Source organism: Pseudomonas sp. PS01298 (genome assembly GCF_029959745.1).
Classification (GTDB): domain Bacteria; phylum Pseudomonadota; class Gammaproteobacteria; order Pseudomonadales; family Pseudomonadaceae; genus Aquipseudomonas; species Aquipseudomonas aylmerensis.
Genome location: NZ_JASCPP010000051.1, coordinates 1 through 46,324, shown reverse-complemented (window position 1 = coordinate 46,324; position 46,324 = coordinate 1). Strand labels below are relative to the sequence as shown.

Genomic DNA, 46,324 nt, shown 5'->3' with positions numbered 1-46,324 from the left:
TTGGCTGGCTGAAAGAAAATCGCAGGATCGGCACTCGCTATGACAAGCTGGCCAAGAGCTTTGCAGCCATGGTCACCTTGGCCTGCAGCCTACGTTGCATGCGGCAATACTTTTCGTACAAAGCCTAGGGCTTGAACCGGCGATGTGCTACGCAGTCATCGAAGTCATCCCGATAGCGGACCCGGATCTCTGTCATGGCCATGACCAGGGCTTGCACCATCGGCTCCAGAGTCGCCTCCAGCTGATCCAGGATCTCAGGACCGACCTTTGATTTGTTGGCGGCTGTGCGCCCTTCCGTTGCGAATTTCTCCAGCGCAATCCGTACGTCCACCCCTCTCCCGAGCAGCTTGGCGCAGAGGTTTTCTGCCAGGGTCGGAGTTATGTCCAGCCCGTTCAGCCGTTCCACCTGCAGGAATGAAAACACCAGGTCGCGCTTGCAGCGCTTGTGCGCTGCACCGAGTTCCGCGCCGCAGTGGCTGGCCATCTGGCGCAAGCTGCCTTCCCGATTTTCCAAGTAACGGCGGTAACCATCGAGCCGGTCGGCGTACGCCGATTTAACGTCGTTTTCGTACAGCTGCAGCAAGTCGTCGCGTGACGGTATGTACATGGGAGGTGATCTCCTGCTGGTTCAAAGCCCTAACGCATACATACGTTAGGGCCTCACCGGCAGCAAGTCGCCTCGCCGGCAGCGGCCAGGCGGGGGCAACTGACGCCCTACGGTTATCAGTCGTCCCCGCCCGGCTGGGCATCAGCGTCGGGCGGCACTTCCACCAGCTCGCCGGCCTCAAGGAAACGTACGTCGCAGTCCAAACAGAGCAGCCGCCCGCTAAGGCCTGGCTTGCCCCACACGTTCAACTTGCAGCTGGGACAGGTGTACTTGCGCTTGTTCTTCGGATCCTCAGCCGGCGTTGCCGGCTGAATCAGACCCGCAACAGTCAGCGCCGGTATGTCGATGGTCGGATCCTCGGGCTGGGGTAAAGGCTCCCCACCTGGCCCGTACAGCTGCGTTGCGGACATTGGCACCCGCTGGGTGACGATATCGATCCAGGAAATCATGGCGCCGGTTGCGAGTAATTCGTCGCATGCCACATCGAAGGGACCGCCCTCGATGATGTAGTGCGTCATCTGCTGCCCGCACCGGCGCCCGCCAGGCTCACCCGTGTGCGAAGGCATCAGCCCGATGGCCTCCATTTTGTCGGCCCACTCGCGGTTGTGGTACCCGCCGCGAGACTTCTTCCCGAAGCAATCCTGCCACTGGTGCGCCTGTTCATGCACCAGCGTGGACAGCGTTTGCTTGATGCTGCGATGCGCGAAGTAGGCGCAGTTCAGCGCGATTTCATCGCTCTTACCCGAGCCATTGCGGCGCAGGAAGCGCGATGGCGAGTAGTAGCCGAAAGTGTTGGCCTTGCGCTGCAGGGTGAAGATGCAGCCAGGAAGCTGGCCACCGTACAACCGATCATTGAACCAGTTGTACGCGCCTTCGATTTCGTCATAGAGCAGCTGGCTTGGGGTTGCGGACATGCGGCCTCCATTTCTCGCACGCGAGAATCCCCTATGCTGATCGCTCGGAGTCAGGGGGGATGAACGTTACAGGCATTGTAACCTGTATCGTACGATACAGGTTACACATCAAAAAAAGGGGGCACGCCCCCTCACCGCCCGATCATAAAGCCGGCACCAACAGCAGCCAGCACAGCAGCGGCGCCGAGCGCCGCGCCGACCAGCAGCAACAGCGCCGTATACCGAATGGCCCGGCGTTCCGCCTGGGCACTGACTAGGTTCGCGGTGCTGCGGTTGATCTCGTTACCGATCCGTGCCGCCGCTTCACGCCCGGCCTGCACCAGGGCGTTGCGCTGTTCCTCCATCATCGACTCAAAGTTCAGCTGCGTTTGCAGCAGAACTTTGCCTGCTGCATCGCGTACGGCCTCGGACGTTTTAGCCGCCAGGTCGGCGTCGACCTGTTCCAGGCGCCGCACGATGGCGTCAAAGTCCTCCATCATTTGCGCGACCATCGCTTCGCGGGCCGTGGTCGGGTCCTTGGCCATCGATCACTTCCCCTTGCCGAACAGCGAGGCGTACACCTGGTCAAGGTTACGCGATGCCGACTTGGCCAGGCGCTGCGCGGAGATCATGCGAAGCGCATGATCTTTCTCGGTATCGTCCTTGGCATCGCGCAACTGGGCGCGGTAGTCCGTGGAGTCCTCCAGTACCTGCGTGACATTCATTTTCAGCGGGCGCAGGCGCTCGAAAATTTCGTTCGCGTACACCACAGCATCGCGCTTGAGGGTGAATTTCTTCTCGACTTCGTGGAAGCCGAACAGCGCCGCGAACGTCTGCGGGATATCGTCGGCGTCATCGATCTGGACCTTGTTGAAGACGACCAGGATCTTTTTCGCTGGCACGCCGAGCGCGGCCAGGGTCTTGATGGTGTTGATGGTGTCGACCTGCTGCTTTTTCTCCGGCACAGCCGGCACCACGAAGAAATCGATATCTTCGTGGGAGCCGTCGTACTGGCCCATGAACTTGAAGAAGTCTTCGACGTTGGACGCGCCAACGTCGACCACCACTTTGTCCTCGGTCAGCAGGATCTCGGACAGCTCGCCAAACTGTTTGCCCTTGAGGCGTTCGATCTCGGCGGCGGTATCCGACGCACCAGCATTGATGGTTTCAATCGCAAACCGTAAGCCGCCGACTCGCGGCCAGATCAGGTTGTCGGAGAGTGTGGTTTTACCGGAGTTGCCGGTGAAATTCACGGTGACGGTTCTCATGTGCGTTTCCTTCTGCTGCGCGCTGCGCTTTCATATCGATCCAAGTCCGAGGCGTTCTGATCGTCCCCGGGATTCATGAGCCTGCTCAACTCTGCCGGCCCCACATGGGGCCGTTCGTCCGCATCTTGGCTCGGGTCTGTATCGTACGATACACCTCCTTCAACTGGTGGCTCGACCTGCCGTGCTGGTTCTACCGTCCGTTGCTCTGGTACTGGATTTTGCGGTGCCGGTGCTGGGTTGGCCACGGGCGTGCTGTTCTCGCGCTGGGCTTTGCGATACCGGTACAGGTAGCTCTTGAGCGTGTCCATGCTCACCTCGATGCCTTGGGCCTTGAGCACATCCAGAATCGCCTGGCGTCGAACACCTGCCTTCAGTTGCTTCTCAATCACTGGCATGACCTGGCGTATTTTCGCTGCCTTGGTCACTGGTTCGACTGCCAATAGTGCTGCCTCAATATCCTTGCCTGCCATTTTGCACCCTACCTGCACCTACATTGCATTTATACAGCATCCTACTCACCCCCCACCTGTAGTCAAGCTAAACCCCCTTTGCGCTCAATCTACAGCCTTACAGCACCCTAATTGCCTACCCCTAGTCCTCCGCATGCTACGGCCTTCGGCCTAGGCCCTAAAAACGCCCTTAACAAGAGCATCAACTTCGACCCTTAACAGGGTCAAAGTCTCAATACACAACACGCACCTCCCTGGCGGGAGGTGGAAGCCGCGCCGTGCCTGCGTCAGCGGCGTTTTGTCTTGATTGGTGCCGTGATACGATTGTATTACAAAGTAGTCATTTGAGCCATATAAATCAAGGTTTTTGTGTGATACGTTTGCATTACAAGAAAAGTGCGTTACCTTTGGAGGTGTGTGACACCTATTTTCCAGGGGAATTTGAGGGAACAACGTGGGCAAAACAGTACCCATTCGATTCAACACCGAGCAGCTGGCCAGGGTTGAGGAAGCCGCTGCGCTGGCCGGCTACAAGCACTTGTCGAGCTACATTCGTGACCGCGTGCTGGCCACCGACAAGGGGGGGCGGCAGCTGGATATGGACAGCTGGGCAGAGCAGCAACGCATGCTTGGGTTGCTGGAAAACATCACCCAGGAACAGGCACGCAGCAGAACCATTCAGGCCATAGCGGTCTATCTGCTGCGACAAGGAACGGCACAGGGCAAGATCAATGCGCTACGCGCTGAACTCCAGCACCTGGTCAGCAGCGAGGATGCGCTGGCAGCACTATTGCCCGACCTGGCCGAGGACATTGAGCGTCTATCAGGAGAGGACTGATGCACAAACAAGAGGTTGATTCAGCCGCTATGACAGCGGGCTTTGGTTTACCGATCGCTGGCTGGCTGGCCGGTACCCAGTTGGCGCAGCTGCCACTGGCTCCGTTCCCCGCAGCATTCAAAGACACACTGCACAACGGCTGGCACGAACCTCTAGTGCTGGGGACAACCATTGCTGCATCCGTGGTTGCTGCAGGGCTGTGTTACTACCTGTACGAATATTGTGATGACGGTTTCCGGGGTGAACGATTCCAGCAGTGGCTGCGCGGATCCCGCATTCGCAACTGGCATTTCGTGGAACGGAAAGTCAGCGCCCGCAACGCCAAAACCAACCGTGAACGCCGCAAGAAGGGTCAGGAAAAAGCAGCGCCAATCATGATCGGCAAGCTGCCGATGCCCTTGCACCTGGAAGACCGCAACACCATGATCTGCGCGTCCATCGGCGCCGGTAAGTCGGTGACCATGGAGGGCATGATCGCCTCGGCACTCCGACGCAATGACCGGATGGCCGTGGTCGATCCCAATGGTACGTTCTACTCCAAGTTCAGTTTCAAAGGCGATTACATCCTCAATCCCTTTGACGCCCGCTCTGCAGGTTGGACGATCTTCAACGAGATCCGGGGCGTCCATGATTTCAACCGGATGGCCAAGTCGATCATTCCGCCACAGGTCGACCCCAGCGACGAGCAGTGGTGCGCGTACGCTCGCGACGTGCTGTCGGACACAATGCGCAAGCTCATGGAAACCAACAACGCCAACCAGGACACGCTGGTAAACCTGCTGGTGCGTGAGGACGGCGACACCATCCGGGCGTTCCTGGCCAACACCGACTCTGAGGGTTACTTCCGCGACAACGCGGAAAAGGCCATCGCCAGCATCCAGTTCATGATGAACAAGTACATCCGACCCCTGCGCTACATGGGCAAAGGTGACTTTTCGATCTACCGCTGGGTGAATGATCCCGACGCCGGCAACCTGTTCATTACCTGGCGTGAGGATATGCGCGACACCATGCGACCGCTGGTGGCCACCTGGATCGACACCATCTGCGCAACGATCCTCAGCTCCGAACCAATGACCGGTAAGTGCCTCTGGCTGTTCCTTGATGAACTGCAGTCGCTGGGCAAGCTGGAGAGCTTCGTACCTGCAGCGACCAAGGGCCGGAAACATGGCTTGCGCATGGTCGGCAGTCTGCAGGACTGGTCCCAGCTCAACGCCAGCTATGGCCGGGACGATGCGGAAACCCTGCTGTCTTGCTTCCGAAACTACGTCATCCTGGCCGCAGCGAACGCCAAGAATGCCGATATGGCCAAGGAAATTTTGGGTAATCAGGAGGTCAAGCGGTTCCGCAAATCGTGGACGGCAGGCCGCATGACGCGAGCCGAGGAAATCAAGCTTGAACCGGTCGTGATGGACTCGGAGATTTCGAACCTCAACGACTTGGAAGCCTACGTCAAATTTGCCGAGGACTTCCCCATCACCAAGATCAAGACGCCATACGTCGATTACAAGGAACGGGCACCGGCAATCGTCATTGGCCAAGCTGCTTGACGGGGTAAGCGATGTTCAACGTGACGCTGATCAAAGGTGACAACCAGTACGCGGCGGCGGGCTACTTCTCCAACGCTGACGATTACTACGCCAAGGAGGCACACGGCGAGTGGCAAGGCATCGGTGCCGAGCTGCTTGGCCTGGAGGGTGCCATCGACCAGAAGGAACTGGCCCGCCTGTTTGATGGAAAGTTGCCCAATGGCGACCGAATGGCCAAGACCTTCGACAAGGAAACCGGCACGCGGCGAATGGGCCTCGACCTCACGTTCTCCGCGCCAAAGTCCGTCTCGATGCAGGCCCTGATTGCCGGCGACAAGGATGTTATGGCCGCGCATGATCGGGCAGTTACCAAGAGCATGGAGGAAGTCGAGCGCCTGGCCCAAACCCGTTTGAAGGTAAACGGCAAAACCATGCTTGAGCGCTCGGGAAACCTGGTCATTGGCAAGTTCCGGCATGAAATGAGCCGGGCCAAGGACCCGCAGATGCACACGCATGCCGTGGTCATGAACATGACCCGGCGCTCTGACGGTAAATGGCGGGCCTTGCGCAATGACGACATTTACAAGATCCAACCCCAGGTCGATGCCATGTACAAGGGCATTCTGGCTCAGGAACTCCGGGCGCTGGGGTATGAAATCCGGGTGTTGGACAACCAGGGTAATTTCGAGCTTGCCCACATATCGCGTGACCAGATCGAGGCGTTTTCCAGCCGCTCCAAGGTCATCGAGGATGCGCTGGCCAAAGACGGGAAAACCCGCGCTGACGCGACTCCGCTTGAAAAGCAGATCATTGCGATGGCCACCCGGCCCCGCAAGGATGAACGCGACCGCCATCTGGTCAAAGAGTATTGGGTTACCAAAGCCCGCGAGCTGGGCATTGATTTTGGCGCCCGCAGCCACCTGGATAACCGCGAGTATGCGCCACGCAATAACAGCCACGCCGAATACAGCCTGCCCGAAGGCATCACCCCCGGCCAGGCTGTCGTTCAGTACGCCATCAACCACTTGACCGAGCGTGAACAAGTGGTCGGAGAGAACGACCTGCGCACGGTCGCTCTACGGCGAGCTGTTGGGCTGGCCACCCCGGATCAGGTCAGTGAAGAGATCCGGCGCCTGGTCAAGCAAGGGACGTTGATCGAATCCCCACCGACCTATCGCATGCCCAACGGCGATCTCGATTCGCCGGTGCTGTCGCCTGCAGGATGGCGGGCGCACCTGCAGGAGCTGAAAGGCTGGAGCGAGAAAGAGGCCCGGCAGTACGTGGACAGGGCTATCAAGCGCGGCTCGCTGGAACCCGCCGAAAAACGCTACACCACGCAGAAGGCGTTGAAGCGCGAGAAAGCCATTCTGGCTATCGAGCGGACTGGCCGTGGCCAGGTCGAACCATTGATGACCAAAGAGCAGGTGGCCAAAGCACTGGAGGGATCCACCTTGTCTGCAGGCCAGTACCAGGCCGTAGAGGTGATCGTCAGTACCAACAACCGGTTTGTGGGCATTCAGGGTGATGCGGGTACCGGCAAAACCTACTCGGTGGACCGGGCCGTCAAGCTGATCGACTCCGTGAATGCGGCGATGACCAGCCGCGACTTGCAGGCCGGTACAGGCTACCGGGTTGTTGCCCTGGCGCCGTACGGTAACCAGGTGACCGCCTTGAAAAACGAAGGACTGGACGCGCATACGCTGGCCAGCTTCTTCCACACCAAGAACAAGGCACTGGACGCCAAGACCATTGTAATTCTCGATGAAGCCGGCGTAGTCGGCGCTCGCCAGATGGAACGGCTGATGCGAGAGATCGAGCAATCAGGCGCCCGCTTGATTCAGCTGGGTGACACCAAGCAGACCGAGGCAATCGAGGCCGGCAAGCCTTTCGCCCAACTGCAGCTAAGCGGGATGCAGACCGCCCGAATCAAAGAGATCCAGCGGCAGAAAGACCCCGAGCTGAAACTGGCAGTGCAGCATGCCGCCGAGGGACAACCCACCAAGTCCCTGGACCACCTGAAACACGTTGAGGAATTGCGCACGGCCAGCGAGCGGCACCAGGCCATCGTGCGCGACTACATGGCCCTCACCCCAGACCAGCGCAAAGAGGTGCTGATCGTTGCCGGCACCAACAAGGACCGGAAAGAGATCAACCAGATGGCCCGGCAGTCGCTCGGGCTACTGGGCAAGGGCAAAGAGTTTGAAACCTTGAACCGTGTCGACTCGACCGACGCGGAACGTCGGTACGCGCCCAGCTACAAGCAGGGCATGATCATTCAGCCGGAGAAGGACTATAAGCGGGCCGGTTTGGTCCGGGGCGAGCTGTATGTGGTCGACCAGGCGCTGCCTGGCAATGTCCTTGTGGTCAAGGACCGGAGCGGCAACCGGTACGAGTTCAATCCCCGGCAGGCTACCAAGCTCAGCGTGTACAAGCTGGAAAAGCCGGAGCTGTCAGTAGGCGATCTTATCCGCATCAACCGCCAGGATCCCAAGCTAGACCTCACCAACGGCGACCGCATGCGCGTTGTCAGCATCGAGGGCGGCGTGGTGCAGCTCGCGTCACTCAAGGAAATCAACGGTCAGCCCGAGCGCACCGTGAGCCTGCCGACCAACAAGCCCTTGCACCTGGAACACGCCTATTCCGCGACCGTACACAGCGCGCAGGGCCTGACCAATGATCGCGTCATGATCTCGCTCAACACCAAGAGCCGCACCACCTCGCAGAACCTTTGGTATGTGGCGATCAGCCGGGCACGGCACGAAGCCCGCGTCTATGCGGACTCCATCAAAGGTCTGCCGGCAGCGATTGCCAAGCGCTATGACAAGACCACAGCGTTGTCGCTGCAGCAGGAACGCGAGCGTCAGCGGAGGGAGTCGATTCAGCCGCGAAATGTGGCAGACGGGCAGGCATTGGAGCGCAAGCAACGCACCCGCCTGGAAGGGCCGAGCAGCGGGCATCCGAGGGTCTAATACAGCGCCTCCCAGCTCCATCCCCCCCCGCCTCCGTGCGGGGTTTTTATTGTGGAGTGTCGGATCGGGGCCGGTACGTCGTGATCCCCAGCAAAAAAAGGAGCCTAACGGCTCCTTTCCCTTCTTGCACCGATCTAGCGAGAGAGTCCGCCCATGCCTTTCGGCGTATGTGACAAGCTACGGTCCCCCAACTCTTTCACCTCTTTGCCGACTCCGATCCCCTGGGCAGCGTAGCGGATATCAATCACCTTGCCGGAGGGTGCGAACGTATCTGCCTTCGTGCTTACAAGGTCTTTTAATTGGTGGACTACCAGGGCGTTCTTACCTTCGTGCTTGATGGACTGGAAGGCTTTGTCTCCGTCCACATCGACAATCGGCCCCTGATAGGACTTCCCGACCTCTGGAGTCAGGTACTTCGTCTGGAGATTGTGTATCGCATCCTCTTTTCGACCAATCGCCCATTCGGTTTTTGCATCTGCTCGGCCTTCGTCAAACGCTTTGGACAGCTGCGGTATATTCGCCAACAACGGTGATTTCTCATTACCGCCGAAACCCGCAGCAACTGCGCTGTTATAGGCCTTGTCTGCATCTGCCTGGTTGCCTGTGATCCTGAATTTCTCCCAATCAGCTCTGGCGTCGATCTGATTATGCAGGTTGGATTTTTCAGCCATGCCTTCACCCTCTCAGAATTGCCCCTGACGGGGGCGTTGTGAAATCTTAAAAACCTTTGCCGCCAAATCCTTTTGGCTGGTGTGCCGGCACTTTGCGTTCGTGCTGCAGCTGGCGTTCCTGCACGATTCCAACCCCGGAGAACGGGTAGCGGATGGACAGATCCTTGCCCTGATGCAACAGGCCAGCTTTGGCGCTGCTCAAAGCTGCCCGTTCGTGCGCAACGTGGATGGTCTTCTGGCCGTCCATGACGGCTTGAATCACCTGGTTGTTGTGGAAGCCGACGATCTTGCCGTCATAGGTTTTGCCCTGCTCAGCTGCCTTGATGGCGGGCATATCCACCGGCTTCGCAATGGCCATCGGTTCGCCAGGCTTGCCCGAGGCGATGCCGGCCTGCTCGGCCTTGCGCAGCTCCAAGGCGTCCTTGAACGAGGCTTTGAACTCGGCGGCACCTGGCATGTTGTCGAACGGCAAATCCTTGTAATACTGCGTGCCCTCTTTGCCGACCTGCGCGAACACACGGGCGGCTTGCCCGCCCTGTTGAACCGTCATTACCGATTTATCTGACAGCTCAGCCTTGAACCAGGCGGCGCCGGCTTGCTTGGCGTCGGTGAACGTCTGCGGCTCCTGGCCTTTCTGGAGCAGCTGGTAAGTGGTCTGATCAGAGGTTTGCTTGTCCATGTGCATGCCTTCTCAGTAGGTTGGTTTGAATGCTTGGCCCTTTTCCCACCGGCTTTGCCAGTGGGCCAGGTACTGCTCAGCGAGTTCGGCGTCGTTCCAGACCACCAAAGCGTTTTCGCTGTTGTTGCGTGCAGCGGCGGCGGTGTAGTTGAAACTGCCCGTCTCAACGGCCTTACCGTCAATCACCATGAACTTGTCATGGTGTATGGCGTACGCCTTGACGGTGCGGGTCGGGATGCCTGCGCGGGCCAGCAGCGTCAACGCATGCTGGCCAGCCCGAGCGGCGCCGCCCTGAAGGTTGCCTTGATGATCGGCCACCACCGCCACATCGACGCCGCGCTGCTTGGCCGCGATCAACGCCTTTGTCACTTCGGGGCTGGTCATCATGTACGCCGAAAGGCGAATCGAGTTTTTCGCCACGCTGATGGTGCGCAGAACCAGGTCCTGCGCCGAACCTTCGGGAGAGAAGCCAACCTCGATCCGGCGCGCGCCGTCGATCAAAACCGGTGCAGAGGATGATTCCGGCTGATCTGCCGGCGCCTGGTCGGCCCTGCTCAGGGGAGTAGCCACGGCCATCGCCACGGCCAGGGCCAGGGATGCGAATGCGGACAACTTAGAAGCCACGCTGCACGCCCCCCCATTTGTCGTTGGCCGACTTCGCGCTGCTCTGGTCTTCCACGCACTGCGCTACAAAATCGCCCCGGGCTTCGGCAGTACGGGAAGGGCTGAACTTGCCGTGCTTGGTGCGGATGATGCTGAAATACTTGGTGACGTACTTGTCGCAATCGCCATCGCGGGTCATGCCCAGCAGGCACAACGTGGCCCCACAGGCATCGGAATCGCTTTTCGAGCCGTAGTCGTAATTGGTTGGCGGCTGCGGCAGTTCGGCGGCATGCGCCACGCTGGCGAAAGTCAGCGCAGCGAGAACAGTCAGAATTGGTGTGCGCATAGGAACTCCTTTTCTCGCGTGCGAGAAATCAGTTGATGATCTGGACAAAGGCCGGCGTCGATGGTTGTTGCTCCGCAACCGGCTGCGCCTTGGCTTGTTCGAACTGATCCGGCGACGGCTGCTCAAAGCGCTTGAATTCGCGCTTCGGCGGCTCTGCCTCGGCGTCTGTGTTCAAGTGAACCTGGATCTGCGGCTTGCTGGCTTGCTCAGGCTTCGCAGCGGCGACGGCCTGGCCGTTTTCATCGGTAAACGTCAGCCAAGCACCTTCCTGCTGATCAGAGGCCCTACGAGCGCGCTGGGGCGCTTTTCGGGCCGGTGCGCTGGTAGCGACTACCGCAATCGGCTCAACACCTTCTGCGCCCGCTACAGCCGGCACAATAGGGTCCTCAGCCGTAGGGTTCAGGGCACGGTCTACTACTTTCTCGACGTACGACATTTCACCAGGACGATCAGGCTTGAAGCCGCGCAGCTCGTTGCCGCTGTAGTACATCGAGAAGGCTTTCAACAATGCTTCCTGCTTGTCGCTGCTGGTAGTCAGCGCCTGCTTGTAATACTCCACAAGCAGGTTGCTGATGGCCTGCAGGTTGCGGCATGGCTCAAACACATCCTCATAGCTCAACCCGCGTGCGCGCATGTTGGTGACCAGCAGCTGGCCCAGGCCCATTGCGTACCGCTTGCCATCCCGTTCCAGTTGCTCAGCCGTGGCGATGGCCTCGCTCAAGGACTGCGGTTGACGCTGCAGGTGCGTGCCCACTACACCAATGGCGTATGGGTTGAAGGTCGATTCATTGCCGATCAGCGCTTTGAGCGTGGACGGGTGGACGGTCGGCGCGCATTTAGCGGCAAGCTCCGAGAACCGAGTCGGCTGGGCTTCCTCAGCATGCGCGAGCGCAGTAGCGCAGACGCTGGCCAGCAGCGCCAGGGTGAATTTAGGCAGCTTTCGCATATTGCACCTCCGTGATGATGCGTCGGCCATCAAAGCCGTACTCCCACTGGATCACTACGTCGATCAGATGCCGAGAGAACTCGATCAACTGGTTTTTGTTCATGTCCGCACCGCCACGCGAAGCCATCGACGCCAGGCGGTCAAACATCAGATCCGGCGAGTCGGCGTGAATCGAACTCATGGTGCCGCTGTGGCCGGTGTTCATCAGTTCCAGGAACGGGAACGCCTCACCGCCGCGAAGCTCGCCCATGATTGCCCTGTCGGGCGTCAGGCGCAGGATGGATTCCAGGTGATCAAACGGCGTGACACGGGCCTTGCCTTGGCCACCCCGCGAGTAGATCAGGTGAACCACGTTCTCCCCTGGCGGACGCAGCTCGCGGGTGTCCTCGATGGTGACGATTCGCTCATTGCGTTCAACGTGCTGCATCAGCTCGTTGAGGAAAGTCGTTTTGCCGGCGTTGGTACCGGCAGAAATCATGATGTTCTTGCGCGCTTTGACGATGCCCTTGAAGAACTCGACCCAACGCTTGGCCCTGTACAGCTCCACCAGGTGATCATCGCTGTACTGGCCGTGGTCGCGGGGCTGGTTGATGAACTCGAATGCGCCAGAGGCTGCGTACTGATCCAGGGAGATCTGCTTACGGCCAGGCTTACGGATACACACGATCCCGCCGATGTGCTGCTCTACAGCCGGGGCCAACACGATCTGTACGCGGTAGTCGCCGCGCTCGTTGTCAGCCACGTTGTCGTCAAGGTTGATCGGTATACGACCCGACAGGATTGGGGTGTAGGCGCTCACCTCCTGGTCAGTGTGAGCGGCAATCAGGCTGGCCAGCGATTTGATCAGCCCAAGCGATACACCTTGAACCGCGACCGGGCGCATGAACCGGCTATTGCGGTAGCCGGCAAATACGTTGTCTGGACCGTTGATGGCGATCTCCGTCACTTCCGGGTCATCCAGCATCGGGGCAAGCGGACCCAGTTTTGTGCGAAAGGATGCAATCTCAGACATAACCCGTCCTCAGTTGATGAAGGTGACGCCGCCGCTTTCGGCGCGTTCGGCCTGCTTGGTGAATACCTTGGTGAAGTCCAGGTCGCGCTGCAGGTAGATCACGACACGCGACCCATGCGGCACGGTCACAGTCGGCTGGATATTGGCGTAGCGGCCCAGGATGGTCTGTGCCGAATCGGCGGCGGCTTCCTGCACCTCACTGCGGTAGCGCGACGACGAGTTCTCCTGATCACCCGAGGAAACGCCGCTGTTGGAGGCACCGGCGCCGATGATCGATACCGCTGCAGCTACCCCGAAGATCTGCGCCCAGTGGTTGTCGACCACACCGCCCTGGCCTGCTGTCCCCAACTGGTCGGTGCCGGCGCTGTTCAGTGGAATCTCCATGGGCGGGCGACCATCCAGGCGCGGAATCCGCACAAAATTCCAGATGGTGAACAGGCGCTCTTGGCCTGGCATCAAGCTGGCGTTGTAACTGCCACACACCAACGATCCCCACGGGATCATTACGAGGCGACCTTCTGCGGCGAACACGTTCTGCGCAATGGACGCGCAGATCTGGCCCGGCAACTGGCTTTGTGCGCGTGGCTGCAAAGTCGCCTCGATGACGGCGCCCTGCAGGACCTTGTATTGCAGGTTCTCCATGGCGCGGGCTTCGGTGAATGGCACGCTTTCGCTGTAGGTGGAGGCGGCGAATGCGTCATTCGCGTTCATGTGGCCCTGTGAGCCACGGCCACCGCCCAACAGCGACCCACCACCGGCCTGCTGACCATCACCACCCTGCTCTGCCCCTTGGGCAAAGCCTTCATCCTTGGCGGTCGCGAAGATGGCGGAACGCTGCCGCGCAGCAAGCATTTTTTCCCGCTCTAACTGGGCCTGCATTTCCAGCTGTTGCCGGCGCCGTTCTTCATCGCTCATGCCGGCCCCTTGCTGCTGCCGATCAACGACCGAACGCGGCGTGTCAGCCGGAGCGCCTGGCTCGTTGCTCACCGGCGCGACCTTTGCGGCCTCCCGGCGCGGTGGCGGATCCTGCACCTTGCGCGGGCTGGCCGCGACCAGTTCTTCCTTCTTCAAGGTGTCCTTGTTCTCGGTTTCTTCATCGCCGTGGGTAACCATGTACGCGAAACCGCAAGCCACTACTGCCGCCACAGCAATCGCAATACCACTGCGCTTGCTGTTACCCGGCTTGCCCTTGAGCATCGAGTTAGATTCGTTCCACTCGCGGATCTCTTCGTCGCGGGTCTTTTCTTGAGGTTGAGTCGGTTCGTTGGCCATGCTTATGCCCCCCCGCCATCACGGGCACCACGGGTAACAGTGCGTTTGTAGGGATTAGCCAGGTTTTCAACGCAGACGTAGGCATTGCCACTGCGAACAACGAACATGCTGGCCAGGCGCTTCACGACCATGTAATCGCCTTCACGGCGAGAATCGACCATCGCCTCGGTGCCATCCGGCAGGACGCGGTAGAACTGCGGCAGATCTGCGCCCTTCTTCATCAGGAACTTGGTGAACTGCCCGTCATCCATCACGCCTTGCAGGCCGATGGCTTCCTTGTCGCCCGAGTAGCCGTAGTTGATGTTGGGCGATGCCGGCGTGCCCGAGCTGGTGACCGGCGCGGTGCCAGCTGGGGTTTCACCCTCGGGGTTGTACGAGGCAATGCGGGCGTTCGGGTAGACGAAGCGGACCAGGTACGACTGGCCCGACTTCGCCTTGGTGCTGTTCAGCTGGAAGTAGTAGGTACGCTTGGAGGTGATCACCGTCATGTTGGTGTCGGCGTTGTCTTCAACCGGCTTGAGGAACACGCGGTTGCGAAACGGCATGCTCTGCCAAGCGATGGTGTCGCCCAAGGCCACGACCTTGACCATTTCATCGGCTTCAAACTCGATAGACGTTTGATAGCCGTAAGTGCCAACCAACTCGTAGACTTGGTTCGGATCATATGGCACTTGCTTGACCCGGTTGTCACTCGACAGCGCTTTTGGCAACTTTGCCGCATGGGTGCTAAATGCGCAGAGAGACAAACTCAGGGCAATAGCGGTCGGCAAAACAAACTGTTTTTTCATGATTAGTTTCCTTGTCAGTTCAGCGAATTACCGGCGGCTCAGTTCTTCGCTTTTGCGATATACAGTGGCCAGCGTACCGAAGGGATTCTCCCAACGGTCCCCGAGGGCACGCGGGACCAAGGTATGCGCAACCTTGATAGTCGCAAGGTAACGACGCTCTACAGGTTCTTTGTCGCCCCACTTATGATTGATTGACTTGAACGAAACTTGATATTCGTCGCCAACCTTATTCATCAAGTACGGCTGTCCTTCGATCCAATCATTTTCACCCAGCAGAACATATGGGTTCTGCGGGTTTTCCGGGTTGGTGACTTCCTCATACTCCCGAGCGACTTGCTGCGTCTGGTAGGTGTGGCAAGTATCCGACAGTTGCTGCTTACGCTTGGGGTCAAAGGTTTCACAGGCGCGGATCATGTCGAATAGGGTTTTCTCGATGATCGCTTGTTCCTGATCAACGTTGTCTTGGTCGATGACGCGCTGTTTCAGGACCTCGCCGTCAGCTCCCAGCACCGTGACAACCGGGATGTAGGTCTTGGAGTTCGCCAGGCTTGCCACAGCGAAGCCAAGGCCCAGGATCACAGCTGCCTGTACACCCTGGAAGAACAGCGAGCGGTTACGCTCTTGGCGAGTCTTATTGCCCTCGACTTCACGCTTACGACGGGCTTTTTCAGCCTTATCAAATTGCTTGTCTTGTTTGTCCATTATTTACGAACTCCTAAAGTACGCAGTGCCATCAGAACCAGCGATGAACCACCAACTGCCGCGCCCGATGACAATGCTGCTGCCCAACCGCGCACCTGCAGCATGCAAATGATCATGACCCCCTCAACAATCACCAACTGGCCCCATTGCTGCGCAGTGATCAGGGCCGCATCAGTAATCGTCGCCGCTGTTGCAGCTTCCTTGATTGCGTCCCCGAACACGGAATAACCGAAACGGACAACTGCAATCGAAAGGATGTAGATCAGTGAGAAGTTGAGCATCTTGCTAAACCAGTTCATTGACCACTGACGCACCGCATCGAAGAAAATGAAACCAACCATGACCGGCAAGATGGCCATGATGATTGCCGCACCAAACTTGGCAATCAGCATGTTCAAGACCGCAGCGATGAACAGGATGCAGTTCAGTACAAACAGACCCGTTCCCATGATGATCATCGCTATCTGCCGCCAGCCAACATTCATCAACGTGCTGGAGACTTTGCCAATGTCCGTATACAACGCATCGAGCATGGTGTTGGTACTGGCACCGCCGCCCATGATCTTTGCCGCGATCCCTTCGGTCCAGGCGCCCCAGGCTTGGTAGAGCACCGTGCCGCCTTGTGACCAGTTCAGACAGGTGAACACCAGGGCAGTCAACATGGCCCGCTTGACGATATCCCAGCCTTTGACTGAAACATGGCCGTTGTACATCTGCAGGCCCAATGCGACCCAGTAGCCAACCGCCAGAGTCCATATCAGCGGCTCTACCATGCTGGCCAGGTTGGGAAAAACCTCACTGACAAAGGAAGTGGTTACTTCGTCAGTCGCCCCAACCAGGCCTTTTAACGTTAGCTGCGCCATGGATTCCCGGCCCCGTACACGGTCTTGAAGTGGGAGATCACTTCGGGCGACCGGAAGTCCTCAGCGCTCAAGGCAGCACCCGTTTGTGCTTTGATCTCCTGCGCGGTTTTGTCGATGCACCCCTTCACCAGCCCACCGTCATACGAAGGGTTCTGCATGTAGATTTCGGCAAAGCAGGTACCGGGGAACCAGTCGGCCACATCGTCCTTGCTGGCCTTGAGCAATGGGTTACCGGTCTGCACCTCGGCTACCGGGGCCGATTCGTCAGCCGGGGCCGAACTGAAGTTGATGTTGGTGATGTTGACGTAGATGATCGATCCCACGACAAAGCCGCCAACGCCCAGGCAGATGATGTTGGTCAGGGTGAAGAACTTACGCATTGCGGGACTCCTTGTGCTGGATGACGAATGGGGTGAATTCACAGGCGCATGGGGACTTGTCGATGGTGCCGCTGTTGGTCACGCAACCCGAGGCAGCTGACACCAGCACCAGGACCAGCAGGAGCTTGCCAAGCTTCCAGGTCAGCCATAGCGGCCCCCACACTGGGAAAGTGATTACTCGGAAGATCAACCAGAGCGCTTTCATAGGGTTCTCCTTTCTCGCATGCGAGAATCAGTTGTCGTCCTTCCAGCGGAAGAACTGTTCGTTCTGTGCCGTGGCTTGGTTTTCCTGGTTGGCCAGGTTCGCTTGCAGGTTCATGTTCAGGGCCTGCAGCTTCGATTGGGCCGAGGTCAACATGCCGTTTTCCGTAGCGATACGGTTCTGCAGGTCGGCGGCGTCCTTCGCATTGGTCGTAAGATCGACTTGCGATGACAGGGTGGCCAGGTTGTTCAAATGGACCTGGACCTCGCTGTACAACGCGTCACCAGCGGACAGCGCAGCGACGACCGAGTTAGAACTCAACTGGTAGTCCTTTGCGCGGCTGCTGTCTGGAGAGGCAAACAGCTCCTGCGGCAGCGTGTTGATCAGTTGCTCGTAATAGCTCTGCTTGCTGCCATAGGCGCCCGAGTTCTGGCGGGATACCACTTCCTGCCAGGAACCCGGCACGACCGAGGCCGAGTTGATCGACTCGTTCAGGCCGATGGCGCCACGGCCATAAGTGCCCTGCAGGTTATTCAGGATGTTGCCTTGCGTTTCATACTGATCTTTCAGCGTCTGGTACTGCTGCTGCAGCACAGCCAGGTTTTGCGCAAGACCAGCCCAAGTGCCGGCGTCACCAGTGGGCACGCCCGTGGCTTGCGCCTGGCCAGCAATGGCCACCGACACCGCGACCGCCAAACCGAGTTTCTTGATAGTTGTCATCATCGAACCGCCTTCAAGTTGTGGGTGTTTTTGGCCTTGGCTTCCTGCATGAACACAGGCACCCAGACCGCTGGATCGTCGGTGCCAAGGCGCTCGATGATCTGATCCATCAGGGCGACACCAACGTCATTCGAGGACAGGACCGGAATGAAATCGGACAGGTCCTCATCAGGGTTATCCGACGAGAGATCGAAGCAAGCCCGCACCGATTCCCGGCCACGACGGATCAGGAATTTGTGTTCTTTCGGATTGAGCTTGCGCAGCCATTCCCGCTCGGCCACCGTCAGGTTTTCGTGGTCTTCATCTTTCACCTGGTCGCTCGCCAGGTAGATCTTGGTAACGGTCTGTTTATCGATGGAGTCCGTTTCGCTGCGGAAGTACTTGGCATCCGGCGTCACGAAGATAATCAGCCCGTTCTTACGGCGGATCTGCATGATGAAGTTGTCGATTTTCTTCCGCCAAAACTCGTTTTTGACCAGGTTCTGGCCTTCCTCCAGCACCAGGATGAAGGGCCGGCCATTCATGGCCTGCTCGATCCGGTGCAGCGGGTAGCTCATGACGACAGGCAGTTCAGGCCGCGCCTCGCCGCCCTTGAGCAGTTCCATCATTTCAAAGCAGTAGTGCCGCGCTTGGGTGAAGTCGATGGAGTCTTCGGCATTGTCGAAGACTCCCGCATTGGCGCCGGTGACACCTTTGGCGCCATGCCAGATGGCCATAATGTCGGCCAGCTCGCCTTGACCGTAGGTCCAGACCACATTGCGCAGGCGGCGGTCTACGAACGGCAGGTCATAGTTCTCCTGCACTGCTGCCTTGAAGCGGGTGATATCTTCGGCGCTGGTTGGCGTCGAGGCGTAGCACTCGCGCATCTGGACTTGCCAGTCCACCAGGTACGCACGATTTTCTGGCGTATCGGGCAGCTTGAGCGGGTTCCAGCGCATGTGGCTGTGCGGGGAAAGCGTGGTATGGACGCCGCCCATGGACTTCATGAAGACCTTGGCGCCGTAGCGGTTATCGAACCAGAACACCAGCGGCAGGGCCTTGTCGGCCTCTGCAATCAACATGGCCAGCAGCGTGGTTTTACCCATGCCGGTATCAGCTGCCATGCCCAGGTGGCCGGCTACCATCCCTTCCATTTCACGATGGAAATTGAAGTTGTATTGCGTGTAGCTCTCGGTTTCGAAAGCCGTGATCGCAGGCCCCCACAGGTTGCCGTCGCGACGGCCACGGGCGTAGTTGTGCAGGGAAGCGAAGCCGGCAAAGTTGCTGGACTTGATCTTGCCACGGCGACCGATCAGGGCCTCTTTCTGGCCCGGCAGCTGCGACCAGAAGAAGGTTTCCAGGGCGAACCATTCCCGCACTGGCTTGACCAGCATTTCCACGAAGCAGCCTTCTACAAGGCCCACGGCATGATCCAGACGCTTGCGGTTGATCTCCCGGTTTGCTTCGGTCGTCATCGGCAGCGACGACACATGCACGAAGATAGTCAGGTGATGTGCGCCATTGACCGCGTTGCCACGGCGCAGGTCGCTGATCCCTTGCTTGAGTTCCTTCTGGTCATCCTCCGAAATGTTGTGCTTGTCATCCACCGTCATGCGGCGGGTTTCGTCCAGCATGCCCTGCTCGGCCTCGATCCTGTTCTGGAACGTGAACGACTGGGTGATGATGAACTCCACCGGCTGCTGCAGGAACTTGTCGAGCATCCGCGAGGGCGTGCGGCGCGGCCACTCACCCATGCTCAGCATCGCGCCGATTTTCGATTCGGTACTGCCCCGGATTTCGCACATATTGGCCAGCACCCGGAAATTCAGGCGGGCGTACGGTAGCGATTCCCTGATCAGCAGGTCCGACACCGGCACCTTGCGATTGTCGAGGTTGATCAGGTAGTTGAAGAAACCGCTCAGCTCACAGTGTTCCTCACCCAGGAAGTCATGCACCGCTTCTGCTTCGTAGACTTCGTGATCACCGACCGCAGCCTTGAACTCGTGCCACTGGAGCTGGAAGCGCTGGACGGCATTGAACGCGGTTTCACGATCAACCCGCCCCATGCGCGACTCAGGATGCCGTTGAACCCGCAGGCGGCGCGTGCCGTAGTCGGCCAGGCTGCGCAGTACCAGGTTGGACGCCTTGTAGAGCGAGTCAGCCATCGCATCCAGCGATTCGGCTTCGTTCTTGCTGGCCTCGGTACCGGTCATCAGCGCGATGGCCCGATCCATCAGGCCAGGCATGCCCGCGCGGAAGCGCCTTCTAACCAACGAAATGTAGATATCGTTGATGTAGAAACCACGGCTTTCGTAGCGGCGACGCAGCCGCTTGTTGAACTGCTGGGAGAACCAGGTACCGCCAACGCCGTCTGGAAAGTCAGTCACCTTGCGGCGTACGAACGTGACGTAGACAGTCAGGTCACTGCTTGCGATGGTGCGGAACACCGTGTTGCGCTGCTGCTCGAAACGCTTGATCTGCTCGGCTGAAAGCGAGTCGAACAAGAGGCCGTCCACCTTGATGACCTGCACCAGCGCTTCCTCGCTGGTGATAACGGTTTCGTCATCGTAGTGAACGTCATACGGCACCATTGCGCTCACCAGCATTTCATCATCATCCAGCGCCGCAGCTTCTGGATGTTGAACACCGAGCGAAAGATCCATATTTCGCGTCAGCTTTTTGAATGCTTTATCAACGAGGCGCATAACTGCGATACCCCCAAAGTTTGCGTAACCGTGAAGCTTTCAAGTTACTTGCTGCCTGTAAAACTCCGAACAGATATACGTCTTTGCTGCATATCCAATACGAAACGACAAACAAGACTGGGATAAGCCCCAACGGATACAGTGAACGAATCAACAGTGCTAACAGCACGGGTGCTATCAGACTTATAAGAATGCTCGACAGTGTGAATGGTCCGACCATAGATGGTCGGGCCATTGCCAATACGAGCACTTCACCTTCTTCAAGGTCGTCGTACTCGGCCATCGCTTACCTCACTTCAATGCGGTTTGCGCACCGGTTTTGATGGTATCGACCAGGTTTGGCGAGAAGAACACCAGGAACACACCGGCAACGGCCCAGCCGAACTGACCCCACGACATACGGCCCGACTTGGCCTGGAAGCCGCAGAATGCAATGGCTGCGATGCCCAGGTAGTAGCCGATATCGAAGATCAGGAAGGACACAACGTCCTTGGCCAGGTTTTTCAGGCCGCTGAAATCCATTGCCGCGTTGGCGATTTCAGGGAGAATTGCGAAGGAGAACAGCGACCCCAACACTGCGATCTTGGTGGCTTTGGCCATCCAGTCATCGCGCATCAATGCCTTGTGCGATGGAGTCTTTTGCGAGAGAACTTGTTTCAGGGTTGCAGTGGCTTTGTCCTTGAGCCAGGTCCGCCAGGTTTGTTTGTTGTTGATACCTACGTTGCGTTGAGTTTTGCGAGCAGAGAGTTGCATACCATTGCCTCTTTCATCATGACGGGGAACCCCCGTACGTTACGGTTATTGCCTTATTTGGATTGTTAGGGCAGGTTTCCTTGATGAAGTCGATAGCAGTATCGGCATTCTTAAATAACCTGGTCTTCCCTAACGCGGTTACTACACTGAAACGTTGTCCTGTCGAAGGACTCTCAATGATTAATTCCCATTTTCGACCGTCGCTTTCCGAGCGTTCATTTAGAACAACTCGATAGTCCGGCTGGGCGACGGCGAAAACCGCCAGTTCTTTCTTGTCTAGGCTCTGCATCTCTTCCCCTGGGCAGCTAGTGGCCAAATACAGGGGCGATACTGGAGTCCTCTTCGATTTTGTTCTAGATCCCACCTCTCATTTCTTCCCTCTTTCGGGTTTTATTCCATGAAATCCGTGTTTCGTGATTTACAATAGAGCTTTCATTTCACGAAATCAATGTTTCATCGCTAGAAATTGCGGGTCCATCACATTTCTCGACGAACGGACAAGCCCCTGGCCAAGGCCTGGTAAGCGTCTGTATTGGTTAACTAACTGTTTAGAAAGGAAAATATCCATTTTTCTGCATCTGCAATGCGGGCGGGCACCGGGTCCGTTCCGGGCGATGTGTATCGCAGGCGATACACCACGAGCAGAAGACAGCAGAAATGGAAAAGTGCTCAAACGAGCCGACAGATGGTCATGCAGGGAGGTCGGGTGAGCAGCTGGGAGCCGCCCCAGCTGTCACCCTGGCCAACAGATACCGAGCGCAAGGAAACCAACCCGCACGACCCATGCTGACGTGCGCGCAGTGTAGCAATACTGCTGCCTGCGTTTCTCGCACGCGAGAATGCTTGCCGCGTAATACGTGACCCCTATCAATTTCCCGCATGCGAGAAAATCCCGGTAAACCCTTTTTAGGGGTTGACTACGGGGTTTACTAATGGAAGGATGATCCCACTTTCAATCAACCGCTTCACCGGAGACAACAGGAAGGTCACCATGAAACGCACAGCCGTTGCGAACCAGAAGGGTGGCGTTGGCAAAACCACCCTTGAAGCCCACCTGGCCTGCTACGCCGCCGAACAGGGTAAGCGTGTGCTTGTCCTCGACCTGGACGAGAGCGATCTGTCGCAGTTCTTCCCGCCCATCGAGGATGACGACGACACGCCTTACCTGCTTGCTAGCCAGTTGTTCACCAATGAACATGAAGGCTACCAGCCGCGCCAGGTCGCGCAGAACATATGGCTGATTGAGGCCGATGTTGCCCTGCTCGATGTGGACGACATGGATCTTGATGTGGTGACCAACCTCGGCAAAGCCCTGGACCGCTTCAATGGCGAGTTCGATTTGTGCCTGATCGACACTCCACCAAACCTGCAGCGCCGCATGATTGCCGCGCTAGCTGCCTCGGACTCGGTTGTCACCCCCTTCAACATCAGTGCCTTCACCTTGGCGCGCATGCCCAAGCTGATGGCCACCATTGAAACCGTCCGTGAGCGGTACAACCCTGCCCTGCGTTTCCTTGGATTCATGCCGAATCTGATCAACAGCCGCTCACCCGAAGAGCTTGAGATCCTGCCAAGCCTTCGTGAAGAACACGGCGATGCCATGTTCAACGAGCAGATCACCCACCGCCCCTGCATCAACAAAGCACTCGCCAATGGCAATCCAGTGTGGCGCAAGGCTCGCAGCGGCAGTCAGCGTGACGCAGGAAAGGAAATGAAAAAGGCCTGTGCAGCGGTGCTCAGCAAGGTCTTTTCAGCGTGAGGATTGAATCATGACCGAGAAGAAAAATTCCTTTGGCCGTGTGGTTAAAGCCACGGCTCAAAAGCTTTCAGACTTCCAGAAACGCCCGGCTATCAACGATGGTTCCCGCGTCGAATCGATCAGCCCTGGCGAGATCGAATGCGTAAAGCAGATCCGCCGCAAGGACAACCCGGGATTTTCTCAAGAATCGCTTGAGGAACTGGCTAAGGACATTTTGGCCAATGGCCAAATCGAACCCTGTGTCTTGCGTCCGCACCCGAATCCAGAGTCCGGGTACAAGTTTCTGATGGTGGCCGGCGAGCGCCGCTATCGGGCTTGCATCATCGCAGGCGTATTGGTTCAGGCCGTCGTCAAAGAGCTTACCGACGCTCAGGCGAAGCGTATCCAACGCTCCGAGAACGTCCACAGCGAAAACCTCAGCCAACTGGATATCGCCCTGGCTCTGAAAGAGAGCAAGGAAGAACTGGGCACCTTGGAGAAGGTGGCCGAGGATTGGTCGAAAAGCATCAACTGGGTTGCCGAGCGCCTAGCCTATCTCGAAAACGTCACCCGTGATGGTGCGAGCCGGGAAGCCGTGACCCGTGGTGTTACTGCCGACATTTCAACGGTGAATGATATTGGCCGGTTGGAACGTCTGGACCCACAAGCCGCGGCTGATCTGGTGCAGCGCGCCGAGGACAATCTGGATCTGAACCTTCGCCAGGAAGTGCGAACCACCTTGCGCAATACCAAGGCCTTGCGCGTGCATAACGGCGGATCAAAAAAAGGCGCGGATAAGGGCGGTCCACAGGCATCGACCCAACAAACCCTGCTCGATGACCAGCTGGGCAAACTGCGCGAAGCCAACACCGTGCTTGAAGCCCAGGTCAAAACGCTTTCGTCAGAGAACACCTACCTCAAGGCCGAGCTGGAGGAAGCACGCAAGCAGCTGGCCGAGCGCTGGAAAGATTCTGAATGAGCGTCCGCCACACTGACCAGGACCTGCGGATACCGCGTGAGGAATTTGAGCGGATCCGCACCAAGTCGAAAATGCACTCACGCAGCCTCGACGTTGCCTTCGAGATCCTGGTCGAAGGCAAGGGCCTTGTTGCCGTCGCCAATGCACACGGGCTTACCAAGCAGCGTGCCTTGGCGATTCGCGACAAGATCTATTCCAGCTACCTCACACAAACGCCGGAAGGATGGCGGTGCGCGCAGATCTGCGCACCCGCCGAAATGATTGACCGCTTCGTGCTGGAGGCCGATGCCGAAAGGCTGCGGTACTGGCAGACCCATTCCATGACCACCAAGGACGTTGACCCATGACCACCTCGACAGAAAAGGACCTTGCTCAGTTACTGCAGCCGCTGCAGGAAAGTTTCGCGGGCATTAACCGCTCGCTGCGCATCCTGGCTGATAGCAAATTGCTGGAAACATTCGGGCCAGAGCTGGCTGACCGAAAGGGCTGGACTGAAAAGTTGAAGCAAGCGCACGAAGCTGATCAGCAGGCTCTGGTCGACCTGCACCAGGCTGGAGGAATGGCCCGATACCCAGGCGGCTATGACCAGATCGTGAAAGACCACGGCGAGGACGAAGCCAAAAAGCTGGCCGCGCCCGTGGTCAGCGCCTTGGAGCATCGCCAGGTTACGTCTGCAGAGCTTGCAGAACTGGAGGCCGCTCAACCGGTGCTGGCCCGGTTGTATCAGGAATATCGCCGGCTGGTTGGCTGATCCACGCGAGCGGTCCCTGAAGTGACGAATTGATTCATGAGGTATGGCATGGTCGCAGTGGTAGCGACCTGGACCGCCCTCTAATTCGTCACTCGGGGGACCAGTAGATCAGGCCGTCATTTATGGGTATACCCCATATGGCACAGATATGTCCTGCCCTGCCCCTTCGGCGCAGAAACAAAAAAAACACCCATTCTGATACACTGATTTGAGTACACCCATACTGATACGGTATCCCCAATGTTCATCCGCGCTTACCTACGAGCTTCGACCGATGATCAAGACGCTAGCCGCGCCCGTGATCAGCTGGAAGCATTCGTCGCCGGCTTCGGCCTCGCCATTGCAGCCAGTTACATGGAGAACGCCAGCGGCTCGCATGCCAACCGACCCGAGCTGATCCGACTATTGAAAGATTCAAGGCGGGGCGATGTGTTGCTGGTGGAGAGTATCGATCGACTATCGCGCATGGGCGATCAGGATTGGCGGGAACTCAAGGGCGCGATAGACCAGCGAGGTTTGCGTATCGTCGCCATCGATCTGCCGACCAGCCATCAGGGCATGACATTGCCCACCAACGATGAATTCACAGACCGCATGCTGTCGGCCATCAACTACATGATGATCGACATGATGGCGGCAATTGCCCGTAAGGACTATCAGCAGCGCCGGGAGCGACAGCACCAGGGCATCGTCAAAGCAAAGGCGGCGGGTGTGTACAAGGGCCGGCCCGTGGACGAGGATCTGCGCAAGCGTGTGCGCGAGCTGCTGGGTGCCAACCTCGGGATCCGCGCCACGGCCCGCCATGCCAACTGTTCAACCACAACTGTCATGCGTATTCGTGACGAGCTTTCAGTCGAGCCGGTCGGGAATGGTTGACTAGCGCAGGCGAAGCCGGAGTCTGTCAGCCATTCACGACTGGCCGCCGCCGGCCAGGCGACTTTGAGGCCCTAACAGCCAATACAAATGGAGCAAGCGTTAGGAGATCATAAGAACGACGACTACAAGCCCTTGTAATACGTGGCCTGCAGGGCAGCACCTCGCTCACCATATGCACGAACCTCCGATCATGATCCGTGAGCGACCATCGCTCACTATCTATGACCTACCCCTAGCTCATTATCCGTGAGCTAGGTTAGCTCACCCTATGAGCTACCCCCCCTCCGTGAGCTACCCCTAGCTCATTCGTGAGAGATATCGCACAAGATTTGAGAGATAACGTGCAAGTATGAGCTACCCATCGCTCACCATATGAGCTAGGGTATGCGTGACTCATGAACGATATCTGACAAATTTGCTCGATATCGATCAAGGAATAGCACTGTAGGAGGCCCAATGGCCAGTGACAATAACGAGATCCGCGCCTATGCGCAGCCTGCTCAGCGCGGCACTTGGGTGCAGACTGAACGCGCTGGCCACGAAGCATGGGCCGCGTTGACAGCGCAGGCTCCCCGCGCTGCCCAGTTGATGCACATCCTGGTGCAGCACATGGACAAGCAAGGCGCGCTCATTATCAGCCAGGCCACGCTGGCCAAACTGATGGAAACATCGGTGGCCACCACAAAACGCGCTATCGCCATTCTGACCAAGCACAACTGGATCCAGACCATCAGCGTAGGTGGCCAACGCGGTGGCACGCTCGCTTATGTGGTGAACAGCCGCATCGCTTGGGCCGACAAGCGGGACAATCTGCAGTACGCCCTATTCAACGCACGGGTGCTGGTTTCGACAGAGGACCAGGCCGATTTGGGCAATGCCAAGCTCAAGCAGCTGCCAACGATGGAAGACGGCGACATTCAATTGCCTGCAGGCCCTGGCATGGACCCACCCGCCCAGGAATCGCTGGACGGCATGTTGCCTGATATGCCGTCGATTCCGCACAACAACAGCTAACCGCGATCATCATTCAGGGAGATTCACGATGCCACAGCCAAGCAACAGGACTTTCGAAGAACAGGAGCTGCACGCCAAGGCCCAGTGCTTCGACTGGAACAGCGACTACCCACATGGCGCCTTGGTCAGCTACGAAGAACTATATGGCCAGGGTGAAACGCACCGCGACGAAACGCGAGGCAAAGCGTGGGTGATGTGTGGCCAAGCCGTGATTTTTGTTGCTGGTTTGTCCGGTGCTGTATCGCTCGACCACTGCACCGTCGTTGCGGCCCTGGAGGCCAAGCAAGAACCGGCAGCTGGGGAAGTCGATCATGTCTGACGAGCGCTATGCACAGCTGCAGCGGACGCTGATCGAATCCGCCAAGCAGCACCTGGTCGAGCTGACCGGTGCCTTGGCGCTGCCCAACGGTGTGGACCGCAACGAGGGTGTTTCTTCGGCCTGGTGGCAACTGACCGCCCTCACCCAGCTGACCAACTTCGACAGCGGGCTGGACGAGGCGACCAAGCATGAACTGCGTGCCATCGATCAGTTAGCCATCCAGGCGACAACTCAGCCGGTAGACAAGGCACTGGTGGCCAGCGAGGCGGACAGTGATATTGCAGCTGCGTTGGCCGATCCCACCAGCTCGAACTGGTTTAGGCACAGCTTGCAGCAAGCGTTACCGCGTGATCCGGTGGATGCGGTCAATGATGCCGAGTGGCTTTTCGAGTTGTTGAACAAGCGCTGCGTGGCCCAGCTGCAGGACGATCCTGCACCGCCTATGAACATGGCTTTTCGTACGGCTGATGGTCGCACCACGCAGATCGACATTGCACAGGCTACGCCAGTCATCGAGCTTGGCGACTTCAAGGCCTGATTTAGCCAGGCCCCAAAAAGACGAAACCCGCAGCACGGCAATGCTTGCGGGTTTCTAGGTTTTTGCGAAGGAGCAAAAATCCACGTGCTCATTGTACATCGAGCACAGGAGATTTCACAGCGTCACGGAGGAAGCAGCTATGGCAGATCAACGGTATGCGGTAAGCATCGGGCTTGGCGAAAAGGCCGAGCAGTATTCGGAGGCTTACCAGACCCAGCCAAGCTATGCGGTGCAGTGGAAAGGCGTGCTGCAGAAGGCACACGGCCATGCCCTGGTCCGCTGCCTGTGCCCAGGCAAAGGCACGCGGAGGTTGGCCGTACGGCACAGGTCAGATAAGGATTCGTTCCACCTATCCCGTTATCCCCACACCGGCGCCGAGCATGCGCTTGATTGCCTGTACTACTCGCCCGACCCCGACAAGTCTGGCTTAGGCGGCTACAGCAAAGGTGTGGTCGAGGAAACCAAGGACGGGGACCTCAAGGTCAAACTCACCTTATCGCTGCGCAAGAAGGATCCGGCAGAAGTTCAGCCGATGGAGGGCACCGCCCCTGCCCCATCAAGCGGAAAGCCCACGAAGCCGGCGATGACCTTGGGCGGCTTGCTGCATCTGCTATGGAGCGAAGCGGGCCTCAATCAGTGGGTGCCAGGCATGGCCGGCAAGCGCGGCCTCGGGCTGATTCACAGTCGGCTGCAGCAAGCTGCCGACCGCATGCTGGCTTCGCGCATGAGGATTGGCGATGCCCTGGTCATTGCGACGAACTCAGCTGGCCAGCAGGCCGACGCCAACAGCCTCAAGGTGGCCAGCGCAATGAGGAACAGCCGCCGCTTGGTCGTCATTGCCCCGCTGGCCGGCTACTCCGAGGAACGCGAGCAGACCATGGACCGGTACATCACCATCACCGGCTTCAACGGTATTCCGCGTCTGTTCACTGACGGCGATCTTTGGCAGAGAACCGCCCGGAGCTACGAGGCTGCGTTGCGCGGTTGGCGTGAAGGCCGGCGCGTCATCGCTATTGTTCAGACCGATCAGCCCACCTCAGCCAGCAAAGCCCAGGCGCTCAACGTCGCCCTGATGGTCGTCAGTGATGAATGGATCCCCATTGAATCTGGCTACGAGGGTGTGATCGAGGCGCTGTTGCGCGAGCAAGGGCGCCGGTTCGTCAAACCCATGCGATTCGATGCAGGGCAGGAGCAGGTCTTTCCCGATTTCTGGCTTATGGACGTCGGCGCCGGCAGAGAGGTGCCGATGGAAGTGTATGGCCGTCAGGATCCGAAGTACCTGGCCCGCAAGCAGGTCAAATGCGCTTACTACGCCCAGCACTACGGGCCAACCGGCTGGTGGTCTTGGGATGCCAGTTCAGATCCGCGTGGCCTGAATATTCCAGCCTTCCCACCAGCTCGGCATCCGTAGCATGGCGACGAAAGCTGATTCTCGCACGCGAGAATTACCGGCATTGTACTTTCCACAGCTGGTCCCAGCTGGTCATGTAACTGGGGCTTAGCAATGCTCGCCGCATCCCCCAATCCGGCGTCAGCGGGACTGCGGCAGTCCGCAAACAGTCGTGGCCCCATCGTCGGTTGATCTTGTCCATGGTGGCCATCAGAGCGTCCGAGCGCTCGGGTTGGCTCGGGCTGAACAGGTCCTGCGTGTACTCCCCCCGCTTGCGCAGATCCATCAGCAGTACCTCGGCCTTGCTGTAAGCAAAGCCGGGCCGATAGATCTCCCCTACCGCCTGCAGCGCGTACTTAGTCAGCTGCCGAACGTCATCAGTTGGGTATGCGGGTATGCAGGTAGCCGCGTTGGCGTACTTTGGCCCGTCGCCATGGAATGAAGTCTGGATGCCGATGCGCAGGGCACCGCACAGCGAGCGCTGCCGGCGCAGCTTCTCGGCGGCGCGGTGAATGTAGGTCGCCAGCGCCTCCTGCAGGCCCTGGAGCGTATGCACACGCTGGCCAAACATCCTGCTTGAGCAGATCGATTGCTTGGCAGGCGTGGACTGTTCAAGGTCCATGCAGGATTCGCCCTGCAGCTCCCTGATGGTCCGTTCAAGCACAACGCTGTACTTGCGGCCCATCGCTCGCGCTTCGGCCTGCGACAGCTCCCAGGCCGTGCTTATTCCGTCGCGGGCCAGGTTGTCACGCATACGGCGACCGATCCCCCACACTTCATCAACCGGCATTCGCCGGAGCAGCCATTCGACCGCCTCGGGCTTGCGCAGGTCGACCACGCCGCCTGTTTTCTCTCGCCACACTTTCGAGGCGTGCTGCGCCGCCTTTGCCAGGGTCTTCGTGTGGCCGATGCCTACTCCTACCGGTAGGGCAGTCCACTGCAGCACTCGGGCTTGAATCGCCCGGCCTACATCAATGATCGGCTCAGGTAGCCCGTCGAGTCGCACGAACAGTTCGTCAATCGAATACCGTTCCCAGTCCGGTACCAGGGATTCGATGGCCACACCCACGCGATGACTCAGCTCGCCATACAACGTGTAATTGCTGCTGAAAACGGCGACGCCGTTCTGCTCCAAGAAGCCGCGCACCTTGAAGTAGGGGTCCCCCATCTTCAACCCAAGGGCTTTCGCCTCGTTCGTACGAGCCACAATGCAACCGTCCGAGTTGCTCAAAACAACGACTGGGCGTTGCCGTAGCTCCGGTCTGAAAATGCGCTCACAACTGCAGTAGAACGAGTTCACATCCACCAGGCCGAAGACGGGCCGAGGTTCACTGTGCATGCTGCGTGAGATCCCAAGTCACAACCCCGAACACCTCGATGGTGCCGTACTCGCTGGGCGCGATGCTCTTGTACGCCGGGTTTGCCGATTCAAGAATCCAGCCTGCCGGCGACCTGGCCAGCCGCTTCACCAGCGGCTGGTTATCGACGTAGGCCAGCACGATATGGCCAGAGCTGGGCGTGATCGAGCGGTCGACCACCAGGCGGCTCCCATCGAAGATGCCGGCATCGCGCATGCTGTCGCCTTCTACCTGGACGATCCAGACATGCGGGGCGCGGATGTTCATCAGTTCATCCAGGGAAAGCGGTGGCTCGTAGTAGTCAGCTGCTGGACTCGGAAAGCCGCCTGCAGCACAGCCGGCAAGCACCTGCAGCAGCTGATCGGAAGCCGCGAGGGGGAGGGGAGTAAGCGCGTTCATAAGGCACCGTGAATTACTGTATCCATATACAGTAATTCAGGTCGAGCGATGCGGCTAGAGCCGCTGGTATAAAAGGCTCAGCCCACACCGGCGAAGGTATAGTCGTTCTCGGTCATGGTGTTCGTGCAAACCTGGGAACGAACGGCCTATGATAGGCGCTGCTACGCACCGAACGCCGAATTGACCGGCGAATTCACCGGCGAAGTCGGCGGCGAATTTCGGGCACAAAAAAACCGCCTGGACGGGCGGTTCGTTTGTGCGAATCGAATGGACGTTCGTTTCGCGGTTCGCTGATAGCGTCAACAAGGCCGATAGTAAATACAGTGGTACTGTTGCGCAATAGCCGAACAGCGACCGGCGCAATGATCAAAATTGATCATCGGAAGATTCACCGAAGCACCGAGTAAAGCGATCATCATTTTGGCTAACGCAATTTTTTTGGGAGTTTGGGCGAATATGCCCAGTTTATCAGCCTGTTGCCGCCACCTAGCGGCATTGCTAGGCATCGTCAAGCCCCCGTCGTCATTCGGAAAAATAAACTTCACAAACACGTAAAAAGGCTTTTTTCGGTCATGGTTTTTGCAGTATGAAGTAAAGCACCGGGCGGCTTGCTGCCTTGGGGGGCCTTTCCACCGCGTCTGGACAACGCGCCGGGAATGGAGAGGGCCGATGAACACTCTGGTTCGCTGATAGCGTCAACACCCTTACGGGGCTGATCAGTGAAACCGTTGCACTGTCCGGTAAGTGCGGCGGGCCAGGGACCTACCTTTTTGGGGGTTCTATGAAAACGCTAAAGCGTCTCATAGAGGTGGTCAACGTGGCTGATTTCCTGGCCAAGCTGACAAACGTTTACAGGGCCTGGCTCTGGATTCGTGACCACCTTGATTGATAAGTAACACAGCTGCAGGCCCCGCTACTTGTTAGCGGGGTTTTTTTTGCCCGTGGGCGGGCCGGTGGACCTTTTCAACGCTACCAGGCATCCATCGCATATACCCGGCATGAGGCGCAGCACTATGCGAGGAGCCAAGAACTTTCCACACCGCATCCAGCCCCAATTGGTCAGCCTGCTAACCAGGCCACCACGCGGCGATTGGGTGTACGAAATCAAGTTTGATGGTTACCGCATGTTTGCGCGCATCGATGGTGGCGTGGGCCTGTTCACTAAGAACGGCTATGACTGGACGAAGCGCATGCCGCGACTTGCCCAGGATCTGCAGTCGCTTCCCGTCCGTGGCACCTGGCTGGACGGTGAAGTGGTGGTGCAGGACGATGATGACCGTCCAGCCTTTCAGGCGTTGCAAGAGGCCTTTGCATCCGGCAAGACCGACCGCTTGATCTACTACGTCTTTGACCTGCTTTTCATAGACGGCGTGGACCTGCGGCCACGGCCCGTCGAGCAGCGAAGGGACCTGCTGCGCGTGCTGCTGGAGCAGGTCGATCTTGATCAGGTCCGCTTCTCCGAAACCCTCGACGCGGATCCGGCCCACTTGCTGGCCAGCGCTTGCGCAATCGGGATCGAGGGCATCGTCGGTAAGCGACTGGGCAGCTCATACGTGGGGGAGCGCGACGGTTCATGGATCAAGCTCAAGTGCCAGCAGCGCCAAGAGTTCGTGGTCCTCGGCTTCACCCGAAGTTCTGCCGGCATCGGTTCGCTGCTGATCGGCCTGCACGACGACGCCGGCCAGCTGCAGTACGCTGGCCGTGTGAGATCCGGTTTCACAGGGCGCGAGCTGGAAAGGCTCATGGACCGGCTACGCCCCTTGATTCGGACCACACCCCCACTGCAGGCGCCGCCAAAGTTGAGTGTCGCCGTGGTGTGGGTAGACCCGCAGCTGGTGTGCGAAGTGAAATTCGCGGAACTAACACCCGCAGGCAAGGTGCGCCACGCCGTTTACATTGCGCTACGCGAGGATAAGCCCGCCTCCGCAATCAGCCTGGAAAGTGACACCGACCCTGTTTGACCCACGGCCCCGTTGGGCCGGGAGGCGAGCGTGTATGAGGTGCATATCGATGCCGAGTCGTGCGTCATCCAATGTGAGATTCTGGATGTGATCGAGGCCGAGTCCAACCCAGGACTTTGGACCAGCGACTGGGATGCCCAGGGCTACCGCGAGCTGGAGTTTCGAGTGGAATCGGGCGTGGCGTACGACGCTGACGGGCAACCCAGTGAGCTGGGACGCAACGGGTGCGCCGAGTTGGTGGACAGGTACGCCGAGTTCATCGAGGACGAACTGTGGTTGCAGCTGGACAAGGAGAGGGGAGGGTAGCGAGCAAAAGAAAACCCGCGTTGGCCAGGCCGCAGCGGGTTCCTCCGTCAGTCAGGTGTTAGCCGTTCCAACTATCGCGGATCCACTCAACCAGGAGCTTTGCAACAACCTGGATGGTGAGATCTTTAAGGAATTTATGCATTCCAAGGACCCTCACGGTGCAGGCCTCTGTCTCTATCGCAGCTTTTCCGGAACACAGGCCGACGACGAGATAGCAAGTCAGATGATCTCTGCGAGACGCGGGCGGGGCTGATGTTAACCAGGGATCAAATCCGCGCGGATTCCTAGGCCCGCGTCCCCAGCAGTGTTTTGAATCTTTAGAACGGGGGCACCCCACCCGGTACAAACATGCCACATACGACTGCCCGCGATATTACCGGCTCCGCTGTCGCTGTGCCATCACAAAAGGGGTTGACCAGGCTTTTTTTGGGCGAAAAAAAACCGCCGTAGGAGGGCGGTTTTCTTCGGCATCGCGGTTAGGAGCCGCTTTGCCAGGTCTCGCAAAGATCATCTGACTGGGTTAATAGTCGCAAGAGTTGACAGGTATGGCAACTATTTTTTGAGTAATCCACCAGTAAACGCTGGGGTAAATGGGCCTGCGCGCCATGGGCGTGCCCCCATCCGGGGGGCGGCTGTCGTGAACCAAGCCCCGGCCAAAAGCACGCCGGGTCTTGGCCCTGCGGGCTTCCATCCTCACGCCTCCGGCCTTCGGCCTGCGCGCTCCGCTTGCCGGTCGTTCCAGGGACCATCGCGGCTAGCTCAACAGCCCTCGGCAGGAAGCGGACGCCCCAATGGCCTATCCGCCACCAGGCCTTGCCTGCAAGGGGCTTTCGCGGCATATCCTCACTCGCTGCGCTCCCTGCGGTATTCCACGGTCCCCTTGCACGCGGCCTGGCTCTGGATAGTCCGGGCTTACCGCGTCCTACCGAAGGCTGCCGAGCAGATCCACCCAGCGGTGGCGCGCTTCCATTCCCAAAGAGCAGGGCGGCATCCGCTTCGCGGCTGCTGCTTTGAAAAGCGTTTGTTTCCCGCGCCCAAACGCTCGGCATTAAAGCAGATCTGCAAGAGCGCCTGCGGTCAAGCGCTCTGAACAGTTGATTCAGCCGATGAATACACGCACCAGGGGGCTGTCGAGAATGGAGACGTGCCGTGACAGCAAACAGGCAAAAAGCCCCAGCGTGATCAGCGTGTAGATGTAGCGGCGTTTTCTCTCCGGCGTCAGATCAAGATCCGTCATCGCAGGGAAGTCACCCATAATCCCCTTGGGGACTATGACCAGGAAGGCGAATAACACATAGTCCCAGCCAGTGAATCCAGGGTAGGGGGAATGTAGCGATGCCCACGCGGCGACACCCACCCATACCGCCCAAGCGAGGGCGTAGCGCGGCCTTTTGGTCATGCAAGCGATGTTTTCCATGTGCCAAATACTCCTTGTGTGGATGGTGCCTATTTCACGTAATAGCAGGGGTCTTGAGCACGGGCAGCTTTGGTTTTACCAGGTAGCTTGGCCATTGCCTCAGCCAGATCTCGCCAAGGAAACTGATGGTTTGGGGTTTGAAGGCTGCACCCATATCCATGCACGAATATTCTGTCCGGTTCACTGGCTCGGGTTGCCATCCGGCATTCCTGGCAGGAAATGTCGTCGCCTTGCAGTATCCATAAGCGAGACCAGTCACGCAGTCTGTTGCTAAGGCTTATTCTCGGCATGGGCCTATTCCTCCCGCTTGGCCGAGCGACCTTCCTTCCAGGTCATCGCGTAGAAAATGACGATGCCCACAATGGCGCCGATAGGGCCAGCGCGCTCAATCCATGTGCTTGAAAATGTCGGGAAGGCCAGTTTTAGCCCTATGAGAATCATGGCGGCAACGAGCCACCCAAAGCCTGCTGCCACGGGTGTGAGCAAAATCCGTTTGACGATCAGATCCGTGTTCATAGCGACTCCATTTGGGTTGTTAGTGTGCCGGTTCAACGTGCTTGCGAGTTGTCAGGTCCAGGCCAACGGCACGCATCACGGCCAGCAGGGTTTTCAAGGTCGGGTTGCCCTTGTCCGAGAACGACCGGTAAAGGTGTTCGCGGGAAAGGCCAGATTCATTGGCAAGGGCGGTCATCCCTTTGGCGCGGGCCACGACACCCAGGCATTTTGCGATATAGGCCGCATCGCCTGTTTCGAATGCGTCTTCCATGAATACCGCGATGGACTCAGCATCGGTCAGCGCATCAGCGGGGTCGTAGTCGTAAAATTGTTCTTTCATTCATCGTCACTCCACTGGCTGGCCAAGGACTTGGCGGTTTCGATATCCCGCGCTTGGCTGCTCTTGTCCCCACCACACAGCAACAGGACCAGCTGGTTACCGCGCTGCTGGAAATACACGCGGTAGCCGGGGCCGTGGTGGATACGCAGTTCGCTGATCCCTTGGCCCACTGGTTGAACGTCTCCAAGCAGACCATGCGCAACGCGGAAGACTCGCGCAGCGATGATGGCTTTGGCCTGCTTGTCTCGCAGCTTGCGTTCCCAGTTCCTGTACGTGGCGGTTTGTTTAATTGTCTTCATGGGATTGATTGTAGCTTATAAATCACGAACGGACAAGATTCTCGCATGCGAGAAAGTCAATTAATGGTAAATATAGATTTGACTTAAAGTTGACGCAAGCGGTTTTTTTTGGGATACTGAATCCGTCGAAGTAATCCCGCCTCGACAGCGAGCCTGGAACCAGCGGCGGCAACCGCTCCGGGCACACTGCGAAGGAGTTTCCATGAGCGCCTATATCATCAATCGTTTTCACATCTCCGCCATTCTCATGTTCCGCTGCAACGGCAAGCCGGACGCAACCACCTACCAGATCCTTGCCGATCAAGGCCAGCAGCTGCTTGACGAAAACATCCGCTCCGTACGCACGCGCTACCCTGGCGAAACGTTCAAGGCCGAGCTGTTCGGCCTGGATGAAACTGTGCGCAAGCCCAGCCCGCTCGAAGTCCTCAAGCTCATCCAGTGCCTGGAATATCAGTCCAATCAAAACCCCGACTATTACGCGACCCAGGCATTCCGCACGCTGCATGAAATTCGCCGCATAGCCCAGTCCAAGCTGCCGGGCTGGGATCAGGCGAGTTGGGATTTGGTCTGATGGCTGGCAATGCCCAGCAGGTAGCGCCGCCCATGTGGCGCTACTCCCTGCGCTGGTGTATGCCTCACCTGCCTTGCCCTGGCGACTTTGAGTTGCTGGTGATCGAGGCGCCGGCAGGGCAGAAGCTCCCCGAGGAAATGCGCAAGGCGTGGGAGGCCCGCCCAGCAGGTTATGGCGTCTGCCTGGACTTCCCAGCCTCGCAAGCGGTAAGGCGCTGGAGCGACGAGGCCAAGGGCAAGGTACGGCGCAAGAACCTTGAGCGGCGGATAGAGAAACAAGCGCCATTGTTTGCGGATGAATTGATTGCCCGCGAGCTGGCCCAGCGACCCACCTATTTCGAAGACAAGTAACCCTAGCCGGTACACGCGGCGGCAACCGCTCCGGCACTGCGAAGGAGAAACCCCAATGCCTAGCTATCGAGTTGTATGGACTGTTGATGTTGACGTTGAAGGCGACCACCGGGCGGCAGCACAGGCCTGTGCCCGCCACTACTTCCAATCGCGTATTGCAGATGGCGATCCCGACAGCGCCTGCGTGTTTGAGGTGACAGGACCGAACAACAGGCCGGCCATTGTCGATCTGGCCCCCAGCCTGTGCGACCTGATAGGCGACGACACCGAGTAATCACGCCCCACAGTGCCCGGATCCAGCGGCGGCAACCGCTCCGGGCACTTGCGAAGGAGTACGCATGAACGCGATCAGCCGCGGCTGTCCACCGGACAGCGCTCAGCCCATTTTATCCCTGGCCCAGGTCGAGGCCCTGCGCACTGCGTTGGCAGGGCGGCTGCTGGCCGTCTGTTTCGGATCTGGCGTGGACTCTACGGCCATGCTGGTAGCTCTGCACGCGGCAGGGTTGCGCCCGGATATCATCACCTTTGCCGACACCGGCGCAGAGAAGCCCGAGACGCTGGCCCACATCGAGGCGATGGATTCCGTGCTGCGGGCGTGGGGCTGGCCGACTGTCAGCGTGTGCCGGAAAAAGCCCAAGCCGACCACTGATTACCAGGATCTCTACGGCAACTGCATGGCCAACGAAACGTTGCCCAGCCTGGCCTTTGGCATGAAGTCCTGTTCGGTGAAGTGGAAGCAGGTGCCCCAGGATCAGTTTCTCAAGGGCGCTCGCTCCGGCCCCAACGCCAGGTCCCCCCACCCACTTTGGAAGCATGCCCAGGCAACCGGGCAGCGCATCGTCAAGCTGATCGGGTATGACTGCGGCAAAGCCGACCTGCGCCGGTCTAAGGCGCTCAAACCAGCCGACGCCGACTTCGATTATGTCTATCCCTTGCAACTGGTCCGCTGGACCCGGCGCGATTGCGTACGGTCGATCACCCAGGCCCTCGGTGCAGACCTGGTGCCGATCAAATCGGCCTGCTTTTTCTGCCCAGCTTCCAAGCACTGGGAGTTGTATTGGCTTGCCGCGAATCACCCGGATCTGCTGGAGCGTGCCCTGTTGCTGGAACGCAACGCGCTCACCGGCAAGCACAGTCGTTTCGACGCGGTGCAGTTCGGTGCCTCATGGGAAGACCTGGTGCGCAATGCCGATGGATTCCCCAGCACGACGACCACGGTAGGGCTGGGCCGTAGCTTCGCCTGGAATCAGTGGGCACGGGTCAACGACGTTGTGGACGAGAGTTTCAACGTCAAGCGCACCGCTACTGATCGAGCACGGTTCGCCAAGCTATCCGACACCCTGCGAGATCCTGACAACGCCTTGGACTCACGCACACCAGGAATACCCGTGGTCGACATCACCGCCGAGCAGATGGAGCTATGGCAGTAATCAACTTGTGGTCACATTAGATTTGACCGATAGTTGACAGTAGATTTTGCTTTTGCGATACTGGGTACGTCGAAGCAATCCTGCTTCGACAGCCTGGAACCAGCGGCGGCAACCGCTCCGGGCACACAGCGAAGGAGATTCACCAATGGCTATCGAAACCCACCTGTTCTATTTCAGCTCAGCCGCGCAGCTGCGCGAGTTCGCCGGCTTCACCGTCGAGCCATCCCACCAGGCCCGCCCAGGCCAAGACCCCGCCACCGTCACCATGTACACCGTTGTCGCTCAGCGTTCCGGCATCGGCCAGCGCGAAGTCATCGCGGAGTTCCCGCTGGAACTGCACGCCGAGATCTTCCGCGATATGGCCGAGGCAACTGCCCGCGCCCTCTGACCACAGCCCCGCCCGGACCTGGTGTCCGGGCATTCGTGACGGATGACGAACATGCTTACAAGGTATGTGCTCAAGCACTTTCATTTCTGCTGCGGGCTTGGCGGCGGCGCCAAGGGTTTCAACCAGAACAAAGAGGTAGTCGGCCACCTGCAGGCTGAATGGCGCTGCATTGGCGGCGTCGATGTGGACGCCGGCGCGCTGCGCGACTTCGACCGCTTGGCCGGCGTACCAGGTACACAAATGGACCTGTTCACCCGCGAGCAGTACACCGCCTTTCATGGCAAGGAGCCGCCCGCCGACTGGCGAGAGGCTACGCCGGCAGACATACGCCGCGCTGCGGGTTTTCAGGATCCCGATGTGGTGTTCATCAGCAGCCCCTGCAAGGGCGCTTCTGGCCTGTTGTCCGAGGCTTTGAGTCTCACCCCCAAATACCAGGCCCTCAATGAACTGACGTTGCGCTGCGTGTGGCTCATGTGCGAAGCCTGGCAGCACAACCCGGTGAGCCTGATCGTGTTCGAGAATGTGCCACGCCTGGCCACCCGTGGTCGCCACCTGCTCGATCAGATCGTCCAGGTGCTGAACTTCTTCGGCTATGCCGTGAACGAGACAACCCACGACTGCGGGGAGCTGGGCGGGTTGGCCCAAAGCCGCAAGCGCTTCCTGCTGGTGGCCCGGCACGTCGAGAAGGTGCCGCCGTTCCTCTACGAGCCAGAGAAAAAGTCCCTGCAATCGGTCGGTGCTGTTCTTGGCCGCATGCCGCTGCCGGGCGATATCGAGCGCGCCGGCCCGATGCACCGCGTTCCTGCACTGCAATGGAAAACGTGGGTACGCCTTGCCCTGGTCGAGGCCGGTAAGGACTGGCGCAGCCTCGATCAGTTGGCCATCGAAGATGGCTACCTGCGCGACTTTGTGATTGTGCCGGAAGCATTCTCCGGTTATCTCGGCGTGCGCGGCTGGGGTGACTCAGTGGGCACGGTCGCCGGTCAAACTGGCCCCACCAATGGCGCATTTTCCGTCGCGGATCCGCGCAGCCCAGCCAGTGCGGCGCAGTACCAACAATATGGCGTACGGCGCTGGGAGGACCCGAGCGGCGCAATCATCGGCATCAAGTCGCCAGGGCAGGGCACGTTCAGCGTGGCAGATCCGCGTGGTGCAGCTGGTGGCCATGGCAAATACAACGTGACCCGCTGGGATGGTGCCGCACGTACGGTCATTGCAGGCAGCACGACAGGGCAGGGCGCCTTTGCAGTACAAGACCCGCGCTCAGGATTGCGGCGAGTGAAAGGCGATGCCTACCTCAGCGGGGGGCATTATGGCGTGGTGCCGTGGGAGGGCCTGGCCGGCGCTGTTTCCGCCAGTGCGCGCTTGGACAATGGCCGGTGGAGCGTGGCAGATCCGCGAATGCCAGCCGCGAATGATCGGCTGACCTGCGTGATTCGAAGCCTCGACGGAACCTGGCACCGGCCATTCACCACCCTGGAAATGGCCGCGCTGCAAAGCCTGGTCGACCCCGAGGAAATGCTTGAGCTGGACGGCTTGAGCGATCAGGCGTGGCGCGAGCGGATCGGTAATGCCGTGCCGCCGAAAGCCGCCGAGGCCATTGCAGGCGTCATGGCGCAAACCCTCCTGCTGGCCAAGCAGGGCGAAACCTTCTTGCTCAGCCACATGCCGGTGTGGGTACGACCTGTTGCGGTCGGCCTATCGCTGGCCAGCAATCTCGAAAAGGCAGCATAACGACTGGCGCCCCGCCCGGGGCGCCTCACCTTCCCGGTCAAGACGGCGGCAACCGTCCCCGGGAAACCACGCGAAGGAGATACACCATGTTCCGCGATCTCACCATGAGCAAAGCCCAACGTTCCAGCCAGGCCCTGCATACCGCTGCGCGCTTGGCAGAGCATCGGAAGAAGTGGTATTCAGCCGCCGAGCTGTACGAAGCCGCCGCGTCACTCTGGCCAGGTAAGGGCATCAGTTTGATGCGGCGTGCCGAACAGTGCCGCTCCCTGGTTGTCGATGCCAGCGATGAAATGGATTTTGAGGATTGAGCCATGGACGAACGAACGGAACAGGAATTGACCGCGTACCTCGATGTGCTGCTGTGGCTGGAGACGGCTTCGGTTGCCGAGATCGAGGGGGCTTTGTCGGTGGCCACCGCTCCCGCCCGCGAAGATCTGGAGCTGGGTATTCAGTGCCTGATGGACTCGGATCGGCCCGGCCTGGCCAACTACTTCCCGAACCTGGTAAACCGGCCCACCACCCTCAATGAGATCCGCCAAAAGTTCTCAGCGATGGCCCAGTCCATGGATCAGTTGGAGGATTCGTTGCGTCGGCGGCGAACCGATCCGACCTATCCCCTCATGGGTTACGGCGCTGTACTCGGCACATTGGCCAAGCTGCAGTACCTCAACAAAATCACACCGTCGCAGCGCGAGCTGCTGCTCAGCGAGCTGGCCAGCCTCAAAGGCGGCGGGCTGCGCCTGGACAACTGACGAGGCTCGCCATGAAACGCAAGACCAAACGGCGCAACTGGCTACCCGTGGTTCTCTGTGCGATTGCCGGTGTAGCAATTTTGACGGTCGAAATGCTCGCTTCGCGGCATATGCTTCAACGTCGGCTTGATCAGAAGCACCAGGAAAAAGTGCGCTATCTGCAGGAGCATCCACCGACCACCACTCGCATCGAAATATTGGTGCCGGATGCTGCATCCTCCATGACGCCGAAACGCATTGATGAAGCGCTGCATCCGGCTGGACGGACCCAGTAAGGTGCAGTCCTGTGCGTGCCCCCTCCGGGGGGCGGCTGTCGTGAACCAAGCCCCGGCCAGAAGCACGCCGGGTCTTGGCCCTTCGGGCTTCCATCCTCACGCCTCCGGCCTTCGGCCTGCGCGCTCCGCTTGCCGGTCGTTCCATGGCAACCACTGCGGCTAGCTCAGCAACCATCGGTAGGAAGCGGACGCCCCAATGGCCTATCCGCCACCAGGCCTTGCCTGCAAGGGGCTTTCGCGGCATATCCTCGCTCGCTGCGCTCCCTGCGGTATTCCACGGTCCCCTTGCACGCGGCCTGGCTCTGGATAGTCCGGGCTTACCGCGTCCTACCGAAGGCTGCCGAGCAGATCCACCCAGCGGTGGCGCGCTTCCATTCCCAAAGAGCAGGGCGGCATCCGCTCCGCGGCTGCTGCTTTGAAAAGCGTTTGTTTCCCGCGCCCAAACGCTCGGCATTAAAGCAGCTCGGTAGAGCCGTCAAGCGTACGGCGCAGAAAAAGCATGATTTCTCGCACGCGAGAAAGTGCGACAAACGGTCAATTTAGATTTGACCAATAGTTGACTTTGGTTAGGCTCTTTGCGATACTGAACCTGTCGAAGCAATCCCGCTTCGATAGCCTGGAATCCAGCGGCGGCAACCGCTCCAGGGTAGTCGCGAAGGAGTTTCACACATGAATATCACCGCTCAGGCCCCCGCAGTCAGCGCCCACAATTGGCTCACTACCGGCGACTTTCTGAACTTCGCCAAAAAGATTTGGGCGCCGGTCGCTTCGAATAGCGAGGCGATGGAGCGCAAGGTTGATGACCTGTACGGCGCAGCATGCGAACGCTTCCCTACCTATGACACGATGGTGCATAACGCCTTCTGTGCGAGCATGGACGCAGAGTTCGGCGCCGATGACCAGGCCGAGGGAGTGGCAGAAATCTTTGCGTATGCCCGCGAGGCTTACGGCTATATGTCTGCCAGTGAAAACGAAGCACAACGCCAGGAAGACGCCGACAACGGCTTTTGCTGGCACGGCCTGGACAGCATGACCTGCCCTTGCGGTTGCTTCGAAAACGACTAATCCAGACGGAAAAGGAGATTCATCATGGCCCGTGGCGTAAATAAAGTGATCCTGGTCGGGACTTGCGGACAGGACCCCGAAGTCCGTTACCTGCCAAACGGCAACGCGGTAACTAACCTCAGCCTGGCCACCAGCGAGCAGTGGACCGACAAGCAAACCGGGCAGAAGGTCGAGCGCACCGAGTGGCACCGCGTGTCGTTGTTCGGCAAGGTGGCCGAGATCGCCGGCGAGTACCTGCGCAAAGGTTCCCAATGTTACATCGAAGGCAAGCTGCAAACCCGCGAGTGGGAGAAGGACGGCATCAAGCGTTACACCACTGAAATCATTGTCGACATCAACGGCACCATGCAGTTGCTAGGCGGCCGCCCGCAGAACCAGCAGCAGGGCGGCGATCCGTACAACCAGGGCAGCGGCCAAGCACCCCGCCAGCAGGCGCCACGGCAGCAGCGCCCGCCAGCTCAGCAGCAACCGCCGCAACCTGCACCACAGCCAGCAGCCGACTTTGACAGCTTTGACGACGACATTCCCTTCATGGACCCGTACCGTTTCAGCTGGCAGCTTCAGTAAACACCGCAGGACCAGGCCCGGCGCAATGTCGGGCTTTTTTCTGCGCGACAAACGGTCAAATTAGATTTGACCAATAGTTGACTTCGGTTCGACCCTTTGCGATACTAACCCTGTCGAAGCAATCCCGCCTCGACAGCCTGGAACCAGCGGCGGCAACCGCTCCAGGCAAATCGCGAAGGAGATTCAAAAATGCGTCTATCCAGCAACTTCCGTAACCCTTGCATGGTCCGCAGCGACAGCCCGCTGACCAATGACGATATCGCCCGCGTGGCGCCCTCGATCTTTGCCGAGGAAGCTCACGAAAGCCGCTCCGATCGTTACCGCTACATTCCCACCGTCGACGTACTGGAGGCACTGCGCAGCGAAGGGTTCATGCCGTTCATGGCCTGCCAAACCCGCGTGCGCAACACCGACAAACGCGAGCACACCAAGCACATGATCCGCCTGCGCCACGCCAACACCATCGTGGCGAAGGAAGCCAACGAAATCATTCTGCTGAACAGCCACGACGGCACCAGCAGCTACCAGATGATGGGCGGTTGCTTCCGTTTCGTGTGCGCCAATGGCCTGGTACTGGGCGATGCCGCGATGGATCAGAAAGTCCGCCACAGCGGGCGTCAGGATGTTATCGGGGATGTGATCGAGGGCGCGTATGAAGTTCTGAATCAGTTCCAGCTGATCGAGGAACAACGCGAAACCATGAAGGGTATCCAGCTGGGCGGCGACCTGCAGCACGCCTTTGCCGAGGCTGCACTTGCCTACCGCTACGACCCGGCAGACGGCCCGGCTCCGGTGACCGCTAGCCAGCTTCTGGCACCACGCCGCCGCGAAGACGCCACCAATGACCTATGGTCGACCTTCAACCGCGTACAGGAAAACACCATCAAGGGAGGGCTGCGAGGCCGCAACAAACAAGGGCGCCGCACCAGCACCCGTGCCGTTTCCGGCATTGACCAGGACGTGAAATTGAATCGCGCCCTGTGGGTACTGGCCCAGCACCTGCGCCAAGCCGCCTAACAGCCCCAGGCCGGGCGCCCAGCGCGCCCGGTCTGCACCATGCAAGGAGATCGCAGCCATGCAAAAAGTTTTCTATGTACCCGGCCAAACCGCAATCATCGACTATGCCCGCCAGATCGGCCCCAATGCTTGGGCCGCTCGCGCAACCTGGCTGATGCTGCCAGAGATCCAGGTAAGGCACCCCGGCGCTGTGCTGGGCGATGAAGTAGGCTTTCTGCAAGCGCAGGAAGCCGCCCACGGCACCCAGCCGGCGCGCATCACCGAAACCCGGTATGACTTCGCGCTCAGCCGCGCTCAGGTGCTCGACTACAACGCCGGCGAGGCCGGCGATTCGTTCATACTGCAAGCCCCCGAGGTTGGCGACCTGGTGCGCGTGTACGCCCGTTCAAGCGGTCGTTACTGGACGTTCCTGGCGCTGCCGACCATCACGCATTGCGAGATCTGGCAGCGGATTCGCCAGCAGGGGGCCGCGGCTGATTGACTACCGACACTAGGAGCTGATGAATGCAGCCGATGTACACCAAAGAAGAATGGAAGAAGGTTGCGCCCCTGTTTGCTTCCAAGCGCCTGGCCATCTCGACTGTCGAGGTGGCCAAGGCCGTTCTGGTCGATGGCCAGCGCATCACCGACGTAGCCGAGGCCAGGGGGATGACCAAGCAGACCGCGCACGCAGCGGTAAAGCGTGTGCGGAAAATCCTGGAAGAGCAGGGCGCCGGCGAGCTGGTCCCCGTCCTGGTGTGGCTGCCCCCCGAGTTGGCCGAGCAGGTGCGGGAAATGGCCAAGCCATTCCCCCAGCCTGCCGCCCAAAAATCGAAATGAAGAATCACAAGGAGAGACGAAATGTCGTCTGATGAACTCATTTTCCAGGCTGGCCGAATTCACTCAGTTTCCATTCATAACGTCACCCTGGTTGCTAACCAGATCAATGAGGACGGGAAAACGGTTGACCTGGTTATCGAGTACCAAGGAAAGCAGCACACGTTGCGCGCCGCTCATTACGTGAATGAGAGTGACGTAGGCAAAGTGGGCTATGTACTGCCTGCGCATTTTGCGTCGTCGGCAGCAGGGTACGGCACCTTGATTTTCCGGGCTTACCAGGATCAAAGCCTGCGCCGCGTGTACGAGCTGGACACCACGAACGATGAATTTCAGATGGTGCCGCTTAACCAAGGGAAGTGGCCGCACCACCGCGCTCATTTGACATGCGGTTGGCGGTGCGACAGTCGACCTACCGGCTTTCTCGCGCCGGCAGGGCTTGTGCCTGGTGCCAAAGGCGAGTTCGTGCCGGATGAAACAGAAGTTGTTTCCGTACGCATCCCGCCTGAATTCGAATGGGAAGCACGCCGGCATCAGATGAAACCTGCGGAACTGCTCGAAAGCTTTATTGGCGACCTGGCCGGCATCCAGAACTTTGGCAACAGGCCCCGGGCTGACCGCTTCGGCAGCAACGGCAGCGATGAACGCATGCTGGCTGATCACTGGCTGGAGCGGGCGCATGGAATGAAAGCCATAGACCCGGACCAGATGAACCAGCAGGACGAGGAAGCAGTGGAATGGGATGCGCAGCAGGACGAGTGGTCGGAGCTGCTGGGCGAGTATGCTGATCGAGGCGGGGATCCTCGCCAATTGTTGGAAGCCGTTGACGGTGTGCTGACCAAGCTGGACGAGTTGGGGCCTGATTTTGTGCTGGATCTGCAGGCCGAGGTTGAAGCGACTCAAACCCTGCCCAAACTCACCGAGTTGAATCCCTCGCAGCTGGCGTACCTTGAGAAATGGCTGGCCAGCAACGGCCCGAACAACCTCCTAAAGTGGCCAGGTTGGCATGACGCCCGAGTTGGCCAGGCTCCGAAAGACGTTTGATTCCCCCTCTTGAGCGTGCCCCCTCCGGGGGGCGGCTGTCGTGAACCAAGCCCCGGCCAGAAGCACGCCGGGTCTTGGCCCTTCGGGCTTCCATCCTCACGCCTCCGGCCTTCGGCCTGCGCGCTCCGCTTGCCGTTTGTATCGTACGGCCGAGGGGGCAACTCCTAACCCGGCCTCACGGCCGGGATGGCCCATCCCACCTGGTAATCAAGATCGAGGGCGAGCCGGCCAGCAGGCCGGGCGCTGCAGCAGCTCGCGTGGGGAGCAAGTGCACGGCTCGGGAAATCGCCCTGCAGTTGCCCACCGCCCAGGTGATGATGCGCACCTGGTCCGTGGACAACTGCACCGCTCGCTCTGGCCCTTGTTGGGGCCTCGCTCGCTGGACGATTTTGCGTGCGCGAGCTGCTGCAGCGCAGAAGCACCTTCGGTGACCAAGAGCTGCGCCGGATCCGCAAACCAAAAGCGCGGAGAGGCCCTAACACATATATGCGTTAGGGTATCGTAAAGAACCGTTACTTTGGCCTGGATCGGCTACGGCAGAGCGCTTGGGGGCCGGCCAGGAGGCCGGGCGCTGCCGCCCAGCCCAATCAGGACCGCGCTCGGCTCAGGAAATCGCCCTGCAGTTGCCCACCGCCCAGGCGATGATGCGCGCCTGGGCCGTGGACAACTGCACCGTTCACTCTGGCCCTTGTTGGGGCCCCGCTCACTGGACGATTTTTGTGTGTGGGCTGGGCGACTGCGCAAGAGCGGCCTTCGGCGAGCAAGGGCTGCGCCCTTGGATCCGCAAGCCCAACGCGCCGGCCTCCGAATGGAGGCCCTAACACATATATGCGTTAGGCTTTGTACGAAAAGTATTGCCGCATGCAACGTAGGCTGCAGGCCAAGGTGACCATGGCTGCAAAGCTCTTGGCCAGCTTGTCATAGCGAGTGCCGATCCTGCGATTTTCTTTCAGCCAGCCAA

Annotated in this window: 55 protein-coding genes and 2 pseudogenes; 30 read left to right on the top strand and 27 right to left on the bottom strand. The window is 59.1% G+C overall.

Translation table 11 applies throughout. From position 1 onward, the window contains the following. Positions 1 to 128: pseudogene (locus tag QMX97_RS18450) on the top strand (IS5/IS1182 family transposase); the annotation flags it as partial. Here the strand turns inward: QMX97_RS18450 and QMX97_RS18445 are convergent. The 5 genes from QMX97_RS18445 to QMX97_RS18425 all read right to left on the bottom strand — a co-directional run bounded on the left by QMX97_RS18445 (position 125) and on the right by QMX97_RS18425 (position 3,238). Continuing rightward, the gene (locus tag QMX97_RS18445) at positions 125 to 607 is read right to left on the bottom strand and encodes a hypothetical protein (RefSeq protein ID WP_078457182.1); all 483 of its coding nucleotides are present in this window, start codon (positions 605 to 607) and stop codon (positions 125 to 127) included. The pseudogene QMX97_RS18450 and the gene QMX97_RS18445 overlap by 4 nt on opposite strands. A gap of 116 nt (positions 608 to 723) precedes the next feature. After that, positions 724 to 1,521, bottom strand: a complete 798-nt coding sequence (locus QMX97_RS18440) for a SprT-like domain-containing protein (protein WP_078457181.1) — start codon at positions 1,519 to 1,521, stop codon at positions 724 to 726. 131 nt (positions 1,522 to 1,652) lie between these two features. Continuing rightward, positions 1,653 to 2,045, bottom strand: a complete 393-nt coding sequence (locus QMX97_RS18435; RefSeq protein WP_078457180.1) for a hypothetical protein — start codon at positions 2,043 to 2,045, stop codon at positions 1,653 to 1,655. A 3-nt stretch (positions 2,046 to 2,048) separates the two neighbouring features. Further along, positions 2,049 to 2,768, bottom strand: a complete 720-nt coding sequence (gene stbB, locus QMX97_RS18430; RefSeq protein WP_078457179.1) for a StbB family protein — start codon at positions 2,766 to 2,768, stop codon at positions 2,049 to 2,051. Continuing rightward, positions 2,765 to 3,238 carry a hypothetical protein gene (locus tag QMX97_RS18425; protein ID WP_282363997.1) on the bottom strand — a complete coding sequence of 158 codons (474 nt, stop codon included), beginning with the start codon at positions 3,236 to 3,238 and terminating at the stop codon, positions 2,765 to 2,767. The genes stbB and QMX97_RS18425 overlap by 4 nt, the downstream gene beginning before the upstream one ends. Positions 3,239 to 3,671: 433 nt before the next feature. Between QMX97_RS18425 and QMX97_RS18420 the strand changes: the two genes are divergently transcribed. From QMX97_RS18420 to mobF, 3 genes are read left to right on the top strand one after another with little or no spacing between them, the layout of a single operon-like run. Next, the gene (locus QMX97_RS18420) at positions 3,672 to 4,055 is read left to right on the top strand and encodes a hypothetical protein (protein ID WP_225231712.1); all 384 of its coding nucleotides are present in this window, start codon (positions 3,672 to 3,674) and stop codon (positions 4,053 to 4,055) included. Continuing rightward, positions 4,055 to 5,605 (top strand): type IV secretion system DNA-binding domain-containing protein, encoded by a 1,551-nt coding sequence (locus QMX97_RS18415; protein WP_282363998.1) that lies wholly within the window; start codon positions 4,055 to 4,057, stop codon positions 5,603 to 5,605. The genes QMX97_RS18420 and QMX97_RS18415 overlap by 1 nt, the downstream gene beginning before the upstream one ends. A gap of 11 nt (positions 5,606 to 5,616) precedes the next feature. Further along, entirely contained in the window at positions 5,617 to 8,553 is a 2,937-nt protein-coding gene (mobF, locus tag QMX97_RS18410; RefSeq protein ID WP_078457176.1) for a MobF family relaxase, read from the top strand. Between the two features lie 134 nt (positions 8,554 to 8,687). On the opposite strand, the gene QMX97_RS18405 is transcribed toward mobF, so the two are convergent. From QMX97_RS18405 to QMX97_RS18335, 15 genes are all read right to left on the bottom strand, one after another. Continuing rightward, positions 8,688 to 9,224: a hypothetical protein gene (locus QMX97_RS18405; RefSeq protein WP_078457175.1), complete on the bottom strand. Its 537-nt coding sequence runs from the start codon at positions 9,222 to 9,224 to the stop codon at positions 8,688 to 8,690. Positions 9,225 to 9,270: 46 nt separating this feature from the next. Further along, on the bottom strand, positions 9,271 to 9,903 hold the full coding sequence (locus QMX97_RS18400; RefSeq protein WP_282363999.1) for a hypothetical protein: 633 nt from the start codon (positions 9,901 to 9,903) through the stop codon (positions 9,271 to 9,273). A 12-nt stretch (positions 9,904 to 9,915) separates the two neighbouring features. Beyond that, positions 9,916 to 10,479 carry a phospholipase D family protein gene (locus tag QMX97_RS18395; RefSeq protein ID WP_078457183.1) on the bottom strand — a complete coding sequence of 188 codons (564 nt, stop codon included), beginning with the start codon at positions 10,477 to 10,479 and terminating at the stop codon, positions 9,916 to 9,918. A gap of 37 nt (positions 10,480 to 10,516) precedes the next feature. Next, positions 10,517 to 10,852: a TrbM/KikA/MpfK family conjugal transfer protein gene (locus QMX97_RS18390; protein ID WP_078457174.1), complete on the bottom strand. Its 336-nt coding sequence runs from the start codon at positions 10,850 to 10,852 to the stop codon at positions 10,517 to 10,519. Between the two features lie 28 nt (positions 10,853 to 10,880). Further along, the gene (locus tag QMX97_RS18385; protein WP_282397348.1) at positions 10,881 to 11,828 is read right to left on the bottom strand and encodes a transglycosylase SLT domain-containing protein; all 948 of its coding nucleotides are present in this window, start codon (positions 11,826 to 11,828) and stop codon (positions 10,881 to 10,883) included. Next, positions 11,782 to 12,810, bottom strand: coding sequence for a P-type DNA transfer ATPase VirB11 (gene virB11 / locus QMX97_RS18380; protein WP_282364001.1), 1,029 nt, complete (start codon positions 12,808 to 12,810; stop codon positions 11,782 to 11,784). Before virB11 ends, QMX97_RS18385 begins: the two co-directional genes overlap by 47 nt. Before the next feature lie 9 nt (positions 12,811 to 12,819). Further along, entirely contained in the window at positions 12,820 to 14,082 is a 1,263-nt protein-coding gene (locus tag QMX97_RS18375; protein WP_078457171.1) for a TrbI/VirB10 family protein, read from the bottom strand. Between the two features lie 2 nt (positions 14,083 to 14,084). Continuing rightward, positions 14,085 to 14,870: a TrbG/VirB9 family P-type conjugative transfer protein gene (locus QMX97_RS18370; protein WP_078457170.1), complete on the bottom strand. Its 786-nt coding sequence runs from the start codon at positions 14,868 to 14,870 to the stop codon at positions 14,085 to 14,087. Positions 14,871 to 14,897: 27 nt separating this feature from the next. Further along, a complete protein-coding gene (locus QMX97_RS18365; RefSeq protein ID WP_102886334.1) occupies positions 14,898 to 15,572 on the bottom strand; it encodes a type IV secretion system protein in 675 nt (224 codons plus the stop codon). Next, positions 15,572 to 16,435, bottom strand: a complete 864-nt coding sequence (locus QMX97_RS18360) for a type IV secretion system protein (protein WP_102886335.1) — start codon at positions 16,433 to 16,435, stop codon at positions 15,572 to 15,574. Before QMX97_RS18360 ends, QMX97_RS18365 begins: the two co-directional genes overlap by 1 nt. Beyond that, positions 16,423 to 16,815 carry a hypothetical protein gene (locus QMX97_RS18355; RefSeq protein ID WP_282364002.1) on the bottom strand — a complete coding sequence of 131 codons (393 nt, stop codon included), beginning with the start codon at positions 16,813 to 16,815 and terminating at the stop codon, positions 16,423 to 16,425. The genes QMX97_RS18360 and QMX97_RS18355 overlap by 13 nt, the downstream gene beginning before the upstream one ends. Beyond that, a complete protein-coding gene (locus QMX97_RS18350) occupies positions 16,808 to 17,020 on the bottom strand; it encodes a hypothetical protein (protein WP_102886337.1) in 213 nt (70 codons plus the stop codon). The genes QMX97_RS18355 and QMX97_RS18350 overlap by 8 nt, the downstream gene beginning before the upstream one ends. Positions 17,021 to 17,047: 27 nt before the next feature. Beyond that, the gene (locus QMX97_RS18345; protein WP_241799844.1) at positions 17,048 to 17,740 is read right to left on the bottom strand and encodes a type IV secretion system protein; all 693 of its coding nucleotides are present in this window, start codon (positions 17,738 to 17,740) and stop codon (positions 17,048 to 17,050) included. After that, the gene (locus QMX97_RS18340) at positions 17,737 to 20,421 is read right to left on the bottom strand and encodes a type VI secretion protein (protein WP_282364003.1); all 2,685 of its coding nucleotides are present in this window, start codon (positions 20,419 to 20,421) and stop codon (positions 17,737 to 17,739) included. Before QMX97_RS18340 ends, QMX97_RS18345 begins: the two co-directional genes overlap by 4 nt. Before the next feature lie 291 nt (positions 20,422 to 20,712). Then, positions 20,713 to 21,174: a TrbC/VirB2 family protein gene (locus QMX97_RS18335; protein ID WP_282364004.1), complete on the bottom strand. Its 462-nt coding sequence runs from the start codon at positions 21,172 to 21,174 to the stop codon at positions 20,713 to 20,715. A gap of 940 nt (positions 21,175 to 22,114) precedes the next feature. Here QMX97_RS18335 and QMX97_RS18330 point away from each other — a divergent pair. The 9 genes from QMX97_RS18330 to QMX97_RS18290 all read left to right on the top strand — a co-directional run bounded on the left by QMX97_RS18330 (position 22,115) and on the right by QMX97_RS18290 (position 28,800). After that, the gene (locus QMX97_RS18330) at positions 22,115 to 22,933 is read left to right on the top strand and encodes a ParA family protein (protein ID WP_282397347.1); all 819 of its coding nucleotides are present in this window, start codon (positions 22,115 to 22,117) and stop codon (positions 22,931 to 22,933) included. A gap of 10 nt (positions 22,934 to 22,943) precedes the next feature. After that, on the top strand, positions 22,944 to 23,891 hold the full coding sequence (locus QMX97_RS18325) for a ParB/RepB/Spo0J family partition protein (protein WP_282364005.1): 948 nt from the start codon (positions 22,944 to 22,946) through the stop codon (positions 23,889 to 23,891). Next, the gene (locus tag QMX97_RS18320) at positions 23,888 to 24,238 is read left to right on the top strand and encodes a TrfB-related DNA-binding protein (protein WP_102886345.1); all 351 of its coding nucleotides are present in this window, start codon (positions 23,888 to 23,890) and stop codon (positions 24,236 to 24,238) included. Before QMX97_RS18325 ends, QMX97_RS18320 begins: the two co-directional genes overlap by 4 nt. Then, positions 24,235 to 24,642, top strand: coding sequence for a hypothetical protein (locus QMX97_RS18315; RefSeq protein ID WP_282364006.1), 408 nt, complete (start codon positions 24,235 to 24,237; stop codon positions 24,640 to 24,642). Before QMX97_RS18320 ends, QMX97_RS18315 begins: the two co-directional genes overlap by 4 nt. Positions 24,643 to 24,882: 240 nt before the next feature. Then, entirely contained in the window at positions 24,883 to 25,518 is a 636-nt protein-coding gene (locus tag QMX97_RS18310; protein ID WP_028691927.1) for a recombinase family protein, read from the top strand. 456 nt (positions 25,519 to 25,974) lie between these two features. Continuing rightward, positions 25,975 to 26,532, top strand: coding sequence for a helix-turn-helix domain-containing protein (locus tag QMX97_RS18305; RefSeq protein WP_256824074.1), 558 nt, complete (start codon positions 25,975 to 25,977; stop codon positions 26,530 to 26,532). 28 nt (positions 26,533 to 26,560) lie between these two features. Beyond that, positions 26,561 to 26,851, top strand: a complete 291-nt coding sequence (locus QMX97_RS18300; RefSeq protein WP_051555725.1) for a hypothetical protein — start codon at positions 26,561 to 26,563, stop codon at positions 26,849 to 26,851. After that, on the top strand, positions 26,844 to 27,389 hold the full coding sequence (locus QMX97_RS18295) for a hypothetical protein (protein WP_282364008.1): 546 nt from the start codon (positions 26,844 to 26,846) through the stop codon (positions 27,387 to 27,389). Before QMX97_RS18300 ends, QMX97_RS18295 begins: the two co-directional genes overlap by 8 nt. Before the next feature lie 139 nt (positions 27,390 to 27,528). Continuing rightward, positions 27,529 to 28,800 (top strand): DUF1173 family protein, encoded by a 1,272-nt coding sequence (locus QMX97_RS18290; protein ID WP_282364009.1) that lies wholly within the window; start codon positions 27,529 to 27,531, stop codon positions 28,798 to 28,800. A 34-nt stretch (positions 28,801 to 28,834) separates the two neighbouring features. Here QMX97_RS18290 and QMX97_RS18285 read toward each other — a convergent pair whose 3' ends face one another. Both QMX97_RS18285 and umuD read right to left on the bottom strand, forming a co-directional pair. Next, on the bottom strand, positions 28,835 to 30,118 hold the full coding sequence (locus QMX97_RS18285) for a Y-family DNA polymerase (RefSeq protein WP_282364010.1): 1,284 nt from the start codon (positions 30,116 to 30,118) through the stop codon (positions 28,835 to 28,837). Further along, positions 30,108 to 30,536 (bottom strand): translesion error-prone DNA polymerase V autoproteolytic subunit, encoded by a 429-nt coding sequence (gene umuD, locus QMX97_RS18280; protein ID WP_282364011.1) that lies wholly within the window; start codon positions 30,534 to 30,536, stop codon positions 30,108 to 30,110. Before umuD ends, QMX97_RS18285 begins: the two co-directional genes overlap by 11 nt. Before the next feature lie 1,013 nt (positions 30,537 to 31,549). Between umuD and ligD the strand changes: the two genes are divergently transcribed. Beyond that, positions 31,550 to 32,497, top strand: coding sequence for a non-homologous end-joining DNA ligase (gene ligD, locus QMX97_RS18275; protein WP_282364012.1), 948 nt, complete (start codon positions 31,550 to 31,552; stop codon positions 32,495 to 32,497). Between the two features lie 30 nt (positions 32,498 to 32,527). After that, a complete protein-coding gene (locus QMX97_RS18270; protein ID WP_282364013.1) occupies positions 32,528 to 32,803 on the top strand; it encodes a hypothetical protein in 276 nt (91 codons plus the stop codon). Between the two features lie 1,099 nt (positions 32,804 to 33,902). Here QMX97_RS18270 and QMX97_RS18265 read toward each other — a convergent pair. From QMX97_RS18265 to QMX97_RS18250, 4 genes are all read right to left on the bottom strand, one after another. Further along, positions 33,903 to 34,220, bottom strand: a complete 318-nt coding sequence (locus QMX97_RS18265; RefSeq protein ID WP_282364014.1) for a hypothetical protein — start codon at positions 34,218 to 34,220, stop codon at positions 33,903 to 33,905. Positions 34,221 to 34,514: 294 nt separating this feature from the next. Then, a complete protein-coding gene (locus QMX97_RS18260; protein WP_282364015.1) occupies positions 34,515 to 34,736 on the bottom strand; it encodes a hypothetical protein in 222 nt (73 codons plus the stop codon). Between the two features lie 19 nt (positions 34,737 to 34,755). Beyond that, complete coding sequence (locus QMX97_RS18255; RefSeq protein ID WP_028692295.1) at positions 34,756 to 35,055, bottom strand: addiction module antidote protein; 300 nt, start codon at positions 35,053 to 35,055, stop codon at positions 34,756 to 34,758. Further along, positions 35,052 to 35,354 (bottom strand): type II toxin-antitoxin system RelE/ParE family toxin, encoded by a 303-nt coding sequence (locus tag QMX97_RS18250; protein ID WP_028692294.1) that lies wholly within the window; start codon positions 35,352 to 35,354, stop codon positions 35,052 to 35,054. Before QMX97_RS18250 ends, QMX97_RS18255 begins: the two co-directional genes overlap by 4 nt. A gap of 202 nt (positions 35,355 to 35,556) precedes the next feature. On the opposite strand from QMX97_RS18250, the gene QMX97_RS18245 reads away from it, so the two are divergent. The 15 genes from QMX97_RS18245 to QMX97_RS18175 all read left to right on the top strand — a co-directional run bounded on the left by QMX97_RS18245 (position 35,557) and on the right by QMX97_RS18175 (position 45,363). Next, entirely contained in the window at positions 35,557 to 35,925 is a 369-nt protein-coding gene (locus tag QMX97_RS18245) for a hypothetical protein (RefSeq protein WP_256806710.1), read from the top strand. Next, entirely contained in the window at positions 35,925 to 36,275 is a 351-nt protein-coding gene (locus QMX97_RS18240) for a theronine dehydrogenase (protein WP_282364016.1), read from the top strand. The genes QMX97_RS18245 and QMX97_RS18240 overlap by 1 nt, the downstream gene beginning before the upstream one ends. Positions 36,276 to 36,330: 55 nt before the next feature. Further along, positions 36,331 to 36,549, top strand: a complete 219-nt coding sequence (locus tag QMX97_RS18235) for a hypothetical protein (RefSeq protein ID WP_280044012.1) — start codon at positions 36,331 to 36,333, stop codon at positions 36,547 to 36,549. A gap of 64 nt (positions 36,550 to 36,613) precedes the next feature. Further along, entirely contained in the window at positions 36,614 to 37,705 is a 1,092-nt protein-coding gene (locus QMX97_RS18230) for a hypothetical protein (protein WP_282364017.1), read from the top strand. 145 nt (positions 37,706 to 37,850) lie between these two features. After that, entirely contained in the window at positions 37,851 to 38,093 is a 243-nt protein-coding gene (locus QMX97_RS18225; RefSeq protein WP_028692289.1) for a hypothetical protein, read from the top strand. 51 nt (positions 38,094 to 38,144) lie between these two features. Next, a complete protein-coding gene (locus tag QMX97_RS18220) occupies positions 38,145 to 39,827 on the top strand; it encodes a DNA cytosine methyltransferase (protein WP_282364019.1) in 1,683 nt (560 codons plus the stop codon). An 86-nt stretch (positions 39,828 to 39,913) separates the two neighbouring features. After that, the gene (locus QMX97_RS18215) at positions 39,914 to 40,135 is read left to right on the top strand and encodes a hypothetical protein (RefSeq protein ID WP_028692287.1); all 222 of its coding nucleotides are present in this window, start codon (positions 39,914 to 39,916) and stop codon (positions 40,133 to 40,135) included. A gap of 3 nt (positions 40,136 to 40,138) precedes the next feature. After that, positions 40,139 to 40,579, top strand: a complete 441-nt coding sequence (locus QMX97_RS18210; RefSeq protein WP_282364020.1) for a hypothetical protein — start codon at positions 40,139 to 40,141, stop codon at positions 40,577 to 40,579. Positions 40,580 to 40,590: 11 nt separating this feature from the next. Beyond that, a complete protein-coding gene (locus tag QMX97_RS18205) occupies positions 40,591 to 40,854 on the top strand; it encodes a hypothetical protein (RefSeq protein WP_282364021.1) in 264 nt (87 codons plus the stop codon). Between the two features lie 669 nt (positions 40,855 to 41,523). Beyond that, positions 41,524 to 41,919: a hypothetical protein gene (locus tag QMX97_RS18200; RefSeq protein WP_282364022.1), complete on the top strand. Its 396-nt coding sequence runs from the start codon at positions 41,524 to 41,526 to the stop codon at positions 41,917 to 41,919. A 24-nt stretch (positions 41,920 to 41,943) separates the two neighbouring features. After that, positions 41,944 to 42,486 carry a single-stranded DNA-binding protein gene (locus QMX97_RS18195; RefSeq protein ID WP_282364023.1) on the top strand — a complete coding sequence of 181 codons (543 nt, stop codon included), beginning with the start codon at positions 41,944 to 41,946 and terminating at the stop codon, positions 42,484 to 42,486. 189 nt (positions 42,487 to 42,675) lie between these two features. Then, on the top strand, positions 42,676 to 43,503 hold the full coding sequence (locus QMX97_RS18190; RefSeq protein WP_102886353.1) for a DUF932 domain-containing protein: 828 nt from the start codon (positions 42,676 to 42,678) through the stop codon (positions 43,501 to 43,503). 58 nt (positions 43,504 to 43,561) lie between these two features. Continuing rightward, positions 43,562 to 43,984, top strand: coding sequence for a hypothetical protein (locus tag QMX97_RS18185; protein WP_282364024.1), 423 nt, complete (start codon positions 43,562 to 43,564; stop codon positions 43,982 to 43,984). 23 nt (positions 43,985 to 44,007) lie between these two features. Beyond that, positions 44,008 to 44,322, top strand: a complete 315-nt coding sequence (locus QMX97_RS18180) for a TrfB-related DNA-binding protein (protein ID WP_028691955.1) — start codon at positions 44,008 to 44,010, stop codon at positions 44,320 to 44,322. Between the two features lie 21 nt (positions 44,323 to 44,343). Continuing rightward, on the top strand, positions 44,344 to 45,363 hold the full coding sequence (locus QMX97_RS18175) for a hypothetical protein (RefSeq protein WP_282364026.1): 1,020 nt from the start codon (positions 44,344 to 44,346) through the stop codon (positions 45,361 to 45,363). An 833-nt stretch (positions 45,364 to 46,196) separates the two neighbouring features. On the opposite strand, the pseudogene QMX97_RS18170 reads toward QMX97_RS18175, so the two are convergent. Continuing rightward, positions 46,197 to 46,324: pseudogene (locus tag QMX97_RS18170) on the bottom strand (IS5/IS1182 family transposase); the annotation flags it as partial.

What these genes read in the sequence shown, in the direction of transcription:
- QMX97_RS18290 (WP_282364009.1), top strand. Translation starts at nt 27,529, where the DNA reads ATGGCAGATCAACGGTATGCGGTAAGCATCGGGCTTGGCGAAAAGGCC.
- QMX97_RS18195 (WP_282364023.1), top strand. Translation starts at nt 41,944, where the DNA reads ATGGCCCGTGGCGTAAATAAAGTGATCCTGGTCGGGACTTGCGGACAG.
- QMX97_RS18305 (WP_256824074.1), top strand. Translation starts at nt 25,975, where the DNA reads ATGGCCAGTGACAATAACGAGATCCGCGCCTATGCGCAGCCTGCTCAG.
- QMX97_RS18355 (WP_282364002.1), bottom strand. Translation starts at nt 16,815, where the DNA reads ATGCGTAAGTTCTTCACCCTGACCAACATCATCTGCCTGGGCGTTGGC.
- QMX97_RS18320 (WP_102886345.1), top strand. Translation starts at nt 23,888, where the DNA reads ATGAGCGTCCGCCACACTGACCAGGACCTGCGGATACCGCGTGAGGAA.
- QMX97_RS18225 (WP_028692289.1), top strand. Translation starts at nt 37,851, where the DNA reads ATGGCTATCGAAACCCACCTGTTCTATTTCAGCTCAGCCGCGCAGCTG.
- virB11 (WP_282364001.1), bottom strand. Translation starts at nt 12,810, where the DNA reads ATGTCTGAGATTGCATCCTTTCGCACAAAACTGGGTCCGCTTGCCCCG.
- QMX97_RS18285 (WP_282364010.1), bottom strand. Translation starts at nt 30,118, where the DNA reads ATGCACAGTGAACCTCGGCCCGTCTTCGGCCTGGTGGATGTGAACTCG.
- QMX97_RS18340 (WP_282364003.1), bottom strand. Translation starts at nt 20,421, where the DNA reads ATGCGCCTCGTTGATAAAGCATTCAAAAAGCTGACGCGAAATATGGAT.
- QMX97_RS18350 (WP_102886337.1), bottom strand. Translation starts at nt 17,020, where the DNA reads ATGAAAGCGCTCTGGTTGATCTTCCGAGTAATCACTTTCCCAGTGTGG.
- QMX97_RS18185 (WP_282364024.1), top strand. Translation starts at nt 43,562, where the DNA reads ATGCAAAAAGTTTTCTATGTACCCGGCCAAACCGCAATCATCGACTAT.
- QMX97_RS18315 (WP_282364006.1), top strand. Translation starts at nt 24,235, where the DNA reads ATGACCACCTCGACAGAAAAGGACCTTGCTCAGTTACTGCAGCCGCTG.
- QMX97_RS18375 (WP_078457171.1), bottom strand. Translation starts at nt 14,082, where the DNA reads ATGGCCAACGAACCGACTCAACCTCAAGAAAAGACCCGCGACGAAGAG.
- QMX97_RS18335 (WP_282364004.1), bottom strand. Translation starts at nt 21,174, where the DNA reads ATGCAACTCTCTGCTCGCAAAACTCAACGCAACGTAGGTATCAACAAC.
- QMX97_RS18190 (WP_102886353.1), top strand. Translation starts at nt 42,676, where the DNA reads ATGCGTCTATCCAGCAACTTCCGTAACCCTTGCATGGTCCGCAGCGAC.
- QMX97_RS18265 (WP_282364014.1), bottom strand. Translation starts at nt 34,220, where the DNA reads ATGGAAAACATCGCTTGCATGACCAAAAGGCCGCGCTACGCCCTCGCT.
- QMX97_RS18180 (WP_028691955.1), top strand. Translation starts at nt 44,008, where the DNA reads ATGCAGCCGATGTACACCAAAGAAGAATGGAAGAAGGTTGCGCCCCTG.
- ligD (WP_282364012.1), top strand. Translation starts at nt 31,550, where the DNA reads ATGCGAGGAGCCAAGAACTTTCCACACCGCATCCAGCCCCAATTGGTC.
- QMX97_RS18330 (WP_282397347.1), top strand. Translation starts at nt 22,115, where the DNA reads ATGATCCCACTTTCAATCAACCGCTTCACCGGAGACAACAGGAAGGTC.
- stbB (WP_078457179.1), bottom strand. Translation starts at nt 2,768, where the DNA reads ATGAGAACCGTCACCGTGAATTTCACCGGCAACTCCGGTAAAACCACA.
- QMX97_RS18220 (WP_282364019.1), top strand. Translation starts at nt 38,145, where the DNA reads ATGCTTACAAGGTATGTGCTCAAGCACTTTCATTTCTGCTGCGGGCTT.
- QMX97_RS18370 (WP_078457170.1), bottom strand. Translation starts at nt 14,870, where the DNA reads ATGAAAAAACAGTTTGTTTTGCCGACCGCTATTGCCCTGAGTTTGTCT.
- umuD (WP_282364011.1), bottom strand. Translation starts at nt 30,536, where the DNA reads ATGAACGCGCTTACTCCCCTCCCCCTCGCGGCTTCCGATCAGCTGCTG.
- QMX97_RS18360 (WP_102886335.1), bottom strand. Translation starts at nt 16,435, where the DNA reads ATGGCGCAGCTAACGTTAAAAGGCCTGGTTGGGGCGACTGACGAAGTA.
- QMX97_RS18250 (WP_028692294.1), bottom strand. Translation starts at nt 35,354, where the DNA reads ATGAAGACAATTAAACAAACCGCCACGTACAGGAACTGGGAACGCAAG.
- QMX97_RS18215 (WP_028692287.1), top strand. Translation starts at nt 39,914, where the DNA reads ATGTTCCGCGATCTCACCATGAGCAAAGCCCAACGTTCCAGCCAGGCC.
- QMX97_RS18390 (WP_078457174.1), bottom strand. Translation starts at nt 10,852, where the DNA reads ATGCGCACACCAATTCTGACTGTTCTCGCTGCGCTGACTTTCGCCAGC.
- QMX97_RS18245 (WP_256806710.1), top strand. Translation starts at nt 35,557, where the DNA reads ATGAGCGCCTATATCATCAATCGTTTTCACATCTCCGCCATTCTCATG.
- QMX97_RS18445 (WP_078457182.1), bottom strand. Translation starts at nt 607, where the DNA reads ATGTACATACCGTCACGCGACGACTTGCTGCAGCTGTACGAAAACGAC.
- QMX97_RS18295 (WP_282364008.1), top strand. Translation starts at nt 26,844, where the DNA reads ATGTCTGACGAGCGCTATGCACAGCTGCAGCGGACGCTGATCGAATCC.
- QMX97_RS18300 (WP_051555725.1), top strand. Translation starts at nt 26,561, where the DNA reads ATGCCACAGCCAAGCAACAGGACTTTCGAAGAACAGGAGCTGCACGCC.
- QMX97_RS18210 (WP_282364020.1), top strand. Translation starts at nt 40,139, where the DNA reads ATGGACGAACGAACGGAACAGGAATTGACCGCGTACCTCGATGTGCTG.
- QMX97_RS18435 (WP_078457180.1), bottom strand. Translation starts at nt 2,045, where the DNA reads ATGGCCAAGGACCCGACCACGGCCCGCGAAGCGATGGTCGCGCAAATG.
- QMX97_RS18310 (WP_028691927.1), top strand. Translation starts at nt 24,883, where the DNA reads ATGTTCATCCGCGCTTACCTACGAGCTTCGACCGATGATCAAGACGCT.
- QMX97_RS18345 (WP_241799844.1), bottom strand. Translation starts at nt 17,740, where the DNA reads ATGATGACAACTATCAAGAAACTCGGTTTGGCGGTCGCGGTGTCGGTG.
- QMX97_RS18325 (WP_282364005.1), top strand. Translation starts at nt 22,944, where the DNA reads ATGACCGAGAAGAAAAATTCCTTTGGCCGTGTGGTTAAAGCCACGGCT.
- QMX97_RS18230 (WP_282364017.1), top strand. Translation starts at nt 36,614, where the DNA reads ATGAACGCGATCAGCCGCGGCTGTCCACCGGACAGCGCTCAGCCCATT.
- mobF (WP_078457176.1), top strand. Translation starts at nt 5,617, where the DNA reads ATGTTCAACGTGACGCTGATCAAAGGTGACAACCAGTACGCGGCGGCG.
- QMX97_RS18425 (WP_282363997.1), bottom strand. Translation starts at nt 3,238, where the DNA reads ATGGCAGGCAAGGATATTGAGGCAGCACTATTGGCAGTCGAACCAGTG.
- QMX97_RS18260 (WP_282364015.1), bottom strand. Translation starts at nt 34,736, where the DNA reads ATGAACACGGATCTGATCGTCAAACGGATTTTGCTCACACCCGTGGCA.
- QMX97_RS18205 (WP_282364021.1), top strand. Translation starts at nt 40,591, where the DNA reads ATGAAACGCAAGACCAAACGGCGCAACTGGCTACCCGTGGTTCTCTGT.
- QMX97_RS18235 (WP_280044012.1), top strand. Translation starts at nt 36,331, where the DNA reads ATGCCTAGCTATCGAGTTGTATGGACTGTTGATGTTGACGTTGAAGGC.
- QMX97_RS18385 (WP_282397348.1), bottom strand. Translation starts at nt 11,828, where the DNA reads ATGGCCGACGCATCATCACGGAGGTGCAATATGCGAAAGCTGCCTAAA.
- QMX97_RS18240 (WP_282364016.1), top strand. Translation starts at nt 35,925, where the DNA reads ATGGCTGGCAATGCCCAGCAGGTAGCGCCGCCCATGTGGCGCTACTCC.
- QMX97_RS18365 (WP_102886334.1), bottom strand. Translation starts at nt 15,572, where the DNA reads ATGGACAAACAAGACAAGCAATTTGATAAGGCTGAAAAAGCCCGTCGT.
- QMX97_RS18400 (WP_282363999.1), bottom strand. Translation starts at nt 9,903, where the DNA reads ATGGACAAGCAAACCTCTGATCAGACCACTTACCAGCTGCTCCAGAAA.
- QMX97_RS18200 (WP_282364022.1), top strand. Translation starts at nt 41,524, where the DNA reads ATGAATATCACCGCTCAGGCCCCCGCAGTCAGCGCCCACAATTGGCTC.
- QMX97_RS18440 (WP_078457181.1), bottom strand. Translation starts at nt 1,521, where the DNA reads ATGTCCGCAACCCCAAGCCAGCTGCTCTATGACGAAATCGAAGGCGCG.
- QMX97_RS18255 (WP_028692295.1), bottom strand. Translation starts at nt 35,055, where the DNA reads ATGAAAGAACAATTTTACGACTACGACCCCGCTGATGCGCTGACCGAT.
- QMX97_RS18415 (WP_282363998.1), top strand. Translation starts at nt 4,055, where the DNA reads ATGCACAAACAAGAGGTTGATTCAGCCGCTATGACAGCGGGCTTTGGT.
- QMX97_RS18175 (WP_282364026.1), top strand. Translation starts at nt 44,344, where the DNA reads ATGTCGTCTGATGAACTCATTTTCCAGGCTGGCCGAATTCACTCAGTT.
- QMX97_RS18405 (WP_078457175.1), bottom strand. Translation starts at nt 9,224, where the DNA reads ATGGCTGAAAAATCCAACCTGCATAATCAGATCGACGCCAGAGCTGAT.
- QMX97_RS18395 (WP_078457183.1), bottom strand. Translation starts at nt 10,479, where the DNA reads ATGGCCGTGGCTACTCCCCTGAGCAGGGCCGACCAGGCGCCGGCAGAT.